Origin of the sequence: Thalassovita sp., from assembly GCF_965218685.1 — a bacterium.
GTDB lineage: Bacteria > Pseudomonadota > Alphaproteobacteria > Rhodobacterales > Rhodobacteraceae > Thalassobius.
Genome location: NZ_OZ244657.1, coordinates 1,590,001 through 1,646,152, shown reverse-complemented (window position 1 = coordinate 1,646,152; position 56,152 = coordinate 1,590,001). Strand labels below are relative to the sequence as shown.

Genomic DNA, 56,152 nt, shown 5'->3' with positions numbered 1-56,152 from the left:
ATAAGGCCTCCACTAGCTGGAAGGTCAAGGCCCGTGCGCAAAATTCCGAAAATCGCTTGACCTTCCCCCGCTGGAAGGTCCCATTTGCCACCTTAAAGGAGATCCACAATGCCCACATTCGCCGTTCCCGGAATGAGCTGCAGCAAATGCACCGCCAAGATCGAGAAATCCGTGACCGAAGCCGACCCGACCGCCCTGTTGGAATTCGATTTGGACGCGCGCACGGTGGAAATTGACAGCGCAGACGACGCGGACGAATTGCTGGCCGCGATCAACAACGCAGGCTTCGAGGCCACAGCCGCCTGATCAGCAGATCCGCGGCAGCTGCTCGCCCACCAGCATGTCCACGATGCGCGCGCCGCCGAACAGCGTGCGCATCGTCACCCGTCCCGGCTGACCCTCTAGCGCCTTACCGATGATCACTGCGCCCTGCCCCTCGGGACGTGCGCGCATCGCGGCCAGGGCCGCATCCGCCTGATCCGCAGGCACGAACAGCACCAGCGTACCCTCGTTCGCCAAATACAGCGGGTCCAGGCCCAGGATTTCGCACATCCCTTTGACTTCGGTCCGGATCGGCAGCGCGGTTTCCTCGATTTCGATTGCGACGCCCGCCGCTTCGGCCATTTCGTTCAGGGCCGAGGCCACGCCGCCCCGTGTCGCATCCCGCGCGGCCCGCGCGTCGGGGGCGACGGCCAGAACATCCTCCATCAGATGCCCCAATCCCGCGCAATCCGACGGGATTTCAGCCGACAGGGCCATGTCCCCGCGTGCCGCCATGATCGCCGCGCCGTGATCGCCCAGAACCCCATTCACGATGGCCACATCCCCGGGCTGGATCAGACTGGCCTCAAGCTGACGACCCGGCGGGATCACGCCCACACCCGCCGTGGTCACGAACACCTTGTCCGCCATGCCGCGCCCGACAACCTTGGTGTCGCCCGTCACAATCCGCACGCCAGCCTTGTCCGCCTCGGCCTGCATCGAGGCCACGATGCGCCGCAACAGCGCCACTTCGGTACCTTCCTCGATGATGAATGCGGCCGTCAGGTACAAGGGCCGCGCGCCCCCCACAGCCAGATCATTCACCGTGCCGCAGACCGCGATCTTGCCAATGTCCCCGCCGGGGAATTCGACCGGATCGACCACGAAACTGTCCGTCGTCATTGCCAGTCGCGCGCCGGGTTCAGACAGTGCATCCACAGTCAGACGGGCCTGATCCTCCATTCCGTCAGGTTGAAAGACCGAGGTGAACACGTCCTCGATCAGATCGCGCATTGCCTTGCCACCACCACCATGGGCAAGGGTGACGCGTTCATCGCGCAAGCGAGAAATGGGGCGCGCCATGTTCATTCTGCCGCCGCCACAGCCCGGGCGCCTCCGTATTGGTAATAGGCCGCGCAGGCCCCTTCCGAGCTGACCATCAACGCGCCCAAGGGCATCTCGGGGGTGCAGCCCGTCCCGAACTGAGGGCAGTTTACCGGCTTCATGCGGCCTGTCATCACCTGACCACAAGCGCAGCCTTCGGGTTCTTCCACCACGCGCGGGCCGGCGGCATAGCCGATGCCGAATTTCTCTTCGGCATCGAAGGCCTTATAGCGGTCACGAATGCGCAACCCGCTGGCGTCAATCTCGCCCAGGCCGCGCCATTCGAAGGTCGGGCGCGGTTCATAGACATCCTCGATCGCAGCGATCGAGACAGGGTTGCCGTGTTCGGGCACCACGCGTGCATATTGGTTCTGCACCTCGGCGCGGCCATCGCGGATCTGCTCTAGCACCATCAGCACCGATTGCAGCAGGTCCAGCGGCTCAAACCCGGCGACGACGATGGGCTTGCCATAATCTTCGGCAATAAAATCATAGGGATGCACGCCGATCACCATGGACACATGCCCCGGCCCAACAAAACCGTCCAGCACCATATGCGGGTCATCCAGCAGCGCTTTGATCGGCGGCGGGACGGTGATGTGATTGCAGAAGACGGTGAAATTCGTCAGCCCTTCGCGCGCAGCCTGCTGGATCGAAAACGCGGTCGAGGGCGTGGTGGTTTCGAACCCCAGACCGAAGAACACGACCTCTCGGTCCGGGTTGCGCCGCGCCAGTTCCAGCGCATCCAGAGGGGAATAGACCATGCGGATATCCGCCCCGTCAGCCTTGGCCTGCAACAAGGATTTCCGCGTCCCCGGCACGCGCATGGCGTCGCCAAAGGTGGTGAAAATCACCTCGGGGCGTTCGGCCAGTTCAACGCATTCATCAACCCGGCTCATCGGCAGCACGCAAACCGGACAGCCGGGGCCGTGGATGAACTCGATGCCCGCAGGGGTCAGCTTGTCCAGCCCATAGCGAAAGATTGCATGCGTGTGACCGCCGCAGATCTCCATGATGTGGACGGGGTTTTCGGCAGTGGCACCGATCTGATCGACCACCCTTGCGATGGCCTCTAGCAGGGCCTTGGCGGCGACCGGATCGCGGAATTCCTCGGCGTATTTCATGCGCTTTCCTCCAATGCGGCGTCGCCTGCGGCCATCGCCTCGAGTGTTTCCTGCGCCTCGCCCAGACCCCGCAAGGCCTCCAAGGTGGCGGCGGCTTCGGCCTCGTCGATCTCGGCCATGGCAAAGCCCACATGGATCAACGCCCATTTGCCCACCACATCCGCAATGGGTCCGGTGGCGATGGGGGCCACGTTGACCTCGCGGCGCACGCCGGACACTTCGGCCATGGCCATCATCTTGGCCTCGTCTGTGATGGCCACGATCTGGCCGGGGATGCCAAGGCACATGAGTCAGTCCTCCTCTGGGGTCAGCGCGGGTTTTCCCGGCTCGACGATCCCGTAACGTTCGATTTTCGCGCGCAGCCCGACGCGGGACAGGCCCAGTTCATTGGCGGCGCGGCTTTTGTTCCATTTCAGGCGGGTCAAGGTTTCGCGCAGGATGCGCATCTCGATCTGTTCGACCCGGTCTTTCAAGGTGCCCTCGCCCTCCAACACCATGTCCACGGGGGTGACGCCGGGCGCATCGGTTGGCGCGGCCTGCAAGATGTGACGCGAGATCAGCTCGGGCCCCAGCAGCTGATCCTGACTAAAGACCAGCATCCGTATCATTTCGTTTTCCAGCTCGCGCAGGTTGCCGGGCCAGTCATAGTTTTCCAGGAATTTCAGCGCGTCATCGGACAGGCCATAGACCTGCTTGCCATGGGTGCCCGCCGCCTCGAACAACAAATGCTGCGCAAGAATGGGCATGTCCTCAAGCCGTTTGCGCAAGGGCGGCACGTTCAGCGTGGTCTTGGCCAGCGCGAAATACAGATCGCCACGGAACTGCCCCTCGGCCACGTCCATGCGCAGATCACGGCTGCTGCCCGCCAAAAGCCGCACATCCGTCCGCACCACCTCGTGACTGCCAAGCGGGCGGAAGGCGCCCTCGGTCGCGACATTGACCAAGGCGAGCTGCATTTTCGGCGACAGCTCGGCGATCCCGTTCAGGAACAGCGTGCCGCGATCGGCCTTTTGCAGCAGGCCGGCTTTGTTGGATTGCACGCCGGGCACCGCACCGCGACGGGCGCCGAACAGTTCCAGCTCCAGAATGTCGTCATCCACGCCAATGCAATTGATTTCATGAAACGGCCGGTCGGAGCGAAGAGAGCTATAGTGCATCGCCCGCGCCAGATCGGTTTTGCCCGTCCCGGCCTCGCCGGTGATCAGAACGGACACGTCAAAACTTGCGAATTGCCGGGCCTGCGCGATCACCGCATTCATGGGCGAGTTCGGGCCGCGCAGCACGTTTTCGAACCCCAGCCCCTCGCGCAGGGCCTTGCGTTTTTCATCCAGCTTGGTTTCGACCGAGCGCGAAAGGTACCGCATTTCCAAGGACATACGGTCGTGCTCTCGGTTCAGCCGGAACAGATCAGCCGCGTTCTTGGCGGTCATCACTAATAGGTCGGGGTGCCAGGGTTTGGTCAGGAACTGGTAGATCCCCGCGTCATTGATGGCCGCGATCATATCGTTGGTTTCGGTATACCCGGTGATGATGATCCGCACGGTTTCGGGCCAGCGGTCGCGCACCTCGGTCAGGAATTCGACGCCCGTCCGCCCCGGCATCCGTTGATCGCAAAAGATAAGCTGGACGAAATGTTCCTCCATCAGCACCATCGCCTCGTCAGCGTTGCGGGCGGTCAGACAGTCGAAATCATCCTCCAGCGCCATGCGCATGGACGCCAGCGAGTGTTCCTCGTCATCGACCAACAGGATGGTGGGGGCGGCCTCGGTCATTATTCCGCCGCCTGTTCGGTTTGTTTCGAGGCCAGATTGCCGCGCAGCCAGGCCAGCCAGTCGTCCATCCCCACGCCCGTGCGGGCGCTGACGCGGATGATTTCGATGGCTGGATTCACGCGGCGCAGGTTTTCTTCGTACAGGGCCAGATCCACGTCGCAATATGGCGCCAGATCGACCTTATTCAGCAGGGCAATGCGCGACGCTGTGAACATGTCGGGGTATTTCAGGGGCTTATCCTCGCCCTCGGTCACGGACAGGATGGCGACTTTGCAATCCTCGCCCAGATCAAAGCCCGCCGGGCAGACCAGGTTTCCGACGTTTTCCACAAACAGGAACGAGCCCTGCTCCATCGGCAAATGCTCCATCGCGTGACCCACCATGTGGCCGTCCAGATGGCAGCCCTTGCCGGTGTTGACCTGCACGGCGGCAGCCCCGGTGGCGCGGATACGTTCGGCGTCATTGGCGGTTTGCTGGTCACCTTCGATCACGGCCAAGGGCGTATCCCCCAGCGCCTCGATCGTTTTGCACAGTAGCGTGGTTTTGCCCGAGCCGGGCGAGCTGACAAGGTTCACTGTAAAAATCCCGCGATCCTTCAGAATGGCACGGTTCGCATCAGCATAGCGGTCGTTTTTCGCCAGAATATCCGTTTCAATCTCGATCAAACGGTCCTGAGACATCCCCGCGACTTCGACCCCCGCGGGTCCGTGGCCGAAATGAATGTCGTGGGAATGGCCGTGGTGATGGTGGTGACCATGCGAATGGCCATGTTCATGAGAATGGCTGTGCCCCTCGACCGAGCTATCCCCGCATCCGCAAACTGTACACATCAGATTACCTCCAGATCCTTGATCCGCATTTCATCGCCACCAATGGGCATCAATTTTCCGCCGCCGCAGTCGGGACAGGGGTCCAGACGCTCGGCGATTTCTACTTCTTTCACGCAGTCGTAGCACATGGCCCGACCGGGCAGGTCCAGCATCTCCAGCCGGGCGCCCTCGGCGACGCTGCCGCGCATCACCACGTCAAAGGCAAATTCCAGCGCCGGTTTTTCAACCCCGGCAAAGCGACCGATTTCGACACGTACGCATTTGACCGCCTGGATGACGTGGCTGCGCGCCTGATCTTCGATCACCTGGCGAATGCCTTCACAGAGCGACATTTCATGCATCGGCGGGCACCTCGGTCAGATCAACGGGGCTGCACGGGTCCAGTATGGCCAGCAATTTTTCTGCATGGGTCCGGTCCGGCAGGGTGTCCAATGATGCCTGCAGAATGCCATTTGTGGCAAGTAAATGATCGGTAGGCGTGACGCGGTGGAAAGTCTCTACCCGGTTTTCGCGTGTCGTCGCCATTAGGGCATAAGTCCCGCGCGCGGCGGGCGCCAGAATACCCCGCGGCGTGCGGATGATTTCGGGCTGCCATCCCTCGGCCAGTTTGCGCAGCTCGACCGCCCGCGCAACGGTGCGCCACAACGGACCATGGCCGTGCTGCGCTTCGACATGCTGCATCACCGGATCATCGGCCACGCGGCCTGCAACCGAGTTCTCGATCGCCCCCGCCGAGAAGCCGTTTTCTGGCGAGACCAAGGGCAGCGCGCCCACCACAGCCTGACCCTGCCCGAAAGCTTCGCAGACCCCCCGCAACAACTGCGCCAACCGGGCATCAGAGGCCATGAAGGCATCAAATTTGGCGGGAGAGGCCGGAAAAGCGGTGGGCGCTTTGCTGACCTGCATCCCCAAAGCCAAGGGAAGCATTACCCCCAGCTTTAACTCGTGCTCGCGCCGAATCTCATCCCGAACAGCCTGCATATCCGCAGCCGTTACCTCCAACCCTAAAGCCGTCCGCACTGCCGCCCGCTGCGCCGCGCGGCACAGGTTGAACAAGCGCGGCAGCAGTTCGGCCACGTCCTCGACCGGCTTGCCCCGCACCAAATCCGCCACGGGCAAAGCCGCGACAGGCTGTGCGATCAGGCGCGTATGAGGGGTACGGTCCAGCATGGTTCAGCTTTCGGAAACCCCCACGGTCAACACCTGGCGACGCGAGGGCAGAACCGGGATTTCGGGCTCTTCTGCGGCAGCCTCTGCCGCGGCCGCTTCAGCTTCGGCCACGGCTGCGATTTCGTCTTCGCGCGCGGCACGGATATCGGCCTGACGGTCGGTCTCGGCCATGTTTTCAGCGTCAAACAGCGCGACCATTACCGCCTTGGCAACATCAACGGCTTGTCCTTGGGTTTTGAACTCGCCCATTGGCGAAAATAACGAGCACGCCTTGTACCCGCCCACCATGTCGCGGGTGTTATGGATGAACTCGTAAGTACCAGACGCGAAAGAGATATCCTCTTTGGCACCAGCCTGCAGACCTGACCAATCCTCGTCTTCGGCAGGCAGCATGATCAGGTTCATGAACCACGGGCTGATCAGCACACCCAAGGGGCGCCCCTGATGCATTTTCCAGCCAACGGCCTGCACGTGCAGCACCTTGTTGACCATGGGAACGTCGCGCATCTTGGCGTGCCAGACCTCGGTGAAATCCGTCTCCAGCAGGTCGGTGCGGTTCTTGATATGTTGCGCCTCCAGCACGTCCTGCGCGCCGGGGTCTTCGGAGACCAGGAACTGCTCTTTGGGCGCATCGCAATTGGGGCAGGACCAATCGTCGGGCAGGTCCAGAAATGGCGTGCCGGGCAACACCTGGCGGGTGTCGTCCCCCTCGGCCGGATCGTAGGGTGTCCAGCAGATTTTGCACTCCATGATCGCCTTGGGGCTGATCTTGTCCTGTGCGCCCAGGAACGAGCCTTCGAAACCGCTCATCGGATTGCCTCCATGACTTCTTGGATACGTTCAGCGCTGTCGGCCAGATCTTCGGGGGCGGCCAGTGCCACCTCGGGCAGGCGCGTCACCTCGAACGTGTCTAAAATCAGCACGTCCATCGAGTTGAAAAACTGCACACGCCAGACATGCGCCTGCCCCGTCGCGCTGATCCGGCAATTGCCATAACCCCGCGACAGAATCTCGACAGAGCCCTGCCCCATCGCCGTATCCAGCCATTCCAGATCGGGTTCGGTATGCGGCAACAGGGTCAGGTTGATCACGTGCAGCTCGGCCTGATCCGAGAAGCTGGCGGATTTGTCCATCAGCTCGACCAGCAGTGCCGGGGCATTCACCACGCCGGCAGGTTTCGGCGCCAGAGCACCAAGCGCGGGTTTGCGCGGGTCAAAGGCGCGGTCCAGGGCCATTTGCGGGATCGGGCCGATTTCCACCGCGTCCACATCCACGCCGCGCAGGCACCAGACCCCGGCGAACACACTTTCCTGAGCGGCCACAGCGGGGATGCCATGCATGCGGACGGACACCTCGCCCTCGCCCAGCGTTTCGGCGATCAGCGCGCGGTTTTCCTTGTTCAGACCGGACAGATCCAGGATTTCATTCGCTCCGCCCCTGGCCACACGATCACAGGCTTTGGACATCTGTTCCAGCAGGTCCAGACCCGAGGAAACGTCGCCCTCGACCTCGGGGACATGCAGCGAATAGGACCGCATGTCCTGCGGCATCGGCATGTATTCCAGCTCTTTTCCGTCCTCTTCGGGCGGCTGCGATCCGGGGCCATAGCCCATCGGGGGCATGTGGAAATTGCTGACCATCTTGGTTCCTCCTCACTCTGCCGCGACGGGCTGGGCCAGGATCTGCTTGATCCGGGCGATGTATTCATCCCAATCCCGTACCCGCGGTATGGCGCCGATCATCTGGCCATCGCGGTAGAATATCAGGCTGGGGGTTTTCAGAACGCGGGTTTCCTCGCGCAGTTTGGCTTCGATGTCGTCACCGACCACGGCGCAATCGAACAGCCCCTGAAAGGCCATCTTCAGCTCGGGCAGGATCACGGCCACATCGGCAGTTTCCAGGTTACGTTTCGGATCGCCGGGCACGAACAGCGCGTGGGTGCCGGGCTGGGCGGTATACCCCTCCAACGCAGTCCAGTCGTCCAGCGCTGGCCAGCTCATCTCGTCGGTCAATCGGGCAATCAATGGGTGTGTCATGGTTGGGATCTCTCAGGCTGTGGTGTCGCCCGCGTCCAGCGCGGCCTGTAAATGTGGGGGCAGTTGAGGCCCGCGGGCCTCCAGATCAGCGAAAGCGTTTCCCAGCTCACCGCCCTGCATCAGCGCGCGCAGCCCGTCCAAGGCGGCGCTGATCTTGGCGGCCTCGTCGGCGCTGATCACCTCGCGGGCGGCACCAAGGAAGGTCAGCACCCATGTGCCGGGCTCGACCGGACCGGTCAGCGACAGGTCGATCAGCACGGTTTCGCGTCCATCTGAGGCGTGGGCGGCGATACCTTCGACACTGGTTATCTGCATGGGAACGCCCAGGCACATGGCTCAGGCCTCCTCGGGAAAGAAACGTGCATCGCCGGTACGGCAGGCCTCGTCTTCGGAGGGGCGGCCACCCTCGTAGGCGCTGCGCAGGATCGAGGCATCGGCCAGCAGGCTATCGTCGCCCTTGCCCTGGCGCGCGTGGATCCCGCGTTCGGCCAGATAGTCCAGCGCCACTTGGATCGACGGCTGGATCTGAGCAGCCACGACATCGCGTAGCCCTCCGCCGTAATCCTCCAGCTCTTCGGGCTGGCAGCCGACCAGCAGCAGTGTTTCAGGGCAATAACCCATCAGTTGCGCAGTGGCGATCACGTCCTGAAATCCGGTCTGGTGCAGGCTCATCTTCTTGGCGCCCATAAAGGCCGGCACCTCGTCATTTTCGACAATCTTCAGCGTGCCGGGCTGTAGCCCGTAATCAACCGCGTCGAAGACGATCAAAATGTCGGCCTCTTCCAGAAAGGGCAGCAGGTACAGCCCCTGCGTGCCGCCATCCAGAAGACGTACATTTTCATCAAAGGCGTGGCTTTCGGCCAAGGTTTCGACGCAGCGCACGCCAAAGCCCTCGTCGGCCCACAAGACGTTCCCAATCCCAAGGATCAGAACATTGGCAGTCATAGCATTCCTCCCTAGCTGCAGCGCGGCAATCCTGCTTCCGCTTGCGACTGAAGGTGACAATAACCTTTTCATGTGCCAGGAATGGGTTTTTTCTACTTTGCGTGAAAATAGGACATACCCTTGATATGGCTGCATATTTGTGAATACAGCAGCATACCGATTGGGCGCTTATGAAAAGTTACCTTCCAAAATTTCTTCATATCGGAAAGCAAAAAGGCGGACGCTCTGCGCCCGCCTTTTTAATTCAGATGAATCGGGGATTACTCGGCCCTGTCATCCTTGAACGTCCGATGCCCCGAGATCATGGTCGAGACCATGGACTGGCGGCTCATGATGTCCTCGCGGATGGCTGCGTAGATGTGCACGATCATGAACACGATGATGGCCCACATGCCCAGATGGTGCACTGAATGCAGCACCTGCGTGTTGCCGACCAAAGCAATCAGCCAGCCCATCACCACATCCGGCAAGCTGCCTTTGCCCGTACCCTCGGCATACAGCGCCCAGCCGGTCAGCAGCATGAAGGTCGTGCCCAGCGTCATGAAAAAGAACATCGCGATCTGCGCCAGCGGGTTGTGGCCGACGTATTTCTTGGGCTCTTTTTCCAGGAACAGATACCAACGCAGTTCAAACAGAACCTCTTGCCACCAATGCTTGTTCAGAATGGGAACATAGAACATCTGCTTGGCGTGGTGATTGCCCACGATGGCCCAGTAGATGCGCCCGAAGAACAGCACCGTCAGCACCTGCCCTGCCGCGAAATGGGCAAAGCGAATGTATCCCATGACGAACTGGTGCGTGGCCTCGGCGATCTGCATGGACGGCAGAGGCGAGCCTATGAACCAGCCCGTTGCGATCAGGATCAGGATCGCCAGCGCGTTCAGCCAATGCCACAGACGCACCGGCACTTCGTAGACATAGACCGAGGTTCGGCGGCGGATGCTTTCGATATCCTCGGCGGTGGCATCGCCGGTCAGCCGGGCCGCCTCCAGCGGCTCGGGACCGTCCCGGTTGGGTGTATGGATTGTGTCCGACATCGGCTTAGCCCTCGGCCCTGTGGCGGCGGAGCAGATAGACCCCCGCCGCGACCACCACCAGCGCCAGACCGATCAGGCTATGCGTTACGGCATGGCCCTCGGCGCCGGGGGCGACCACGGGGTGACCCTCGTGGGCCATGGCCGCCGAAGCGGATGCAAAGAATGCGAGTGCTGCGTATTTCATGGTCTCTCCTCCTTAGCGCACTTTGACGGTGGTCAGCTCGTCGCCATCAGGCGACATCACGTGGGTCGAGCACGCCAGGCACGGATCAAAACTGTGCAGGGTGCGCAGGATTTCCACCGGCTCGTCCGGGCGTTCCATGGGCGTGTTCATCAGGCTGGCCTCGAAGGCGCCGATGTTGCCCTTGGTGTCACGCGGGCTGCCGTTCCAGGTGGTGGGAACCACGCATTGATAGTTCTCGATCCGGCCGTCCTTGATCTTGATCCAGTGACCCAGGGCACCACGCGGAGCCTCGGTCATGCCGACGCCCTTGGCCTCTTTCGGCCAGGTGCTGGGATCCCACTTTTCAACATTCGCTGTGCTTTCATCGCCGTTCTTGATGTTGGTGATCAGCTTGTCGAAGAAGTGTTTTTGCAGGCGTCCACAATATTCAGATTCCAGCGCGCGCGCCGCCGTCCGGCCCAAGGTCGAGAACAGTGCCTCGACCGGCAGGTCCATCGTGCGCAGCAGGCCGTCGACCTGATCCTTGATGTCCTCGTGTCCCTTGGCATAGCCGACGATGTAGCGGGCCAGCGGACCGACCTCCATCGCGTGACCTTTCCAGCGCGGAGCCTTGATCCACGAGTATTTCGCGGCCTCGTCCAGCTCTTTGATGTTGGTCTTGGTGCCCTTGGCGTTCGGGCCCAGTTCAAACTTGGGATCGGTGATGCCGTCCCATGGGTGCAGGCCCTTGCCCGGCTCGCCATAGTCGTACCACGAATGGTCCACGAATTCCTGAACCTGTTCGGGGTCGCGCACGTCGACGTCATGCACGGTGGACAGATCGCCGTCGATGATCGCACCGCGCGGCAGGTGCAGCTGCTCGGGGCTGAAATCATTGGCATTTTCAGGGATATCACCATAGGCCAGACAGGCCTTGGAGGACAGACCGCCGCCATACAGCCAGTTCTTGTAGAACCCACCAATGGCCACCACGTCGGGCAGATAAACGTTCTTATTGAACTCGATACACTTGTCGATGATCGAGCTGACAAGGTTCAGCCGTTCCATGTTGATCGCGCCGGTCGCGCCGTTGCCATGCACGTTGATCGGGCACGGCACGCCCCCCACCAGCCAGTTCGGATGCGGGTTCTTACCGCCAAAGATCGTATGGACCTTGACGATCTCTTTTTGCAGGTCCAGCGCTTCCAGATAGTGGGTGGTGGCCATCAGGTCGGCCTCGGGCGGCAGTTTATAGGCCGGGTTGTCCCAATAACCGTTCTTGAACAGGCCCAACTGGCCGGATTCCACGAATTTCTTCAGCCGGTTCTGAACATCCCGGAAGTAGCCGGGGCTGGACAGCGGGTGGTTGGGACCAACGGTTTGTTGCAGCTCGGACGTTGCCTTGGGATCGGCGCGCAGGGCGTTGATCGGGTTGACCCAATCCAGCGCGTGCAGGTGGTAGAAATGCACGACGTGATCGTGGATCTCCAGGTTCAGCTGCATGATGTTGCGGATCGAGTTGGCATTGTCCGGGATGGTGATCCCCAGCGCATCCTCAACCGCGCGCACGGATGTCAGCGCGTGGGTGCCGGTGCAGACGCCGCAGATACGTTCGGTGAACGCCCAGGCATCCCGCGGATCGCGACCCTTGAGGATCACCTCAAGGCCCCGCCACATGGTGCCAGTGCTGACGGCGTTACGGATGACGCCCTGATCATCCACGTTCACTTCGCAGCGCATGTGGCCTTCGATCCGGGTGACCGGGTCCACAACAATGCGGCGCCCGGACGTATCGAGGTCAAAGCCGTTCGGAGTAGTGGCCATGGCTTATGCCTCCTCTTTTTGTGTTTGAGTTTTCTTTTGTGCGGCTTTCAGCGCGGACACGGCAGCGTGGATCGCAACAGCGCCCCCCACAGCCCCGGCGGCGGCCATGCCAATCTCGTCGGCGTTCTTTTCCACGCCGAACTGCGTCAGATCGGTGACACGGTCATAGAAACTGCCCTGATCCCAGAACCCGTCCTCGGAGCAGCCGATACAGCCGTGGCCCGATTGAATGGGGAAGCTAACGCCTTCGTTCCAGCGCACGGTCGAGCAGGCGTTATAGGTGGTCGGGCCCTTACAGCCCATCTTGTACAGACAATAGCCCTTGCGCGCGTTTTCATCGTCCCAGGTTTCCACGAACTGACCGGCGTCAAAGTGCGGACGGCGATAGCATTTGTCGTGAATCCGCTGGCTGTAGAACATCGCCGGACGGCCCTGACGGTCCAGCTCGGGCAGGCGATCGAAGGTCAGCATATAGGTAATTACGCCGGTCATGACCTCGGCGATGGGCGGACAGCCCGGCACCTTGATGATCGGTTTGTCGGTGATGACCTTGTGCACGGGTGTGGCCTGCGTCGGGTTCGGCTTGGCCGCCTGCACACAGCCATAGGACGCACAGGCCCCCCAGCTGATAATCGCCTTGGCGTCCTTGGCAGCGTGGCGCAGTTTTTCCACAAAGGGCTTCCCGCCCGAAATGCAGAACATGCCGTCCTCGTTCAGGGGCGGGTTACCCTCGACCGCAAGGATGTAGTTGCCCTTGTATTTCTGGATGGTTTCCTCGAACGCGGCCTCAGCGGCGTGGCCGGCGGCGGCCATCAGCGTGTCGTCGTAATCCAGACTGATCATCGACAGCACCACGTCCTTGGCCAGCGGGTGGGCCGAGCGGATGAAGCTTTCCGAACAGCAGGTACATTCCAGTCCGTGCACCCAGATCACCGGGGTACGCGGCTTATTCTCCATCGCGTGTGCAATCTTGGGCACATAGGCGGGGCTAAGCCCCAGCGCCGCTGCGGTCAGCGAGCAATATTTCATGAAACTGCGCCGGGTAATCCCCTGCCGCCGCATCACGTCATAAAAGGTTTCAATCTGGCTCAAGGCGGTCCCTCCCTGCTGGTCGAAATTCGGGCGTATGCAACGGCACACACCGATCCAATTGCAGACAAACAGCTTCGCGGGGCGGAATCCAAAGGAATACATCCGCGCCTGAGAATTTCTATTATTTATTAATTTTCAGCAAGTTACGCCGATTTGCACGAGGCTTTCCGCACTCGCATCCGGCACCGTGACAACCAGATGATCACCTTAGGTGGTCACAAGATTTCCGCTAGCGCTGGTCCGCCTTCAACCGCGTGGCCGCAGCGATCAGGGCTTGTCCCAGAGCCAGTCCGCCGTCATTGGCGGGCGTGCGGCGATGCACCAGGACAGGTAGATCGGACAAGGCGCTTTGCATCATCTCTGCCAGCAACGCGTTCTGAAAACATCCCCCCGACAGCGCCACGGTTTCCACTTTGTGCAGCGCCATCGCGGTCAGAACAGGGCCTTCGATCGCGCGCGTCAGCCACAGATGAAAAGCAAAGGCCAGATCTTCGATCGCCTCACCCGCCTGCACTCCGTTCACGGTGGATCGGATCATGTCCGACGGGTCAATCGGCCCAACCTCTATCGTCTTGATCGGAATACGAATGCCAAGGTTATGTCGGCGCAGACCTTTAGAGGCGCGGGCCAGAGCCTCAAGTCGCATCGCGGCCTCGCCTTCGTAGCTTTGGCCGTCAGCACAAATCCCCAGGATCGCGGCCACGGCATCAAACAGCCGCCCCACGGACGAGGATTGAGGGGCATTCAGACCTGTCTGCGCGGCGCGACGGGCCATCGTCAGGGGCTTATCCGCGAACCGCTGATCCGCCCAATCCGACAGCCCCGCCTGATCCAGCCGCACCAAGGCATTCCGCCACGGCTCGCGCGCGGCCATGTCCCCGCCGATCAGGGGGGCAGGCTGCAGCCATGCCACACGCTCGAACCCATGATAGTCTCCTACCAGAATTTCGCCGCCCCATACGGTGCCGTCTGGCCCCAGACCTGTCCCGTCCAGGACAATCCCGGCCACCTTGCCCCCATCCAAGGGCCAGCCATTTTGCCCCAGACACGAGGCCAGGTGCGCGTGATGATGCTGCACCTCGACCACTGGCCGCCCTTTGCTGCGCGCATGTTGCGAGGCGCGAAAATCCGGGTGCATGTCGCAAGCCACCAATTCTGGCTGATGGTCAAACAGGTCCGCATAATCCGCATCCGCCTGCAAAAAAGCATCATAGGTCAGCGCGTCGTCCAGCTCGCCCAGATGGTGGCCCAGCAGTGCCTGCCCGTTCTTGACCAGGCAAATCGCCGATTTCATCTGCCCGCCATAGGCCGCGATTTGCGGGGCGTCCTGAAATCCCTTGGGCAAGGGCAACGTCCCCGGCACCCGCCCACGCGCGCGGCGCAGCACCATCGGAGGATCGGCGCGCTCGACACTGTCATCCAGCCGCCGGGCAATATCTCGATCATGCAGCACGAACATGTCCGCAAAAGGGGCCAGCTTGTCCAACGCCTCGTCATTGCCAATGACCTGAGGCTCGCCCGAAAGGTTCCCGCTGGTCATCACCAGTGGGCGCCCCACCCCAGCCATCAGCAAGTGATGCAGGGGCGTGTAGGGCAACATCCAACCCAGATGAGCCTGATCGGGGGCGACGTTTTCAGGCAGCCCCTCTCCGCGCAGCAAGACGATGGGCGCGGCGGAATCGCGCAGCAGTTTCCATTCGGAACCGTTTGGAGCGCAATAGCGGGCGATCATCTCCTCGGTCCCCATCAGGGCAAAGGGTTTGTGCGGGCGGCGCTTGCGCTCGCGCAGCAGCGCCACGGCCTGTTCGTTCGTCGCATCCACGGCCAAGTGAAAACCGCCCAGACCCTTGATCGCAACCACCTGCCCCCGCAGCAATGCCTGCGCCGCCGCCTCTATCGGCGCGTCCGAGGCCGGCTGCGTCCACACCCGAGGACCGCAATCCGCACAAGCAACAGGTTGCGCGTGGAACCGGCGATCAGCGGGGTTTTCGTATTCGGCCCGGCACGCGGCACACATCTGGAATTCGGCCATCGAGGTCTGGGCCCGGTCATAGGGCAGCCCGCGCAGAATCGAGAACCGCGGCCCGCAATTGGTGCAATTGGCAAAGGCATAGCCATGGCGGCGCTCGGCGGGATCCGTGATCTCGGCCAGGCAATCGGGGCAAGTGGCAGCATCCGGCGTGACCCGTGTCTCGGCCCCGCTGCCCCGAGAGGCGGCGATCTGAAAGCCGTCCCCGACCTCGCCTTCCCAGTCCGAGCTGAGCAGCTGATCAACCCGCGCCAGCGCCGGGGCCTCGGCCTTCAGCGCGGCCTCGAACCCGTCCAGATCGGGGCCGGCTACGATGATCAACACGCCTTCGGGATCGTTCAAAACGTGTCCGCGCACCCCCATTCGATGCGCCAGCTGCCAGACAAAGGGACGAAACCCGACGCCCTGAACCTGGCCCTGAACCCGGATCTGTCGTCCCTTCATGACCGGCCTCAATGCACCGTGCAAACCATGCACGGATCGAAACTGCGCACGATATGCTGAACGCTTAGCGGGGTGTCTTCGCCGGGGCCCACGGGCGCGCCGACCAGCGCAGCCTCGACCGGGCCGGGCACGCCCCCGGTATCGCGCGGGCTGAAGTTCCATGTGGTTGGTGCGATAATCTGGTAGCTGGCGATCTTGCCGCCCTCGATCTGCAGCCAGTGACCCAAGGCCCCGCGAGCGGCCTCGACCAGCCCCTCGCCGGTGCCCGATTTGGGCAACGAGACGGTCTGCATGAAGGGCGCGTCGGGGTTAATGTCGGCCAACAGAGCCTCCATGAAAACTTGTGTTCGGGCAAGCTCGAGCAGGCGACCGACCACACGGGCCCGTACGCCCCGTTCAGAGGTCATCTCAAGCGCCAGGGCGTGCCCGTCCAGCACCTGCCGCGCGAAGGCGCCGGTTTCCACCGTCTGCCCCGCCATCCGGGGTGCCTTGCACCAGCTGTAAGACGGATCGCGCATATCCTCATCCGGAACAGTCTGCCCCTGCGAAGGATGAGCGGCATTGCCCAGCATCCAGGCGTGGCTCAGGTCTTCGGCGATCTGGCTGGTATCCAGCGCGCGGCGCTGGCCATTGTCCCAAAGCCCGGCGACAAACCCCGTTTGCCCGTTATGCGGATAGGCCCCGAAAGACATATAACGCCCGGTGCCCTGCCCCATCTGATCCAGACCCAGATCCGACGCAATTTCAAGGAACAGCCCCATGTCCCCGCCACGCCACGCGTTCAGATCCGAGACCGAGTCCAAGTCGGCCACCTCTTCAAGTGGCGCGCCGAAAACCGTGCCTTCAAGATAGCTGCGGAAGGCCCGCAACGTGGCAGACATGCGGGCGCGATCACGAAGGGAAACGGCGCGGGTGACGCCTCCGGGTTGGATGGCCAGGGTATGCGGCCACTTGCCCCCCAAAAGGCCGACGATATGTAGAAGCTGCGCGCGGGCCTGAGTGGCAGCGCGCAGGGCGCTGCCCTGCCCGGCGGTAAACCGGGTGACCGTGCGGTCATGCCAGGCACGCCCCGCATATTCAGGTCGCGCGAAATCGGGCATGAAGAACAGGTTGAAATGGGTCAGGTGGTCCGAGACATTTTCGACCGCATGCAGCAGCGCGGCCACCTTGGCGCCTTCGGGGGCTGGCTGGACCCCGGCCGCATCGGCCAACGCCCGCGCCGCCGCTATTGACTGGCTGATCGAGCAGATGCCGCAGATCCGAGGCGTGATCGTCAGAGCATCCATCGGCCCCTTGCCCAGCAGCATCCGTTCAAACCCGCGAAACAGGGGTGAGTTGGCATAGGCCGCGCTGACCTGCCCGCCGCTGATCTCCAGCCTGATTTCCAGATCGCCCTCGACCCGATTAAAGGGGCCGACAAGAAGTGTGGTATCGCTCATGGTTTGGGTTTCTTCAGGCTGGGGGGCACGGTGATCCGGTCCGAGGTCGCATTGACCCCGATGCGTTCGGGCGTGGCAGCCTTGGACAGGCTGGCCAGCGCCATGAACCACGCCTTAGGCATGTCAGACGGCAGGCCGACCGGGATACCGGCAAACTTGGGCGTTTCGGTGAACCCGTGGCCAGGCTCTTCGAATTCGGGGGCGGTGCAGTTGATGCAGGGATAGCCCGCGCGCGTGCAACTGCCCGGACCATTCCACGAACGGATGTTGCAATCCCCCACGGCCTGGGTGCCGATACAGCCCAGATGCTCCATCATGCAGCCAATCTCGGACAGCTCGGTGGCGCTGGCCTTGTACTCGTAGAATTCGTTCTTGGGGCAGCCGTGGTGGACCAGGTTGTCCGCATAGAACCGTGGCCGCGCCAGCCCGTCCAGATCGGCAGTGCTCAACCCGTCCTCGGCCAGCAAAAGCAGCGTTTCGGTGACCCAGTCAGGATGCGTCGGACAGCCAGCCACGTTGATCACTGGCAGACCGCCGCGCGCGGTGAAGTCCGCGCTTAGCGCCCCGCCCTTGTGCGAGCCATCGTACTGTACACCAACCGCATCCGAGGGGTTTTCACCGGCCGTGGTGATCCCGCCATAGGTCGCGCAGGTGCCCACGGCGACCACGTGCCGGGCCTTGCCGGACAGCGACTGCACCCAGTCCAGCATCGAGCGGCCCGTGCCCGCCATCATCTGGAATTTCCCAGTGCCACGCGGGCCGCGCACGATGGACCCTTCGATGCACAGAATGTCCAGTTCTTGCTCGTCTGCCTCGATCGCGCTTAGCAGGCGGCGGACCTCGGCGCCCGTGGCCTGGCTTAGACTGGGATGCCACAGAAACTCTAGCCCCGCGCCGTCCATCAGGTCCATCAGCCCCGGATCCTCGGCGCATAGCAGCGACATGGTGCAGCCACCGCAGCCCGCCGATTGCAGCCAAAGAATGTTCATCCTTCGTCTCCCCGCGCCAGGGTCATGCAGAAACAGGCGCCGTCCTTGACCTTTTCACACAGCGAAAGGGATCCGCCGTGTTCCTCCAGAATCTTGTGCGAAATCGAAAGCCCCAGACCGGTGCCCTGACCGACATCCTTGGTCGTGAAAAACGGATCGAATATGGTCTGCGCAATTTCGGCCGGGATGCCGGGGCCATTATCACACAGCCGCAGCTGGGCGGTGCCATCTTCGTAATCGGCGCGAATGGTGATTTGCGGATCGTCCTGCCCGGCCATGGCGTCCACCGAGTTTTGCACAAGGTTCATCAGCACCTGCTGGATGTGGCCGGGGCGGCCAATGGCGATCACCTGTTCCTTGCCCTCAAAGCGGATGGTCAGGGCGGTTTTGCTGCCCCGTTGGATCCAATTGGCCGCCACGCGCGCGGTTTCCACCAGATCAAAGCGGATCATCTCGCCCGAACCTTCGGCGGACAGGCGGCGCAGATCCTCGACGATGTCACGCACCCTTTCAGCCCCATCGCGAGCACCACCGACCGCATCCCGCAGGTTGGTTACGGCGCGATCCAGCTTAAGATCGGCCCGAAGCGCGATCAGCTCTTCGCGCGAAGCGCCGGACTGCACGCGGTCAAAGTAGGTTTCGAATCTTTCGGCGTATTTTTCCAACGAATGCGTGTTGGCATAGACAAAGCTGATCGGGTTGTTCAGCTCGTGCGCGACCCCGGCCAGAAGGCGGCCAAGGCTGGCCAGTTTTTCATTTCTCACCAGCTGGGTCTGGGTCTCTTTCAACTGCTGGTGACTTTCCTCAAGCTCGGAATAGGCGCGGCGCAGCTCGCCCAGGGGGCGGCCGGTCAGCACAGCGCCGATCCCCTTGCGCCGCCGATCAAGACGCGGAGCGATCTTGTATTCGACCGGGTCCTTCCCCGTGGGTGTGGTCAGCAAAACTTCGATGGTGGCTTCTTCGCGGCGCTGGATCACGTCGGCGATGGCCTGCATCAGCTTTTCGCGCTCGGGCCCGTCAAAGAATTCGGTGATCATGTGCCCACTCAGGTCGTCGCGCTCCATCCCCAGCGCCGAACAGAACGAAGCGCTGGCATTGCCGATCTCGCCCTCGCGTTCGACCACGATCAGGTGATCGCTGACCGAGGACATGATGGACCCAAGGAACCGCCGCAAGGCCTGCAGCTCGTTGTTTCGGGCCTCCAGTTTTTCCTGATATTCGATCAGATCCGCATAAGTTTTATCGACCGCTTGCAACACGTCCATCCAGACAGCGTCGTTCAGCTCGCCGCCCTCGCCCAGGATATGTGCCGGTTTGTGTTGCATCTTTTGCGCTCTCCTGACGGAAACGATAGCGCCGGGCGGGACAAAACGAAAGCAGGGAAACAGGCGGATGGCACCCACAGGGACGAGAGGCAGCTAACCAGTTCGCGCGCAGTTTGGTCAGTTCGCGGCCAGCCCGGGCCCGCGCGGCCCCGGCTTTTTCATCCACGCGCGAGTGCCTTCCTGAACGGCCTGGTAAACGGCTTTGCCCAAGGCCACGCCCACATCCGTGTGCAACCCTGCATATTGACCGGTCCCCTCGGGCGCGGCCACCGCGATACAATCAGTGCCCGTGCCAGTGGCAATCCCGGTCGGCAGCTCAAGTCCCGCTTCGATCACAGCCGCAGTTCGGGCCTGTGTGGCGATGGACACTGCCTCAAGCAGCGCGGTTTCTGTCAGCCCTACGTTCAGCCGCACGGCCACGTTGATGGTGCCCCAAGCCGCTGGGTCACGCACGAACCGAGTGCCGATCCGTTCGGCATTGGACAGGCCCACCGTGGCAACCGCGTGGGCGGCGGCTTCACCAAGACGCGCTCTGGCCTGTGTCACCGCCCGCACATCACGCGAGGTCAGAAAGCACACCGAATCCAGCGCGCCGCGGTCCTGTAACACGCCGTTCAGCCAGTCGTGCACATCCAGATCAGGCGGCAGATCAGCGTTGCGCACCTCGCGCCAAAGGATCTCTTGCGCGTGGACCAAACCAGGCCGATTCAGTGCCCAGCTGAGCACACGCATCTCTTGGCCCAAATCAAAGCGGATCCACGGGCGATCAACGGTGACGCTCATTTCAGCACGTCCAGCGGTTGGAACACGGGGCCCGAAGTTGTCTGCGCGAAATGCGCCGAGATGCCGAAACGGTCGCGCAGGTTTTCGGGCGTCAACACCGCCGAGGGCGCGCCGTCCGCCACCAGTTGATTGTTGGCCAGCATCACCAGACGCGAGCAATGGCGCACCGCCAGCCCCAGGTCATGGATCGACACCAACACAGATTTTCCTTGCGCGGCTATCTCCTGAAAACACCGCATGGTCTGGATTTGGTGAGCCGGATCAAGTCCTGCGACTGGCTCGTCCGCCATGACCAAAGGCGTGTCCTGCGCCAGGGTTCGCGCGATCAACACGCGGGTTTGCTCGCCGCCCGACAAGCGGGTCGCGGTGCGGTGGCGCAAGGGCTCCAGCCCCATCTGCTCCAGCGCGCGATCCACGGCCTGACGGTCTTGTTCAGTGACCGATTGCCCAGCCCCAAGGTGCGGAATGCGGCCCAGCGTCACCAGGGTTTCAACATCCACCGGCCAGGCGATCTCGTGATTTTGAGGCATCCAGGCCGCGTGACGCGCGCGCTGCCGGGCGGGCATATTCGCAAGCGAGCTGACACCATTGTGCGGGACCAGCCCCAGCGCGGCGCGCATCAGCGTGGTCTTGCCCGCGCCATTGGGGCCGATCAGCCCCACGACCTCGCCCTCACCGATCTGCAGGCTGACGTCCGAGAACACCGGATGCCCGCGCAAGGTCACTGACATGTCCGATAGGGTCAGCAGGCTCATACACCGGCCCTCCGGGTTTTGTAGATCAGGTGCAGGAACAGCGGTGCGCCGACAAGGGCCGTCAGCACCCCCAGCTTCAGGTCCTGCGTGGGCAACACCAGCCGCACCACGATATCCGAGGCCAGCACCATCGCCCCGCCCCCCAGCGCCGAGGCCCACAAAAGCCGACCCGGACGTGCGCCTACGTATGGTCTGAGGATATGCGGCACCACAAGCCCGACAAAGCCGATCGCGCCGGCCACCGCCGTTGCCGCCCCCACCGAAGCCGCGGTACCGATCACCAGCACCAACCGCATTCGTGACAGGTTGATGCCCAGCGCTTCGGCCGCGTCTTCACCCAGGGTCAGCGCGTCGAGCCCGCGCGGCAGGCTGGCCAGCAAGGCCCATCCCACCAGCATCAGCGGCATCGCCAACCACACATGGGTCATCGAGCGATCCGCAAGCGAGCCCATCATCCAGAATACGATCTCGTTGGCTGCGAACGGGTTGGGCGAAAAATTCAGCACCAGCGAGCTGAGCGCCCCAGCAAGCGAGGATATCGCAATCCCGGCCAGGATCAGGGTCAGCGACCCTCCGCCCGGTCCGGCCAGCAGAAGGATCAGGAAAACACTGCCCAGCGCTCCGGCCAGGGCGGCCAGGGGCAGACCCAGCGCGAAACTGGCCGCCAAGCCGGTATGAATCGCGATCACGGCCCCCAGCGCGGCCGAACCGCTGACGCCGATCAGCCCCGGATCAGCAAGCGGGTTGCGCAAGTATCCCTGCATCCCCGCCCCCGCCATACCCAGCGAGATGCCAATCATCAGCCCCAGCAGGGCGCGCGGCAGGCGGATTTCTCGCATCACCAGTGTCAGCGGCCCGTGGTCATCGACAAAAAGCGCCTTCAGGCTGGCCCAAAGCGGCGCCTGCGCGGGCCCCACCACCAGCGAGGCCACGAACAGCACCGCAACAAGCGCGCCCAGAAGGATCATCAGATGTTTCATTCTTGTCCTTCCACACGGCGGCGCAGCGCGACCAGATCCGAGATAGCGTTCAGCACATAGGGCGTGCCACACAGCCAGTCGCTGTCGGCCACGGTGCCGGTATGCCTGTCCTTCTGTAGCGCCCGGATCACCGGGTGATCAAGGATCGCCTCGGACCGTGACTGGCCGGGATAACGCGCGCCGGTGACAACGGTGTCAGGCTCCATCATCGCTAGCACTTCAAGCGGCAGATTGCCCGCGCGGCGTTGACCTGCACGAGACGTGGCATTCTCGAACCCTGCTGCCAGAAGGATCTGACCGGCCAATGTCTGATCCCCGGTGGTATAACCGTTGGCATAGTACAGCGCGGCGAGCGGACGGTTCTGAACATCGGCGCGCAGCGCGGCCAGATCTGCATCGAACCGGGCGACCAAAGCCTGCGCCTCATCCTCGCGGCCCAGCGCATCGCCCATCTGTAGCACCCGCGCGCGGACATCCTCGAGTGAGTAGGCCGGCAGGAACAGCTCGACCCGTTTGCCAAGCCGTTTCAGCATTTCAACCGTCGCGGTGCCGGTATAGCGACCAGCCAGAACCAGATCGGGTTCCTGCAAATAGATCTCTTCCGCCAGGCCCTTGTTTTGCGCAAAGGCTGCCGCTTCGGCGTGCATCGCGCTGCTGCGCGGGTCGGTGGACAGATAGGACAGGGATACAAGCTGCGCAGGATCGGCAATCAGCATAGCCAGCTGATCTGTACACAGGTTCATGGACACGACACGGCGCGGAGCCGTGTCGGCAATAGCTGCCGCGCCGGTCAGAACCAGCGCGACAACCAGCGATATGATCTTAGAAGGACGCACGGACCCCGAAATAGAACGCGCGGCCCGACGTGGCATAGCCCGCCGCGGTCTCATAGTCCTCGTCCAGCAGGTTCACGACGCGCAGGTAAGCTTGGGTCGTATCGTTCAACTGATGGCTAATATTGGCGTTTACCAAGGTGTAGTCCGGCACGGCACCCACGGTATCAACACGGTCCATCACATGGTTCAGGCTTAGGCTGCCTTGGGTGTTCATGCCCAGCTGCGCGTTCACGCCCAGCTCCAGATCACGCAGGGGCACGCGCAAGGCACGAGCGCCGGCGGCATCTTCGGCCTCGGTCCAGGTGACGTTGCCAAACAGGTCAACAGTGTCGGTCAAAGCCATTTGGCCAGAAAGTTCGACCCCGCGCGAGGTAAAGTCCTGCACCTCGTAGCAGCCAAAACCGCTGGCGCATCGAACCGAGGAGTAATCCCAGAACACCTGGTCTTCGATGTCGGTCTTGAACGCGGTCGCGCGAATGAAATCTGACCCGCCCAGACGTTTTTCGATGCCCAGCTCGAAGGACTTGGAAGATTCCGGCTGGAAAGCCGGGTTCCCGTAAGCCGAGGTCAGCTGGTACAGGCTGGGTGGCTTGTAACCCGTGGCCGCCTGTGCCCGCACGATCAGATCGTCCGCAGCGCGCCAGGACAGGGCAACCCGGCCCGTGGTTTCATTGGCAAAGTTCGACACGTCGTCGTGGCGCAATGAAACGACAACATCCAGCGCGTCCGTCGCCGCAATCGAGGCCTCGGCGAAGGTGCCAATGATCTCGGACGTGGCCCCCGAAGCTTCCTCGCGGTTGAAATCGGCGCCGGCATGAACGGTAACGATCTGCCCCAAGTCGAACCCGGCGACGTATTTGGCGGATTTCCGGGTGCCGTTGAAAGGCGTATCAAAACCGTTGGAACTGCTCAGCCGGTCGGTCTCGAAATAGCTATAGGACAGCTCGTGACTGACGGCACCGGTCTGGAACTCGGAAAAGACACGTGCGCCAGCATTGGTGCGGGTGTTGGTTTCGTCGAAGGGGGCGGTGCCGTCGCCGCTCCATTCATCAAACTCGCCATCGGCATCCAGATACAACGCCGAGAAGCCGATCAGGGCCATGTCACTCAAGTGATAGACCGCGCGAAGGGTGGCGTGGGTTTCTGAATAGCCATCCGCCTCGGTTCCGGCTGCATTGGCCGAGAAACCATCGGTGGTAACGTGCGACAGGCCCAGGCTCAGCTCGGTCCGGTCGGTCAGCAGGCCCAGCGACAGGCCAGCCCGCGCAGTACCATAGGCGCCGAATTCCGCAAATGCCTGCCCCGATGTGCCCTGCTGGGAGGGGCTCCAGCTTTCCAGGTTGACGACGCCGCCAACGGCGCTGACGCCATAGCGCGCCGATTGCGAACCCTTCAGAACCTCGACGCGCGACAGGTTGGCACCGGTGATGCCGCCCCAGTCAAAGCCGTTACCACTGCTGGCCGGGTCCGAAACGTTGATGCCGTCGAAATAGACCGGCACATACGCCCCGCCCAAGCCGCGGATACGCAGGTTGGTCGAGGTGCCAAGCCCCCCATTGGACGAGGCCGTGACACCAGGCAATCCGGTTAGTGCGTCCGACAGCCGGGTGCCTCCGGCGGCATCCAGCTGCTTGGCGCCAACAACCTCGACGGTGGTGCCCGAACGCTCCAGCGCGGTTTCGGCTTCGTTGGCCGTGACTGTGATCTTGTCCAGTTCGATCACCTCGTCGGCAAGCGCCGGGTTGATCGACAAAGTGGCCAGCGCACTGCTGGTCAAAAGGATTACTTTCTTCATTCCATGTCCCTCATGGCAGTGGCCCTGACTGGGGCCACAAAGGTCTGACGTGTCTTGAAGGGGAGCCCCCCCGCAGACGGTGAGTGATGTCACCTCAAACGGAAGGTCCGTTGTCCCAAGCGCTCCCCGCGCCCAGACCGGGTGATCGCTGCGGCAGGTCTCCTGACTTGCGGGTCATGGTTAGGCCGGGCCTTCCCAGCGCCTATGATGCGCCAGTGGCATTTTTCCGGCTTCACTCACCGCTCACAGTTGCGGGGGCAGTTGCGGAATTCAGGTCTGCTCGACCTGTCACCGCATTCCCTATTATCCGGAGGCGTACCGCCGGACCGAAGCAGCCTTTCGGATAATCGCTGAATCGCGTTTTGTAAATGGGGCGTGTGCTGCGCGGCGGCGAACTTTGGTCGCAACCTGCAGAATTATTCGATGACTGCAGAGTCGCTGTTTTCCTTCAGACCCGTCCCGCTAAGGCCCAGGCGCAGGGACTCGCGCACCAGCCAGGTGATCCTGTCTGCGGCCAGCTGATGGCTTAGCCCCCCCTGCCCGTGGATGTTGGACACGCAGTTGCGCCAGCTGTCCTGCAGTCCGGGTTTGGGGTCAAAGGTCAGGTAGGCCCCCAGGCTGTCGGCCACGGTCAGGCCGGGGCGTTCGCCGATCAGCACGACCACGGAGCGGGCTTTCATGTGCTGGCCGATCTCGTCTCCGATGGCGACACGGCCCTGCAGAACAAGGGTCACGGGCGCGACCGAGAACCCGGAAAGCCGCTGGGCGCAGGCCGTCAGCACCGGAGCCGCATGCGCCTGCACCGCGTCTGCGGACAGGCCATCCGCGATGACAAAGGCGATGTCATGCTCGGCGTCTTGGGCTGGCAGCGCCTGCCCCAGCTGACGCCCCAGATCCGGGCGGCGCAGAAAAGTATCGCGGTCAGGAGCGTTAGAGATCGCGCGCTGCGTCTGAAAGGCCAAGAGATCTTGCTCCAGTCGCGCCACATCCAAAGGCCGGTGCACAGCGTCACGCGCCCTCGCATGGGCAAACTGGAACTCCAGCATCCGAGCCGTCGGCAACCCCGCGCCCGTGCGCCCAAGCCCGATCCGCGCAGGCGTAGCCTGCCGCAACTGGGCCCACAGATCCTTGGTCATCGCGCACCCTCCAGCAGTTTCATTCCACCGCCATCAGCCAGTTGCCCAGACGGGCCGATAACGCCCATGCGGTCCAGCCAAGCCTCAAACTCTGGTGCGGCGCGCAGGCCGAAACTGTTTCGCAGATAGGCAATATCGTGGAACGAAAGGCTTTGGTAATTCAGCATCACGTCATCGGCGCCCGGCACCGCGATCAGGAAATTTGCCTCGGCATTGGCCAGCAGCGTCATCAGCACGTCCATGTCGTTCTGATCGGCCTCGGTATGGTTGGTATAGCAAACGTCACACCCCATCGGCAGGCCCAGCAATTTGCCGCAAAAATGATCCTCCAGCCCCGCGCGGATGATCTCTTTGCCGTCATACAGGTACTCCGGCCCGATAAAGCCCACCACGGTATTGACCAACAGCGGGCTGAAGGCACGGCAAACGCCATAGGCCCGCGCTTCGAGCGTTTGCTGATCCACCCCGTGATGTGCATTTGCCGACAAGGCCGCGCCCTGCCCGGTTTCGAAATACATCACGTTCTGGCCCACCGTGCCGCGGTTCAGGGACAGCGCGGCCTCTTGCGCCTCGGCCAGCATGGGCAGCGTCACGCCGAAACCCTCATTTGCAGCTTGCGTGCCAGCGACGGACTGGAACACCAAATCCACGGGGGCGCCTTGCTGGATCAGCTCAAGCGAGTTGGTCACATGGGTCAGAACACAAGTCTGCGTGGGAATGTCATAGCGGTCGCGGAATTCGTCCAGAACTTGCAGCAGGGCCTTGGCCGTTGGAATATTGTCCGTGGCCGGGTTGATCCCGATCACCGCGTCCCCCACGCCATAGCACAGCCCGTCAATCATGCTGGCCACGATGCCGGGGATATCGTCCGCCGGGTGATTGGGCTGCAGGCGGCTACCGATCCGTCCCGGCAACCCGATCGTGTTACGAAAGGCCGAAACAACCTGCACCTTTTTCGCCACCGAGATCAGGTCGCGGTTACGCATGATCTTACTGACGGCAGCCACCATTTCGGGGGTCAGACCAGGGGTCAGGGCCGCCAGCGCCGCGCTGTCTGCATCGTCCGACAGCAACCATTCGCGAAAGGCGCCGACAGTCATGTGAGAAACGGCCGCAAAAGCATCTGCGTCGTGAGCATCGCAGATCAGGCGGGTAACTTCGTCGATCTCGTAGGGGACAAGAGGCTGATCCAAGAAGGTTTTCAGTGGCAAATCCGCCAGCACACATTGCGCGGCAACGCGTTGCACATCCGTCGACGCCGCGATCCCGGCCAGATGATCGCCCGAACGCGAAGGGGTGGCACAAGCCATCACCCCAGCCAGCGTGTCGAACCGGAAATTTTCTTTGCCCAAGGTGACGCGATACTGGGTCATACAAGGCCTCCTGCTGCGGGATCAGGCTAACGTCTTTGCCAGCATTCTCCAGCCTCAAGCGCGATTTTGCCAGCGGCCAAAGTCGCTGTGCCCGTTCGCTGGGCGCCCACAGCAACGCAAAAAGGCCACCCGCGGGGGTGGCCTTGAGCGTCAATATGTCCGGGCATTTACTCGACCCATTCCCACGGGCGGGTGAAGGCCCCCAGAACGTGACCGATCTCGTCATCATGGACGACACCCGTGCGTTCCACACGGGCCACCAGACCGCGTTTCTTGTCATCAATCACCTCGACGACCTGCGCATTCAGCTTGGCCTCTTCCAGCGCTTGGTTATAGACCCGCGTGATCGCCTTTTTCCGCAGATCCGGCTTGAAAACCTTACCCACGGCAGTTTTGGGTAGCTCGTCCAGCACCTCGATGAACTTGGGCTGAGCGGCGCGTTCATGCACGTGGACCTTGCAGTGTTTCAACAGTTCCTCTGCCGTGACCGAGGCCCCATCGACCAGTTCAACATACGCGCAGGGGATCTCGCCCGAATGCACATCCGGCTGACCGATCGCACCAGCAAAGGCCACGGCCTGGTGCGCCAACAGCGCTTCTTCGATCTCGGCTGGGTCAATGTTGTGACCGCCGCGAATGATCAGATCCTTGGCGCGCCCGGTGATCCAGATATAGTTATCTTCGTCGATCCGGCCCAAATCGCCCGTCCGCAGGTATTTCCCGAAATAATACAGGTCCTTGTTCTTGTCGGCCTCGGTATAGGTTTCGGGCGCGTTCACACCAGGATTGGACACGCAAATCTCGCCCACCTCGTCAGGCGCGCATTCCACGGGCTGTCCATCCACGTTCTTGTAGATCCGCACGTCGCAATAGGGAAAGCGGATGCCGACCGAGCCGACTTTCTTTTGCCCATCCACCGGGTTCACCGACACAAGGCAGGTGGCCTCGGTCAGGCCATAGCCTTCGACGATGGTCACGTCCGAGGCACTTTCGAACCGTTTGAACAGCTCAAGCGGCAGTGGGGCCGACCCCGAGAAAGATGTCTTCACCGAGCTGATATCCGCATCCACCGGGCGCTGCATCATTGCCGAAATGGCGGTGGGCACGGTGATGATAAAGGTGATTTTCCAACGCTCGACCAGCTTCCAGAAATTGTCGAACACTCCGTCGCCGCGATAGCCGGCAGGCGTCGGGAACACCACGTGCGAGCCCGCATAGATCACAGACATCAGGATCACATGCACCGCAAAAACGTGGAACAATGGCAGAGGGCAGATCACGTTATCCTCGGGCGTGTACAGCAACGTGCCGCCCAGCCAGCCGTTATAGATGATCCCGGAATAGGTGTGCTGCGCCACCTTGGGCATCCCGGTGGTGCCACCGGTGTGGAAATAGGCGGCCACCCGGTCGCCCTTGCTGTCAGCAAAGCTCAGCTCGCGCGGGTATTTCTTCAGCGTCTTGTTGAAATCCAGCACGTCCGCATGATGCCCGCCGGGGTTCTTGGGGCGCACCAGGGGCACGATCCAGCTTTTGGGCGGGGTCAGATAGCGATTCAGATCAATCTCCAAAACCGTGTGCACGCCCGGCGCATGGCGCACGGCCTCGGCGGTTTTCTGGGCAACGTCTGTCTTGGGGAAAGCCTTCAGCGTGACCACGACCTTGGCCTTGGTCTCACGCAGGATGGCGCCGATCTGCTCGGGCTCCAACAGGGGGTTGATCGGGTTGACGATCCCCGCAATGGCGCCGCCCAGCAAGGTCAGGATGGTTTCGTTACAGTTGGGCAGGATAAAAGCCACTACGTCCTGTTCGCCGATGCCCAGATCGCGGAACATGTTGGCGGCCTGGCAACTGCGCGCGTGCAATTCGCTCCAGGTCAGGGTTTCAGCCTTGTCCGTCGGGCCCGAAAGCAGCTGAAACGACACCGCATTGCCGTTACCGTTCTTTTCCTTGGTCCGCGTCAGCATCTGGTACAAGGTCTGGGGGACGTCGCGCGCCTCCCACGGCATTTCGTTTTCAATGGCAATCGTGTCCTGAACGGATGCAAAACCCATCTTTTTCCTCCCGTTAGAGACCCACAGCTTTGGCGGATCTTCGTGTTCCTCGCGCGCAATGTGAAAGTGTTTCGGCCATCTTACAAGACGACCCTAAGGTCAATTGCGCAACGTCAAAAGGCAAGAAAAGGCGCCCATCGGCGCCTTTTCCCCCGTTTTTCCTGTCGAACGCGAACGATCTCAGGCCGCCGCGTCCACCGGAATGCGCAGAACCTGACCGGGATAAATCTTGTCCGGATGGGTCAGCATCGGTTTGTTGGCCTCGAAAATCTCGTTGTAGCGATTGGCGCTTCCCAGTGTTTTTCTGGCAATCGCGGACAACGTGTCACCTTTTTCCACCGTATGGAAAACAGCCTCGTCTGCGGCCTCATCCTCGACCTCGGCCACCCCTTCGACATTGCCCACGGCCAGGATAACCTTCTCGCGCAGCTCAGGCGTCAACGCAGCCCCCGAGATTTTCACCTTGTCGCCATCCACCTCGAAATCCAGGCCCTCGGCATCCAGGCCCAGATCTGCGACCTCTTGCTTCAACACCTCGGCGGTCGGTTCTTCGGCCAGCTTCTTGCCCGACTTTTTCCAGAAATTAAACAGTCCCATGACACGTCCCCACAGTTTGCAGCCCGCCAACCGCGGCGGCTTTCTTTCGAAAACCTGCCCTGCAAACCAAGGCCTCAAAAGGGGAAAAACCCCGCGCGCGCGTCACTTCCTCAAGGTCAGCCACGGCACGTCACCCCTCCCCCCTCCTGAGGAGGAAGCCAAAGGCTGACAACGAGACATCAAGCGCGCGCGTCAGCGCGCCCCTTTTAACAGAAATTCAGACAGCGCCGTCGGTGAACTGCAGCTTGGCCAGACGCGCATAAAGCCCACCGTCGGCCACCAGTTCGTCATGGGTTCCCATGGCCACGATCTGACCCTGGTCCATCACCACGATCCGGTCGGCCTTCTTCACCGTTGCCAGACGGTGTGCGACGATGATGGTGGTGCGCGTCTTGGACAGCTCGTCCACCGCGGCCTGTACCGCCCGTTCGCTTTCGGCGTCCAGCGCGCTTGTCGCCTCGTCCAGCAGCAACACCGGAGCATCGCGCAAAATCGCCCGCGCGATGGCGATCCGTTGTTTCTGGCCCCCCGACAACATCACCCCGCGTTCGCCCACCTGACTATCATAGCCCTCGGGCAGCTTCTCGATGAACTCATGCGCAGCAGCGGCGCGGGCGGCGGCCTCAACCTCAGCATCCGAGGCATCGGGGCGGCCAAAACGGATATTCTCGCGCGCGGTCGTGGCAAAGATCACCGGATCTTGCGGCACCAGCGCCAGATGTTTTCGGAACTCGGCCCGTGCCATTTCGGGCAGGGGCGTGCCATCCAGAAGAATCTGTCCCGATTGCGGATCATAAAAGCGCAGGATCGTCTGCACGATCGTGGTCTTCCCCGCCCCCGAGGGACCAACCAGCGCGACCGTCTCACCCGGCTTGATCTGCAAGGAAACCTGATCCAGCGCGGATACATTTGGCCGCGAGGGGTAGCGGAAGGTGACCTGATCAAAGGTTATTTCTCCGCGCACCGGGCTGGGTACCGCGATGGGCCGGGAGGGGTCTGCGACTGTATCCTCGGCCCTCAACAGCTCGACCAGTCGCTCGGTGGCGCCGGCGGCGCGCTGCAACTCGCCCCAGATTTCCGACAGGGCGCCCACGGACCCGGCCACCATGACCGAATAAATCACGAACTGGATCAGCGCACCTGCGCTCATGACGCCGCCACGCACATCATGGGCACCAATCCACAGCACTCCGACCACACCGGTGAAGACCAGGAAAATAACGATAATGGTCATCACCGCACGGGTGGTGATGCGCCGCCGGGCCGAGCCATAGCTGCGTTCGGTGACCTCGGCGAAATCCCGTCTCGAGGCACCCTCGTTGGTGAAGGCCTGCACAGTCTGCACGGACAAAAGTGCCTCGGAAGCATTGCCCGAGGATTCGGCGATCCAATCCTGGTTCTCGCGGCTAAGCACGCGCAGTCGGCGCCCCAACGTCAGGATCGGCACGATCACAAGCGGCACGATCAGCAGCACCAGCCCCGTCAACTTGGCCGAGGTCAGCAGCATCAGAACCAGCCCGCCCGCGAAAATCAGCACGTTGCGCAGCGCGACCGAAATTGACGAGCCGATCACGCTCAGGATCAGCGTCGTGTCCGTGGTGATGCGGCTGATCACCTCGCCGGTCATGATCTTTTCAAAATATGCGGGGGACATACCGACAATGCGGTCAAAAACGGCCATGCGGATATCGGCCACCACACGCTCGCCCAGACGGGTCACCAGCGCATAGCGCAGCCCCGTGCCCAGCGCCAGAACAGCGGCAATCGCAAGCGCCGCGCCAAAATACAGGTCCAACAGGGCCGCATCTGCGCCGTTGAAATTATCCACCACGCGGCGCACAGCCAAAGGCAGGATCAGCGACACGCTGGCCGTCAAAACCAGCGCCAGACCGGCCAGCAGCACCATCAGCTTATAGGGCTTCAGAAAGGGCCACAGCTCTCGCAACGCGCCAACGCGTTTGGATTTCTCTCGGTCCTCGGTGACGGTGGTGGTGCCGCGCGCCATGGTCTTCCTTTCCCTGTTCTGCCGGGCGGGTTTAAGCGAGCTTAGCCCGTCGAGCAAGCCGCGCGTATGTCGCGGCAGGAACAAACGCCCGCAAAACGGCGGGTTTCACCGCCACGTAACGAACGGGCTGTCAAACTGTGGAGCGAAGGGCGGGCAGAAAAAGCCAAACCTACACCACATGCCAAAACGTTGTTTTAAAAACAATTAAAGCACGTTTTGCACAATGCGAAGCAGTTGGCCTGTCAGCGTGGAATTCCTGGAGCGGGTAGCGGGAATCGAACCCGCACCTTAAGCTTGGAAGGCTCTTATGATACCATTTCACCATACCCGCTCGAAGTTTTCGCTTACTAGTTCACCTGAAAAATGAGGTCAATAGAGGACTGTATCGAGGGATGCGTTTTCCTTGACCGTTGACCATTGTCAGACCGCCGCAAAGCCCGCATCCAGCGCGGCAAGGATGGTTTGGACATCGTTTTCGGTGACCACCAGCGGCGGAGACATGATGATATTCGGGCCAGACACCCGCACCATCGCGCCGGCCTCATAGGCCACGTTCTGCACCTTCGCGGCGGTTGCCCCGTCGATGGGGGCCTTGGTGGCACGGTCTGAGACCAATTCGATCGCGGTCATCAGGCCATACCCGCCACGGACATCACCGATTATGTCGTATTTCTCCATCAAGGCCATGCAGCCCTCGTACATCTGCGTGCCGCGCGCGGCAGCATTTTCAGCGACGTTCAACCTCTTGGTTTCTGCCAGACAGGCCAGCGCCGCGGCAGCGCCCACCGGGTGCCCCGAGTAGGTGTAGCCGTGACCGATCTTGGCAGCCGGGTTGTTTTCAAAAGTCTCGATCATCTTGTCGCCCAGCATCACGGCGCCAAAGGGGAAGAAGCCGTTGGTAATCGCCTTGGCGGTGCACATCATGTCCGGCTTAATTCCCCAAAGACGGGCCCCTGACCACGCTCCGGTCCGACCATAGGCGGTGATTACCTCGTCCGTGATCAACAAGATGCCATGGCGGTCACAGATCTCGCGCACCATCGGAGCGAACGAGGCATGGGGCGGGATCACCCCGCCAGCGCCCAGAATGGGCTCCATGATCATCGCCGCGATCGTCTCGGCGCCCTGGAACTTGATCTCATCCTCCAGTGCAGCGGCGCAAAGCTGCGCCAGCTTGGCCGGATCCGTTTCGTTGAACGGATTGCGATAGGTGTACGGCGCCGGGATGTGATAGCAGCCGGGCATCAGCGGCTCGTACGCGGTGCGGAAGTTGGCGTTTCCGTTGACGCTGGCCCCACCGAAATGGGTCCCATGATACCCTTTTTTCAAGCTCAGGAACTTGACCCGCCCCGGCTCGCCCCGCAGCTTGTGGTACTGACGGGCCAGACGCAAAGAGGTTTCAACAGAGTCCGACCCCCCCGAGGTGAAGAAGGCGCGGCTTAGACCATCGGGTGCGAAAAAATCCGCCAGCTCATAAGACAGCTCGATCACCGCATCGTTCGAGGTGCCCCGGAATGTCGAATAATAGGGAAGCTTTGCAAGCTGGGTTGCGATCGCGTCTTTGACCGGCTGGCACGAATATCCCAGGTTCACGTTCCAAAGGCCGCCGACTGCATCCACGACCGAGTGACCGTCAATGTCTTCGATACAGACCCCTTCGGATTTGACGATGATCGTCGGCGGGGTCGTGTGGCTGTCTTCGGGCGACGTCATCGGATGCCAGAAATGCCGGGCGTTGTTTTCCTTGAGGAAGTTGGAGTCTTTCATCTTGGGTGTCCTGTTCCTAAGTTTTCAGGTCAAGTTTTGACCAGTTTTTTTCGACTGACGCTGGCACTGTGCCGCCCCAGTTGTGCGTGATCTCTCGGCTTGCAAGCACAAGGTTTTTCTTGATCGCAAGCTCGGTTTCGGGGGAAACGCGGCTGGCGACGCTGGCGACCGCCACAGTACCGGCCAGATGGTTGGTTTCATCGAAAACCGGGGCGGCAAAGCCAACGACATCCTGTTCAAATCCACCATGGGAATAGCCGAACCCGGACCCCCTGACCTGCTGTATCGCTGCCTGAAGCTGCTCTTTGGACAGGGCGGTTTCCGAGGTAAATCTTGTCAGGTTCTCAAGGGCGGCTTCGAACAGCTCTTCCGGCCCATGCGCGATCGCACATTGCCCCGACGCCGTCGCATGCAACGGAAGCGTCTGGATGTCGATAATGGCCCGAATGGAGTGTTGAACTGATTCTCTGGCCAGCACAGCGTGCAGGGTCGTGCCCGAAAGAATGGACAAGTGCGCGGTCTCGCCCGTTACATCGGAAAGCGCCTCGATCGCCTTCCGAGCGCCGTCCTTTCTTGGGACTGTCAGCTCTCTCATCTTGGCAAGATGCAGAACGGCCGGGCCAATGCGATAGGCCTTGGTCTGCGGATTTTTCTCAACGAATCCAGCCTGTTCCAGCGCCTGAAGATACCGGTAAGTGGTCGCCTTGTCGTGCTTGGCCAACCGGCGGAACTGCGACAGCCCGATCTCGGGTTGCGCCTCTGTGAAGTAGGCAAGCAGATCTAGGGCTTTGGCAATGACGGACATTAGGCATCTCTGTTTCTACGGGTTCCTGAGAAAAAATTTGACAGGATAGATTTAACAAGGCAACCTTTTTTATGAACCAACGGTTTAAATAATGAACCAATCAGGGAGAAATGAATGTCTAAGTTCAAGAAAAGAGTTACTGCCGCCCTTGTCGCGGCCACTGCGCTGGCCGGTCCGGCCCTGGCCGAATATCCCGAAAAACCTGTAGAGTTCGTGGTGCCCTGGCCCCCCGGTGATCTGGAGGACGTGCTGACGCGGATGATTGCCGAGGATTTCCAGGCAGCCTATGACGTGCCCGCAGCCGTGGTTAACAAGCCCGGTGGTGGCGGCGGTCCGTTCCCCGGAGCAATCTCGGTGGCGACGGCACCCGCTGACGGATACACCATCGGATCCTTTATCATCGCGATCCCGGTCGTTGGCCCGAACATCGGTATCCCCGAGCTGAATCCGGACCCGTTCGAGCCGCTGGGCAATTTCCTGACCTATCCGTTTGTAATTGCGGCGAGCGCCAACGCACCTTACGCGGACATGGCCGGTCTTGCAGCGCATGCCAAGGAAAACGATGTTGTGCTGGGCCACTTCGGCGCGCCTTTGGTGCCGACCCAGGTCACCATGGGCCTGGCCAAGGAAATGGGGTTTTCCTACGCCGCAGATGCTGCGTTTGATGCGCTGGATTGCAACACGCTGGCCTCGGGTGATGTGGACGTGATCAACACCACGCTACAGCTGATCCTGCCGTGTCTGGACAAAGTGAAGGTTCTGGCCTCGATCGGGTCCGAGCGTATCCCGCTGACCCCCGACACCCCGACCGTGGCTGAGCTGGCGCCGGACCTGAATGTCGCCTTGTGGAACGGCCTGTTCGTGCACAAAGACACCCCGCAGGACGTTCGCGACAAAATCATTGCCGTGGCGAAAAAGACCGTGATGTCCGAGCGCGCGCAAACCCTGGCGGCGGAAACCGGTGCCGCGGTCTATTGGCAGAGCGCAGATGACGTGAAGGCGCAAATCGCTGCCGATATCGCGACGCTGGATCACATCGGCAAGGTGCTGGGCAACTAAGCCCCAGCCATTGACCGGGCAAAGCCCCCTTTGCCCGGCCTTTTCCCCAGAGGCGCCACATGTCACGGATCAAAACCCTACAGAATTTGTTCAAGCGGTACCGCCGACCCGGAGACATTGTTTTCGCGTGGCTGTTCCTGGCTTTTTCGGTGTTCCTGCTTGCCCATCTTGCGGACCAGACCGCCTATCGCCCAGGCGCAAAACTGTTTGCCCAACCACGTTTCTGGCCCGCAGTATCGTTGATCGGCATGACAGTGTTTGCGGCCCTGCATCTGATGGGCTCGATCCTGTCCGAACGCATCGACGGGCGCTGGAGAGAGGTGGTGCTTTGGGCGTCGGCGATCGAATTTGCGCTGTGGTTTGTCGCCTACGCCTTTGCGGTCCCCTATCTGGGCTATTTGCCGACCACGGTGCTTTTTGCCCTGCTTCTGGTGCTGCGCATGGGGTATCGCAGCCGCGTCATACTGATCGGAGCAGGCGTTGCCGCAATATCAATCGTTCTGCTGTTCAAAACCTTCCTGCAGGTCAAGCTGCCGGGCGGTCAGATATATGAAGCGCTGCCCGACGGGTTGCGCCAAATCATGCTCACTTACTTCTGATCGGAGCCAGAGATGGAAAACTTACTGGCCGGGGCCGAACTACTTGCCCGATGGGATGTCCTGATCGCTTTGCTGGTCGGCTCTATTGGCGGCGTTATCATTGGCGCCATCCCTGGCGTCGGGCCAGCGGTTGCGATCGCCATCCTTTTGCCAGCGACCTTCTCGTTGGACCCGATTGTTGGTCTGACGATGCTGCTGGGAATCTATGGCTCGTCCATGTACGGCGGTGCGATACCCGCGGTTCTGATCAATACGCCGGGCACGGCGGTCAACGCGCTGACATCCTATGACGGGTATCCGATGACCAAACGCGGCGAAGCGCACAGGGCGGTTTCCCTAGCCTACTCGGCCTCGTTCTGGGGGGGGATTTTTGGCATTCTCTGCCTGATCCTGCTTTCGCCGGTTCTGGCCGTCATCGCCCCCATGTTCGGCAGCCGGGAAATCTTTCTGGCGGCCTTGCTGGGGATCATCCTTGTTGTTCTGTCGCACAGGGGTCAGATCTTTGCCGCGGGCATGCTGGCGATGTTCGGGATTTTCCTGAACACCGTCGGACTGGACGCAGTGACCTATACCCAGCGCTACACTTTCGGCGTGTCGTTCCTGAGCTCGGGCATCAACCTGATTGTCGTGGTGCTGGGCCTGTTCGCCCTAAGTCAGGCGTTCTTTTTGCTGACAGCCCCCGATGACAGCCCCGAGGCCAAGCCGGTTACGGGCCGCCTGACCGCAGGTTTCAAAGAGCTGATGAGGCATAAACGCGTGGCCACCGTTGCCTCGGGCTTTGGGGTCATCATGGGTATGATTCCGGGCGTCGGCGAGTTTACCGCGCAATTCATGAGCTATACCTACGCCCAAAAGACGTCGAAGGACCCGGACGCGTTCGGCAAGGGCTCGCCTGAGGGGCTAATCGCATCCGAGGCGGCCAACAACGCGGTCCCCGCCGCGGCGATGATCCCTTTGCTGGCGCTTGGCATCCCCGGAGAGGCCCTGACGGCCATGATGCTGTCAGTCTTTTATGTCCATAACGTGATCCCCGGCCCGCAGCTGTTTCAGAACAACATTGATCTGGTCTACGCGCTTTATATTGCGCTGATCTTGCTGAACATCGTTGTGATCTGCTTTCTGATGATGTCCACGAACCTGCTGACAAGGATCATCCGCGTTCCGACCCGGTTCCTGGGCGTTCTGATCCTGATCCTGTCCTTCGTTGGGGTCTATTCGCTGCGCAACTCTTTGACCGACTGTATGCTTGCGGCCGGTTTCGGGGTGTTGGGCATGATCCTCAAGCGTCTGAACCTGCCGATTGTCCCGATCATTCTGGGCATGGTTCTGGGCGGTATCATGGAGGTCAAGCTGCGCTCGGCCCTGCCCCGGCTCAAGACCCCATTGGATATGATCGATCGTCCAATCACATTCATCCTCTTCCTCATTATTATTCTGGTTCTGGCAATGCACATTCGCACCCTGATCAAGGAATACCGGGCCCACCAGCCCCAGGAAGATCACGACCTTCACGACACTCAGATGCGGTAAACCCATGGAACAAAGTCAAATTGATACGCTGCGCGCAATGCCTGTCGCGCCCCAGCAACTGCTGATCAACGGCAAGGCGGTTCCGGCTTCGGACGGCGGGGTGATGGAGGTTCTGTCGCCGATCGACGGCTCGGTCCTGACCACGATGGCCCGTGGCACCAAGAACGATATGGATGCGGCCATCGCCGCTGCCCGCGAGGCGTACGAGGACGGCAGATGGGCCAAGCGGTCGCCCGCAGAGCGCAAGAAGGTCATGATCAGATGGGCCGAACTGGTGGAAGCCCACGCGCTTGAGCTGGCCGTTCTGGGCGTGCGCGATAATGGCACTGAAATCAACATGGCCCTCAAGGCCGAGCCGGGATCGGCGGCGGGGACGATCCGTTACTATGCCGAAGCGCTGGACAAGATCTATGGCGAGATCGCCCCGACAGCCGACGACGTGCTGGCGCTGGTTCACAAGGAACCCGTTGGCGTTGTCGGGGCCATCGTGCCCTGGAACTTCCCGATGATGATCGGCGCATGGAAGCTGGCACCGGCCTTGGCGGTCGGGAACTCGGTTGTTCTGAAACCTGCGGAAACGGCCTCGTTGTCTTTGATCCGCCTGGCCGAACTGGCGCACGAAGCTGGCCTGCCGCCGGGTGTTTTGAACGTCGTCACAGGCGAAGGCGCCGTGGTCGGCCAGGCGATGGGGCTTTCCATGGATGTGGACGTGCTGGTCTTTACCGGATCGGGTCCGACCGGGCGGCGGCTTCTGGAATATTCCGCGCAGTCCAACCTGAAACGCGTCTATCTGGAACTGGGCGGCAAATCCCCCAACATCGTGTTCGCCGACGCACCAGACCTGGACGAGGCGGCCAAGGTCGCTGCCATGGGAATTTTCCGCAACTCGGGCCAGGTCTGCGTTGCCGGCTCGCGCCTTCTGGTCGAGGCGTCGATCCATGACGAATTCGTCGCGGCCGTCGGACGGGCCGCCGAAACATTGCGCATTGGTGACCCCCTGGATCTGGCCAATCAGGTCGGTGCCGTAAACTCGGAACAGCAACTGCTGCAGAACCTCTCGTTCGTCGAAAAAGCAATCGCCGAGGGCGGCCAGATTGCCACTGGCGGGAACCGTGTCCTGCAAGAGACCGGGGGCTACTATATGGCCCCGACCGTGGTTACGGGTGTCGCGCCGGATGCCACCATCGCGCAGAAAGAGATTTTCGGGCCGGTTCTGGGTGTCACATCTTTCACCACCCAGGAAGAGGCAATTCGCATCGCCAATTCAACCGATTATGGCCTTGCTGCCGGGGTCTGGACATCAAACTTGTCACGGGCACACCACATGGTTCGCGCAATCCGCTCGGGGGTTATCCACGTGAATACCTACGGGGGTTCGGACGGCACCGTGCCGCTTGGGGGCGTCGGCCAGTCGGGCAACGGGCACGACAAATCGTTGCACGCGCTGGACAAATATATGGAGCTGAAGACCGCTTGGATCAAACTTTAATCCGGCGCCAGGAGGCCAGGAAATGGCAAAAAAGACCATTCTTGTCGTAGGAACCTACGATACCAAAGACGACGAGTTGAACTTCATCGCAGATGTCATCCGTGAACAGGGTGGCGCAGTGAAAACGATGGACGTTAGCGTGCTGGGTGATCCTCGAAAGCCCGCTGACTACTCAAAGCATCAGGTCGCCGAAGAAGGTGGGCATTCCATCCAAGAGGCAATTGATGGCGGGGACGAAAATCTTGCCATGCAAATCATGGCCAAGGGGTCTGCGCTGCTGGCCTCTCGTTTGTTCAAAGAGGGCGTGTTTGACGGGGTTCTTGTTCTGGGTGGCTCCATGGGGACGGATCTGGCTTTGGATCTGTGCAGCGCCTTGCCGATCGGCGTTCCGAAATACATCGTTTCAACGGTCTCGTTCTCGCCGATGATCCCGCCCGAGCGTCTGCCCGCCGACATTCAGATGATCCTGTGGGCCGGCGGGCTGTTTGGGCTGAACTCGGTCTGCGAGGCATCCCTGGCCCAAGCGGCTGGGGCTGTGTTAGGTGCCGCCCGTGCCGCGCGGCCCATCAAGCGCGACCGGCCTTTGATCGGCATGACGTCCTTTGGCAAAACCGTGCTGCGATACATGGTGCACCTGAAACCCGCGCTTGAAGAACGCGGGTTCGAACTGGCGGTGTTTCACGCCACCGGCATGGGAGGCCGCGCGTTTGAAAGCCTGGCTTCGAACGGCGAGTTCGCCGCCGTTCTGGATTTCGCCCCCCAAGAGGTGGGCAACCATCTGATGGGATCAGCGATCAGTGCAGGCGAGGATCGTATGACCAATGCCGGTAAGGCTGGTGTGCCACAGATCGTGTCAATCGGATGCTATGATCTGGTCGATCTTGTCGGCTGGCACCCGGTGCCCCCGAAACTTGCCGATCAGGACCTGCATGCGCATAACCGGCTGCTGACCTCGGTCAGTATGACCATCGCGCAACGCCGGGAAATGGCCCGCACCATTTGCAAAAAACTGTCGGTTGCGACCGGCCCAACGGTGCTTTTGTTGCCGCTGCAAGGGGGAAATGAATGGGATCGGCCGGGCGGCATTCTTGAAGACGCCGAAGGCCTTGCCGCCTTTATCGAAGAGCTGCGCGCGAACTGCCCCGATAACGTCTCGCTGGTAGAGCTTGATGCCCATATCAACGATACTGCATTCGCCGACAGAACCCTTGAAATCTTGGACAACTGGGTGCTGGAAGAACGGATCAGGCCCCACGGCGGCCCCGTCCGCTAGCGCATCACGAACGGGTTGGCCATAGGTTGGTCCGAAGTGTTGATCCATGTGGTTTTCGTACGGGTATAGTCCAGCACCGCCTCGGCCCCGGCCTCGCGCCCATAGCCCGAGGCATTGAATCCCCCAAAGGGCGCAATGGGCGAGATCGCACGATAGGTATTCACCCAGCAAATCCCGGCGTGCAACCGCCCCGAGACACGATGCGCCCGCGCCACGTCCTGCGTAAACACCCCCGATCCCAGGCCAAATTCGCTGTCATTGGCCAGCGCGATCGCCTCGTCCTCGGTGTCGAAGGGCAGCAGCGACATCACCGGGCCGAACATTTCAACATGCAGGGTTTCCGTATCGGCCGAGGCGCACTCCACCAGCGTGGGCGTCATGAAGTTGCCCGGGCGATCCTGAGGCTGGCCGCCAAAATGGACGGTGGCCCCCTGCGCGCGCGCCTTGTCCAGCGTGCGTTCGATATTTGCGATCTGCGCAGCCGTACATAGCGGCCCAACATGCGTGTCGGCCTCTAGCGGGTCGCCCACGACGATCCCCGCGGCCTTTTCTGCGATTTTCCGGATCAACACAGGCAGAATCGAGCGCTGCACCAACCCACGCGAGCCGGCCACGCAGCTTTGGCCCGAAGCGCCGAAATTGCCTGCGATCAATCCGTTCGCGGCACTGTCCAGATTGGCGTCTTCAAAGACCAGAATGGGGGATTTGCCGCCCAGCTCCAGCGTTGTTACCGCGAAATTCTCGGCCGAGTTGCGGATCACGTGACGCGCGGTTTCCGGCCCGCCGGTAAAGGCGATCCGGTCTACGTCAGGGTGGCGCGTCAACGGGATGGCGCAATTTTCGGCGTCCCCCGTCACAACCGAGATCACGCCGGGCGGAAAGCCGGCTTTCTCGAACAGGCGCGCGAATTCCAACATGGGCGCTGGCGCAATCTCGGAGGCTTTCAGCACCACCGTGCACCCCGCCGCCAAGGCCGGGCCCAGCTTGGTTGCCGTCAGGAACATCTGCGCGTTCCACGGCACGATGGCCGCCACCACGCCAATGGGTTCGCGCCGGGTAAAGACATGCATGTCCGGTTTGTCGATGGGCAGCACAGCGCCTTCGATCTTATCGGCAAGCCCGGCATAATAGCGATAATAGTCGCCGACATAGCCCGTCTGTGCAGCCGTTTCGGCCAGCAATTTACCGCTGTCGGTCGTTTCGACACGGCCCAGCGCCTGGGCGTTTTCTTCGATCAGATCGGCCAAACGATACAGCAGCTTACCGCGCTGCGTGGCCGTCAGATCACGCCAGGCAGGATCGTTCAGGGCGCGGCGCGCGGCGGCGACCGCACGGTCCACATCCGCGGCAGCCGCGCAGGCGAACGTGGCCCAGTCCTGCCCCGTTGCCGGGTTACTGGAGGACATCACCTGACCATTTGCGCCCTCGCACCAGGTGCCATCGATATACAATTGATAATGGGGAAGATTGCTCATGTCGGGCCTCATGCGAATGCGGGCATCACGTCGTCGATAAAGCGCTGCAGCGACTGGCGCTTGCGCTCGAAACTCATGCCGCTGTCGATCCAGAATGCGAATTCATCGTACCCCAGATCCTCGTATCGTTTCAGCTTGTCGATCACCTGCTGGGCGGTGCCGATGGTCAGATCGCGCATCAGGGTATCGGGCTGGAACATGGGGTTGGCGGTGATTTCCTCTTCGGTCAGCGGATCGATCATGCCCTTGCGAATGGGCCGCTGGTTCTGGAACCAGGCCGAGAAGTAGCTGTAATAGCGCTGGAACGAACGCGCCGCCGTGGCCACGTCATCGGCATCCGCGCCGACATAGGTGTGGTGCAGCATCATGATCTTGGGGCGCGGGCCCGCGTGGGTGGCGCAGGCGGAATTGAAACGCGACATCAGGGTTTCGACCTCTTCCATGCCCTGCCACAGCGGTGTGACCTGAATGTTGAAACCGCTTTGCACGCCGAATTCATGGCTGTTCGGGTCGCGCGCCGCAATCCAGATGGGCGGGCCGCCATCCTGCCGCACCGAGGGCACGGCCGTGGTTTCCGGGAAGCTGTAATATTCACCCTGATGCGCGCAATCGCCCTGCCATATCTGGGGCACCAGGGGGGCGGTTTCGCGCATCCTCTGCCCTGCTTCCCATGCGTCCATACCGGGCATGACCCGTTCATATTCAAAGCTATAGGCGCCGCGTGCTATGCCCAGTTCGATCCGCCCCCCGGTAATCTGGTCGGCCATCGCGGCCTCGCCAGCCAAACGGATGGGATGCCAGAAAGGTGCGATCACCGTGCCGGTGCCCAGACGCACGTTACGCGTGTGGTGGGCCAGATCGACCAAAGTGATAAATGGGTTCGGAGCGATGGTGAACTCCATCCCGTGATGCTCGCCTGTCCAGATCGCACGGAACCCACCCTCGTCCGCTGTTTTGCACAGACCTACGAACTCGTCATAAAGCTGTTGGTGGCTTTGGTCCGGCGTCAGCCGTTCCATATGTGCAAAAAGCGAGAACTCCATGGATCAGGTCCTTTGGTTTATACGATGGATGTCGCCTCGGTTCGTGTCCCCAAGGTAGAGCGAAAAGTTTCGCGTCCGAGCCTCGTAGGCGAAGCGCGCCATCATGTTGGTGATGGATTGACGTGTGAAGGTGATGCCGGACAGATCGGTGGTCGGGATCGCTTCGACCCCGGGCAGATCGCGCGTGGGGGCGCCCTGCCCCAGGAAATAGGTGAACTTGGCGCCGGTATTTGCGTCGGTATAGCTGGAGTAGACTTGGTTCAGGTCAGCCTCGATCCCCCGGTAGGACAGGCTGCCCGTGATTGAGTCCCGCAGATTGCCCGCCTCGGCCACGCTGACCTGCAAGGGACGATAGCCATCTTCGGTACGCTCAAGCAGAACCTTGCCGTCGCATTCAATGATCGCCCCGCAAGTCACCGGTTGCTGCACTGATTGAGCCGAGCTGTGCTCGAGCCCAAGGCTGAAATAGCGTCCCTCGACATAGCCCAGACCAAGGCCGCCCTCGTGGGCGAAATCCTGCACCTCGCCGATCAGAATGCTATGATCCCCGGCTGGCACCACCTGGTGGGTCTTGCATGAAAAGCGCGCGATGGCCCCGTCGATGACAGGAATGCCATTCAGATCAACACTGTGCGGCACCTGCGCGAAACGATCTTCGTTCGAGCCGGCAAAGATGTTGGATTCATCGCGCTGCTTTTCGGCCAGAATACTGATCGCGAAATGGGTCGAGCCTGTGAACGCCTCGTAAGTGGACAGGAACTTGCCCGGACAGACCAGCACCATGGGCGGGTCCAGCGAAACCGAGGTAAAGGAATTAGCAGTAAAGCCCACAGGGGTTCCATCGGATGTCCGGCTGGTGACTACGGTCACGCCGGTCATGAAACTGCCAAAGGCATCACGCAGCGCGCGGGGATCGAAGGTGGTCAAGTCAGGCACTCCTTTGCAAAACGCACCAATTGGGCGTTCACTGTATCAGAGTGTGTCATGGGCACCATGTGTGCGGCGCCCTCGATCACCACGGCGCGTCCGTTTTTGACGCGTTCCGCCATGTTTCGCGACATCTGCGGAGTCGAGTTCGGCTCGTCCGCGCCAGTCAGGAAAAGCGCCGGACAAGAGATCTGCGCCAGCGACGCGTCCGAAGGGCCGTCAGCCTGGGCAAAAACGCCATAGGCTGCACGATAGCCCTGCGGATCAACATTAGTCAGCCATTCGTGGCAGGCGTGCCGGGCGGGGGATGGCTTTGCTCCGAACCAACGGGTCAGCGTGTCCTCTGGGTCGGGTATGCCATTCCCATCCAAAGCGGCAGCGCGGGCCTGAACGGCGTGTTTTGCCGTGTCCGAGCGTCGGAAAATCGCGTTCAGCGCAGCGACGCCCTTGATGTGTTCGGGATGGGCCGCTGCCAGCTCCAGCGCCAGCATTGCGCCCATCGAGTGGCCGATCACGACTGTCGGCTGGTTCAGTAGCGCAGACAAAGGGACCACAAACTCGGCCAGGCTGGAACCAGCGGCCGCGCTGCCGCCGTGCCCCAACATATCGGGCGCGATCACGCTAAAACCCGCGCTTGCAAGTGTATCTATCTGCGGCGCCCATGCCTCGGCCCTAAGGCCGACGCCATGCAGCAGCATCACGCAAGGCCCCTGCCCCGCAGTGATCGCCGCAAGGGGGCCAAACTTAGACCGCGGCCGGGTTGTCCAGGTCATGCCCCAGGTCCTTCAGATCTTGATAGCGGTCGCCAATACGGTGATGCGGCCGCCCCGAAGTCGCCGCCCCCAGAACCACCACCACTTCGTCTGCGCGTGGCGCGTCGGGGATGGAGAACTGGATCGTCAGATAGTGCGAACGCCGCCCCGCGTCGTTCTTATCCATCAGCGGTACCATGATCGGCGCATTGGCCGGTCCGCGCGTGTTGGTGAAGGCCAGATAGGATTTCGCCCCCACAGCCTCGCGGTAGAAATTGCCAAAACGCAGCGTGTGGATCAGCCCGGATGCATGCTCGACCTCGCCATCCAGCCCAACGACCGCGGCCTTGCCATAGGCTTCGATCTGGTCGCCGCCACCGGCCAGAGTGATCATTCGATCGGTCATCATCTGACCCAGGACCGGGCCGTAGGCGTGAATTTCAGGCTTCAAATCCTCGACATAGCGCCCGGCCCAGGGGTTCTTTACCACGGCCGCAACCGCAAACATGCGCCAAGGCTGGGCCGCGGGGCGAAAGCCCTCGATCAGGACCTCTTCGTCATAGGTCACGATTTTTCGAATTTCTGGGGTCATTCTTTGCTCCTGTTCGCAAGGAACAGACTGAGGCCCGCCGAGAGAATTGACAAATGAAACAACTTGTCCCTTAGGTATTAGCAACTCTAATGAGTAATTTGTCCATGAAAACCGCTCTGCCACCATTGACCTGGTTCCGATCATTCGAGGCCGCTGCCCGCACGCTGAGTTTTACCGCCGCCGGGGCCGAAATCGGCATGACCCAGTCAGCGGTCAGCCAGCAGATCAAGGCCCTTGAGACCCGGCTGCGTGTGCCGCTGTTCCGGCGCCTGCCGCGTGGGTTGGCCCTGACGGATGCAGGGCGCAAATTGCTGCCTGAGGTCGAGGCCGCCCTGGCAATGCTGGCTGCCGCGACCGAAACACATCTGGCCCCGGCTTCGGAAAATTCGCTGACGATCGCGGCTTCGGTCAGCATGATCGAATGGGTGATCTCTCCGGCTTTACCGCAGTTCCAAGCTCTTCATCCACATGCAAAAATAGGACTTCGAGCGACAATCTGGCCGGACGAGTACAACGCCCCCAAAGCCGATATCGAGCTGCGCTTTGGCTCGGCCAAACAGGTAGGTGCGGGCGGGATTGTGTTGCCCAACTCCCTGGTTGCCGTGCGGGCACCGGGCATGACCGCCCGGATCGACGAGGCCCCTTTGATCCAGTCGGTTGGTACCTCGGTCGGATGGAAAAACTGGGGGCAGTTGGTGGGTCTGGCGGGCCTGAAGCCCAGCATCAGCGTGGATTCCTATGGCACAGCCCTGAAACTGGCCATGGACGGCGCAGGCATCGCCCTGGTCAACAGAATAGTCGCCCGGCATGCCCTGAAAACCGGTGCGGTGGAACTGGCCAACCCAACCTCGATCCCCGGCCACGAGGGCTATTTTCTGTCGCAGCTTTCAGATCGGCCCTTGGTAAGTGCCTTTTCGGACTGGTTTCAAACACTGATCTGAAACGAAAACGGGCGCCCGGATGGGGGCGCCCGTAAGATTTTGGTCCGTCCGGATTAGGCCGGCAGCAAGAAGCCTGCGAAGAACTCGGCCAGCTCATCATAGGCGTCCAACGGCAGGATGTTGGCGATGTACTGGTCCGGACGCACGACGATCATGCAGCCCTTGGCCCGATCAATGCCGCGCATGTCATAGAAATCGCCCGCTCCCTTGTGATCTGCGCAGAAGACCTTTTCATAATCGGTCAGACCCAGTTTGCCCTTGGTCGGCTTCAGCAACGAGGGCATGTCCTCGTAGGCCAGCTGATCAAAGGTCTGCTGGAACACGGCACGCAGGTCGATGACGGCGTCGATGTCTTCGTCCTTGCGGGTGTGCTTGACGACCGGCGATTTGGGATCGCTTTCCAACCAATCAGCCAGCTTGTGGATCGCCGAGCCCGCATCCGAGCTGTCGCCTTCACCAGCGAAGGCATAAATGCGCCAGCGGCCGTCAGCCTCGGCCACGTGGCCCAGCTGCATCTGCTTGGCATCCGACAGGCGCACAACAGGTGCCGAGTGGAAGCGGCGGCCGACCTCTTCACCGGTGGCCAGCGCCTGGTGCACAGGCTCGGCGGTCAACGAGGATTCGTCGTATTTCACGGCCAGACCACCTGTAAACTCCAGGTTTTCCTGGAACTGGCGGATAAAGCGCGGTTCGACCTTGCCATCCAGTTCGTCCTGGGTGGCGGGGGCCGACATGATGCGGGCCCACTGGTGATCGGTTTCAACCAGGCGCTTGGCTTCCAGCAGACGCTCGCCGGCATAGCTGTGCAGCAGGCTGGCATCGGCACGGCCGGTCAGTACGTGGGCCAGTTTCCAGCCCAGGTTAAAGGTATCCTGCATCGACACGTTCATGCCCTGGCCCGCTTTGGGCGAGTGTGTGTGGCACGCATCACCAGCGGTGAACACACGCGGCGTTTGCGAGGTACGGTCGCCATCGCCGATGTCGTCAAATTTGTCCGCAATACGGTGGCCGATTTCATAGATGGACCACCAGACGACCTCTTTCACGTCGATTGTATAGGGCGCCATGATACGGTTGGCAGCGGCGATCATGTGCTCTTGGGAGAAGTTACGCTGTGCGACACGCTCGTCTTCGTTCAGCTTGTCCAGTTCCACGTACATGCGGAACAGATAGCCGCCCTCTCGCGGTAGGATCAGCACGTTGCCTTCGTTGGCCGAGGTGATCAGACATTTCTGGCGCACATCGGGGAAGTCGGTGTTGGCCAGGATATCCATTACGCCCCAGGCCTGGTGGGCCGCATCGCCGTGCAATTCACCGCCGATGGCCTTACGCACATTCGAGCGCGCGCCGTCACAGCCAACAACATAGTTGGCGCGCACGGTGCGGGTCTCGCCCCAGTTAACGCCCGTGTCTTCCAGCGTCACGGTGACGGGGTACTCGTCAGCGTCGGGGTCGATCTCAAGGGTTTTGACACCCCAGTTATAGTCGGGGGCCAGACGCGAGGGCGAGTTCTCCATGTACTCGAGGAACAGCTGGTGCATCCGCGCCTGGTTGATCAGGATGTGCGGCATTTCCGAGCTGTCGTCAGCCACGTCCTGCACACGGCCAACGCGCTTGATGCCGCTGGGGTTTTCGGGGTCCGGCATCCAGAAAGTGGTCTGGTTCACCCAGTAGGTTTCGCGTTTGACCTTGTCGGCAAATCCAAAGGCCTGGAACATCTCCATGGTGCGGGTGTTGATGCCGTCAGCCTTGCCCTTGATGATGTTGCAGGGGCTGGGCTCGACGATCATGGTGTCGATCTCGGGGAACTGAGACAGCTGCGCAGCCAGGCACAGACCTGCAGGGCCAGTGCCCGCAATCAGAACGTCGACCTTTTCGGGCAGCGGAGCGTTTTCCTGGCGATCACGTCGACCGGGGGCTGCGTTCTTGATATCGGGGTTCCCGCCCCGAAAACCGTCTACATAGAATTGCATGTCTCCTCCTTCCGGCCTCGGCCGTCCTTTTATTGGGGTCTGCAATATAATAACTACACATACTATTTAGGGTCAATAAAATTATGTACGCTTACAAAATACCTGAAAGATATTGTTTTTAAACGAATTATACATCAAAATCGGACAGAACAGCGGTCGTGATGGGAGATCAGTGATGAATGTTTACGGGATGCCAGGGCATGTGATTCGACGCCTGCACCAGATTTCGACCCATGTTTTCACGCATCAGATGCAGGCCGCCGGGTTTGATCTGACGCCAGTGCAGTTTGCCGCGATGGATGCGATCATGGACCGGCCCGGCATCGACCAGACCGGCGTAGCCGAGGCGATCGGCTATGACCGGGCCACGATTGGCGGGGTCATTGATCGACTGGAGCAAAAGGGCCTTGTTGTTCGCAAAACCTCGGCTGCGGATCGGCGCGTCCGCGAGGTATCCCCAACCGGGGCCGGTCAAAAATTGTACCGCAGCGCGCTGCCCATCGTATCGGCCCTGCAAAACGACATTCTGCCGGGATTGAACCGGACAGAACGCGAGCAGTTTTTTGCCTTGGCCCGCAAAGCCATCGAGATGACGGACGGTTAATCCCCGGGCGTCAGCTCGCCGCATTGGACGGTGGCCAAGAACGCACGGCGCCCCGAAACCTCCCCGCCCTGCGACAGGGCGAAGTGGAGTTTGACATAGGCCATCTCGGGGGTCATGTCCCGCCCGTCGATCACTCCTGTCTCTCGCATTACGCGGCCAGCCGCATAGGTGCCAAGCTTCATCCCGCCCTCGGGGCACTGGCTGACGGCAAGCACCGGGATTTGGCGGGTTTGGGCACGCTCCAGTGCCGCGCGCATCTGCGGCGTATCGGGCGCGGTTCCCGAGCCATAGCAGCGCAACAACAGCCCGTCGCAACGCTGCGTGGCCACCTCGAGTATGTCCAGGCACAGCCCCGGCGTTACGGAAAAGACCCCCACGTTGTGCTGCTGAACCGGCGCCAGCTGCAGACCATGGCCGGGCACACGCGGCGGCAAGTCGGTCTTTTCGGCCTCGAACGCATCCAGCGAATGCGAGTGGCCTTTGCGCACACGGGCGCCGTGCAGAAGGGTTCCGGCAAATTGCACCCAGACACCGGGTGGGGCGGATTGAGCGGCTTGCAGCGCGTCAGCAAGGTTGCGCCAGCCATCACTTCCCTCGACCGTCAGGGGCAGCATCGCGCCGGTCACAATCACCGGCTGCTGCAGCCCCCGCAGCGCCAGACAAAGCGCCCCCGCGGTATAAGCCAGCGTGTCCGTTCCATGCGTGACGATGAACCCGTCAAACTCGGCGTGCATCTGGTGGATTTGCGCGGCGATCCGGTGCCAGTCGCCCGGCGTGGCCTGCGCGCTGTCGATCAGCGGCGCGAAAGTGGTGATCTGAACCTCGGCACCCGCGACCAGTTTGGCTACGGCCTCTTCTACCACGCCTGCGCGCGGGGCGAACCCATGGTCGGTTTGGGCCATCCCGATAGTGCCGCCGGTGTGAATCAACAATATGCGCATGATCGCTCCTTGAGGGGCGCGCCCCGATCTGATCGCACACTATCTGCGAGCCCGCGCATGGGCAAACCGTAACACCCATGGACAGCGCGCCCGCACCGCGATACCTGCGAAGGATGGAGTTTGACGACGATTATGATGCCTCGGGGCTGATCTGCCCGATGCCGGTGCTGAAGGCCCGAAAACGCTTGCTGGCGCTGCGGCCCGGGCAGGTGCTGCGCCTGACCGCAACGGATCCTGTCGCGATCATCGACATCCCGCATTTCTGTACCGAGACCGGGGCCGAGCTGCTGTCCATGCAGGACGACGGATCCGCCCAGATCTATTTCATCCGAAAACACTGATCTGCACGGGCCGAGCTGCGAGCGATCGCATTGGCTTGCCGCAGGTCTTCGGTGGTGTTGATGTTAAAGAACGGGTCCACGCCTGCGAATTCGAACGTGACCTCTTGCGCTCCGTGGTCCATGGCCCACTGACGCACCTTTCGGTCCCCCCGCGACAGGGCCGTGCGCAACTCTGCAGCCAAATCGACAGGCCAGAAGCCGAACACCGGATGAAGCTGCGCGCGCGCGTCATCCGCAGCGCGGCCCGAGGCCAGCGCAAACCCACCTGCACCTGCCAACCGCGCTACCAAATCGCGCGGGAAAAACGGCGTATCCGCCGCGACCGTCACCACATGATCCGCGCCCTGCCCGGCAGCCCATTCCATCGCCGCCAGAACCCCGGCTAAAGGGCCTGGCTGGTCCGCGCCTTCGTCCGGGATCACTTGCAGACCGTAACCTTTGAACCGCGCCGCATCCCCGTTGGCATTCAGCGCGACAGGGCTGCATTGCGGGGTCAGACGGGCCAGCACATGGTCCAGCAGGCGCTGCCCCGCTAAAGGAAGCAAACACTTGTCGCCGCCGCCCATCCGCTCGGCCCGGCCGCCAGCAATGATGCATCCGGGATAATCTGTCATAGCGGTCATGCTCCTGCGACGCTGCCGCTCTTCCCCGCGGCCCGACCATCCTGTAAGGGGGATCAGACAGTTTCAAGGGGCCAATATGCTGGGCTACATCATCTCTGACGAACCGGGGCAAGCGGACGCGATCCTAACCGAGCTGGCCAAGCAGCTGATCGCCAGCGGCGTGCGCCTGACCGGGGCCGTCCAGCACACCACCCGCGCTGAGGGGGCCAAGCAGGACATGGCCCTGCATTTGCTGCCATCTGGCCCGCAAATCGGGATCAGTCAGGATCTGGGCAAAGGGGCAACGGGCTGTTCACTGGACCCCGAAGGGCTGGAGCACGCCGCCGGCCTGATCGCAGCCGCCCTGCAGGATACGCCTCAGCTGTTGCTGCTTAACAAGTTTGGCAAGCAAGAGGCTGAAGGTCAGGGTTTTCGCGCGGCCATCGGCGCAGCACTTAGCGAAGGTATTCCGGTCATCATCGGCGTGGGCCGGGCCAAGCTGCCCGCCTTCATCGAGTTTTCCGGAGACTTCGGCGAAGAGCTGCCGCACGACATGGACGCGCTGCACGCATGGTGCCGCGCCCAGATGGCCTAGGTCCGCGCCGCCGCATACTCTACGAAAATGTCAAAACTGGCCGGGTTTGCCATTGAATCGCGGTTCACCACTTTTTCAGGATCACCGCCCAACAGAAGCTTTTTCACCGGAACCTCAAGCTTTTTGCCTGACAGGGTGCGGGGCACCTCGGGGATAGCGACGATTTCATCCGGCAAAAAGCGCGCTGACACCGATGCACGAATGGCGCTTCGGATTTTCTCGATCAACGCCTCGTCCAGGGTCAGTCCATCGGTCACCACGACAAACAGCGGCATAAAACTGTCGCGGCCCAGAAACTCCAGATCGATCACCAAAGAGTCCTGGATCTCGTCCAGCCCCTCAACAGCGCGATAGATTTCCGAGCTGCCCAACCGCAGCCCCCGGCGGTTGATCGTTGCGTCCGAACGGCCATAGATGACCGAGCCGCCCTCTTCGGTGATCTCGATCCAATCACCGTGGCGCCAGATGCCGGGATATGTGTCGTAATAGCTGTCCAGCAGGATGCGATTGTCCGTGTCCCCCCAGAAATACAACGGCATCGAGGGGCACGGCTGCGTGCAGACCAGCTCGCCGACCTCGCCGATCAGCTCGTTCCCTTCGGGATCGAAACTGCGTGTGGCGATGCCCAACGCGCGCGCCTGCATTTCACCTGCGCGGACGGGCAGCATCGGATTGCCGCAGACGAAGGCACCCGCAATATCCGTCCCGCCAGAAATGGGTGCAAGCCACGCATCAGGTGAAACCTCGCTGTAAATCCAGTCATACCCTTCGGCCGTCAGCGGCGACCCGGTCGAGCCAACCGCCTGTATCGAGGTGAGATCCAACTCGTGTCGCGGGGTGATCCCGGCCTTCTGGCACATCGAAAAATAGGCGGCCCCAGCCCCGAAATAGCTAACGCGTTCGTCGGCCGCGATGCGCCAACATTCCATCAAATCGGGGTGATTTGCTGCCCCATCGAACATCACCACGGTAGCGCCATTGGACAGGCAGGACGCCTGCAAGTTCCACATGATCCACCCCGAAGATGTCAGCCACATATAGCGGCTATTCTTGGATATATCCAAGTGAAGGCAGGCCTTTAGCCCTTCAAGCAACACGCCGCCGTGGCCGTGCACGATGGGTTTTGGTGTCCCCGTGGTGCCCGATGAAAACACGATCCACAAAGGGTCCGAGAAATCGACCGGCGTAGGATTTAGCTGCGCGTCGCCTTGCAGCATCTGTTCCCACGGAACAGCGCCTTCGGGCAGGTCTGAAATGACGGGTAAAAAGACCTTGTGCTCCAGTGTCGGCAGGCCGGCGATGATCTCGTCCAGGATCGCACCTTTGTCGATGGGTTTGCCCATGTGCAAATAGCCATCCTGCGCGATCAACACCTTGGGCGCGATCAACCGAAACCGATCCAGAATGGCCACATGCCCCATGTCCGGCGCACAAAGCGACCAGATTGCCCCCAAGCTGGCCGTCGCCAGAAACGCAATGATGGAAACCTCGGTATTCGGCAAAATCGCGACCACACGGTCGCCCTTGCCCACGCCCATCTTGGCCAGATGCGCGGCCACATTGGCGACCGCCTGAAGCAGTTCGGCCCAGGTCATCTGGGACCGGCCTTGTGTTTGCGACCGCACCACCAACGCCTGTTTGTCTGGGTTTTGGGCCGCAACCCGGCACATCCGGTCGACATAATTCAACTTGGCACCAACGAACCATTCGGCGCCGGGCTGTTTGCGTTCTTTCAGGATTTCCTGCGGAGGTTCGCTGAATGGAATGTCGAAATACGCGACGATCGAGGCCCAGAAATCCTCGATCTCGGTTGTGCTCCAGTCCCATAGATCATTGTAGTCATCAAAGCTTAGCCCCCGGGCCTCTTTCAGCCAGCCGATGTAATCGGCCATCAAGGTGTTTTGGGCTCGTTCCGGGGTGGGCGTCCACAGGATTTCTCTCGTTGTCATCATAGTACCGCTGCGTGCAGCAACGCCTTCAGCTCGGCCCGAGACGGATAAGAGCTGGACGGCGACAGCTGGGTGAAAAATACCACGCTAAGATCCAGAATCGGATCCGTCCAGAAGAACGTAGAGGCCATTCCCCCCCAGCTGAAATCGCCAACGCTGCCAGGCACCCGCGTACGGCCGGGTTCAAGCACCACCGAACCGCCAAGACCAAAGCCCATTCCTTCCATCGGCTGCTCGGCAAAACTGGCCGGCCCCATCGACGCGATGTCACCCTTCAGATGGTTTCGGCGCATGAAGGCAACGGTATTGGCGGAAAGAAGTCGCGCGCCCAACTCGCCACCGCGGCGCAACATCTCGGTGAATTTCATGTAGTCATCCAAGGTGCCGATCAGCCCACCGCCACCGGAAAACATCGAGGCCTTTAAAAAGTCCGAAGTGGTTGGATCATCCACGCAGCGCAGGGTTTCAGCCCCCATTTCCGCAGCGTTCAGCGCCATCGCATCCCCGGCCAAAGGCGTGTAAAGCGCCGCGAACCGGTCGCGCGCCGTGGCAGGCACCGAGAACCCTGTTTCGGTCATTCCAAGTGGCTCGAATATCTGCTGCTGGAAGAAGTCAGACAGGGTTTTGCCCGAGACAACCTCGACCACGCGGCCCAGAACGTCGATCGCCACCGAATATTCCCAGCGGCTGCCTGGGGTGAAGGCCAATGGCAGGGCCGCCACCTGTTCAACCATATCGGCCAGAAGCCCTTGGTTTGGCTTGAAAATCAGGTCGTCCTTTTCCATAGCCTGCGGCAGAACCCCTGGGTTGAACGGATAGCTAAGCCCCGAGGTATGGGTCAAAAGATGGTGCAGCGTGGGTGTCGCGCAGGGCTGGGTTTGATCGATCGATGTCGCACCGGGAACCAGGCAGGTCATGTCGCTGAACGCGGGAATGAACTCGGATACCGGTGCATCCAGATGGAATAGCCCCTGTTCCAACAACATCATGATCGCGACCGAGGTGACGGGTTTCGTCATCGAGTAAATGCGCACGGCAGTATCGCGTTCAAACGGCAGGTTGCGTTCGATATCCCGCAGACCGGTCGCATGGTGGTAAACCTCTTGTCCACCGCGGGCGATCAGGACCGAGCTTCCGGGGTATTTACGCTCTTGCACATAGCGGTCCATCCACTGCCCGACCAAATCCAGCCGAGCGGAGCTCATACCCTGCTGCTCCGGTGTCACCCGTTCCATGCGCGCTCCTCCTCTGTCGCTGTTCCAAGGATGTTTCAGGCCCCGGCCCATTACAAGTAAGTAGGAACACGCATATTTTCTGGATTTTCGCCCGTGCAAACGAAAACAGCCGCCCGGACCATCGTCCGAAGCGGCTGCTTGTTTTGTTACATCGCAGAGAGATCGATATGTATATCTTGGTTATTACTAGGTTTGGCGGTTACCTACTCTCCCACACCTTAAGATGCAGTACCATTGGCGTTAGAGCACTTAACTTCCGAGTTCGGGAAGGGATCGGGTGTTTTGCTTCTGCTATGACCACCAAACCGAGTAATAACCAAGAATGTCCAAGTCAGTACGACTGTACTTTGTGTTGTGTATGCTTTTGATTTGATTGAACAGTCTTGCTGTTACTGGATCAAATCAAGCCTATCGGACCATTAGTACCGGTCAACTGAATGCATTGCTGCACTTACATCTCCGGCCTATCGACGTGGTGGTCTACCACGGTCCTCAGGGATACCTTGTTTTGAGGGGGGCTTCCCGCTTAGATGCCTTCAGCGGTTATCCTGTCCGATCATAGCTACCCAGCACTGCTATTGGCATAACAACTGGTCCACCAGTGGATCGTTCACCCCGGTCCTCTCGTACTAGGGGCAACTCCTCTCAAGTATCCTACACCCACGGCAGATAGGGACCGAACTGTCTCACGACGTTCTAAACCCAGCTCACGTACCTCTTTAAACGGCGAACAGCCGTACCCTTGGGACCTGCTCCAGCCCCAGGATGAGATGAGCCGACATCGAGGTGCCAAACACTGCCGTCGATATGGACTCTTGGGCAGTATCAGCCTGTTATCCCCGGCGTACCTTTTATCCGTTGAGCGATGGCCCTTCCACTCGGGACCACCGGATCACTATGGCCGTCTTTCGACTCTGCTCGACTTGTCAGTCTTGCAGTCAGGCTGGCTTCTGCCATTGCACTCAACGAGCGATTTCCGACCGCTCTGAGCCAACCTTCGCGCGCCTCCGTTACTCTTTAGGAGGCGACCGCCCCAGTCAAACTACCCGCCACACAGGGTCCCGGACCCAGATAATGGGCCGCGGTTAGACATCAAGCAAAGCAAGGGTGGTATCTCAAGGGAGGCTCCACCAGAACTGGCGTTCTGGTTTCAAAGCCTACCACCTATCCTGCACATGCTTGGCCTGATGCCAGTGTGAAGCTGTAGTAAAGGTGCACGGGGTCTTTCCGTCTAACCGCGGGAAGCCTGCATCTTGACAGGCAATTCAATTTCGCTGAGTCGATGTTGGAGACAGCGGGGAAGTCGTTACGCCATTCGTGCAGGTCGGAACTTACCCGACAAGGAATTTCGCTACCTTAGGACCGTCATAGTTACGGCCGCCGTTTACTTGGGCTTCAATTCAAGGCTCTCACCTCTCCTTTTAACCTTCAAGCACCGGGCAGGCGTCAGACCCTATACGTCGTCTTGCGACTTCGCAGAGCCCTGTGTTTTTAGTAAACAGTCGCCACCCCCTGGTTTGTGCCCCCAGTCAATACTTGCGTAGAAACTGGGCCTCCTTCTCGCGAACTTACGGAGGTATTTTGCCGAGTTCCTTCAACATCGTTCTCTCAAGCGCCTTGGTATTCTCTACCTGTCCACCTGTGTCGGTTTAGGGTACGGTCTTATAGGAGGGCTATTTCCAGGAACCGATCAGCAGCCCAATCAATCCGATAAGATTGAACTACCCTCACGATCCGTCACCACTCCACGGCCCAGGAATATTAA

The 56,152-nt window shown here is 61.1% G+C and carries 52 protein-coding genes, 1 tRNA gene, 2 rRNA genes and 1 riboswitch (1 of these 56 cut by a window edge); of the genes, 10 read left to right on the top strand and 45 right to left on the bottom strand.

Translation table 11 applies throughout. The features are described from left to right. Window positions 1–108: 108 nt before the first annotated feature. Complete coding sequence (locus ACOQOQ_RS08320; protein WP_420569666.1) at window positions 109–306, top strand: heavy-metal-associated domain-containing protein; 198 nt, start codon at window positions 109–111, stop codon at window positions 304–306. Here the strand turns inward: ACOQOQ_RS08320 and hypE are convergent, their stop codons facing one another. The 33 genes from hypE to ACOQOQ_RS08155 all read right to left on the bottom strand — a co-directional run bounded on the left by hypE (window position 307) and on the right by ACOQOQ_RS08155 (window position 34,467). Continuing rightward, window positions 307–1,350: a hydrogenase expression/formation protein HypE gene (hypE, locus tag ACOQOQ_RS08315; RefSeq protein WP_420569665.1), complete on the bottom strand. Its 1,044-nt coding sequence runs from the start codon at window positions 1,348–1,350 to the stop codon at window positions 307–309. It abuts the gene before it with no gap. Then, complete coding sequence (gene hypD, locus ACOQOQ_RS08310; RefSeq protein WP_420569664.1) at window positions 1,347–2,489, bottom strand: hydrogenase formation protein HypD; 1,143 nt, start codon at window positions 2,487–2,489, stop codon at window positions 1,347–1,349. Before hypD ends, hypE begins: the two co-directional genes overlap by 4 nt. Beyond that, window positions 2,486–2,776, bottom strand: coding sequence for a HypC/HybG/HupF family hydrogenase formation chaperone (hypC, locus tag ACOQOQ_RS08305; protein WP_420569663.1), 291 nt, complete (start codon window positions 2,774–2,776; stop codon window positions 2,486–2,488). Before hypC ends, hypD begins: the two co-directional genes overlap by 4 nt. 3 nt (window positions 2,777–2,779) lie before the next feature. After that, window positions 2,780–4,261, bottom strand: coding sequence for a sigma-54-dependent transcriptional regulator (locus ACOQOQ_RS08300; protein WP_420569662.1), 1,482 nt, complete (start codon window positions 4,259–4,261; stop codon window positions 2,780–2,782). Continuing rightward, window positions 4,261–5,091 carry a hydrogenase nickel incorporation protein HypB gene (gene hypB / locus ACOQOQ_RS08295; RefSeq protein WP_420569661.1) on the bottom strand — a complete coding sequence of 277 codons (831 nt, stop codon included), beginning with the start codon at window positions 5,089–5,091 and terminating at the stop codon, window positions 4,261–4,263. The genes ACOQOQ_RS08300 and hypB overlap by 1 nt, the downstream gene beginning before the upstream one ends. Beyond that, complete coding sequence (gene hypA, locus ACOQOQ_RS08290) at window positions 5,091–5,432, bottom strand: hydrogenase maturation nickel metallochaperone HypA (RefSeq protein ID WP_420569660.1); 342 nt, start codon at window positions 5,430–5,432, stop codon at window positions 5,091–5,093. Before hypA ends, hypB begins: the two co-directional genes overlap by 1 nt. Beyond that, complete coding sequence (locus ACOQOQ_RS08285) at window positions 5,425–6,261, bottom strand: hydrogenase expression/formation protein HupK (protein ID WP_420569659.1); 837 nt, start codon at window positions 6,259–6,261, stop codon at window positions 5,425–5,427. The genes hypA and ACOQOQ_RS08285 overlap by 8 nt, the downstream gene beginning before the upstream one ends. Before the next feature lie 3 nt (window positions 6,262–6,264). Then, window positions 6,265–7,071 (bottom strand): [NiFe]-hydrogenase assembly chaperone HybE, encoded by an 807-nt coding sequence (gene hybE / locus ACOQOQ_RS08280; protein ID WP_420569658.1) that lies wholly within the window; start codon window positions 7,069–7,071, stop codon window positions 6,265–6,267. Then, entirely contained in the window at window positions 7,068–7,901 is an 834-nt protein-coding gene (locus ACOQOQ_RS08275) for a hydrogenase expression/formation protein (RefSeq protein ID WP_420569657.1), read from the bottom strand. The genes hybE and ACOQOQ_RS08275 overlap by 4 nt, the downstream gene beginning before the upstream one ends. A 12-nt stretch (window positions 7,902–7,913) precedes the next feature. After that, a complete protein-coding gene (locus ACOQOQ_RS08270) occupies window positions 7,914–8,297 on the bottom strand; it encodes a hydrogenase accessory protein (RefSeq protein ID WP_420569656.1) in 384 nt (127 codons plus the stop codon). A gap of 12 nt (window positions 8,298–8,309) precedes the next feature. After that, window positions 8,310–8,630 (bottom strand): HypC/HybG/HupF family hydrogenase formation chaperone, encoded by a 321-nt coding sequence (locus ACOQOQ_RS08265; protein WP_420569655.1) that lies wholly within the window; start codon window positions 8,628–8,630, stop codon window positions 8,310–8,312. 3 nt (window positions 8,631–8,633) lie between these two features. Then, window positions 8,634–9,242, bottom strand: coding sequence for a HyaD/HybD family hydrogenase maturation endopeptidase (locus ACOQOQ_RS08260; protein ID WP_420569654.1), 609 nt, complete (start codon window positions 9,240–9,242; stop codon window positions 8,634–8,636). A gap of 260 nt (window positions 9,243–9,502) precedes the next feature. Then, a complete protein-coding gene (gene cybH, locus ACOQOQ_RS08255) occupies window positions 9,503–10,279 on the bottom strand; it encodes a Ni/Fe-hydrogenase, b-type cytochrome subunit (protein WP_420569653.1) in 777 nt (258 codons plus the stop codon). Window positions 10,280–10,283: 4 nt separating this feature from the next. Next, window positions 10,284–10,463, bottom strand: coding sequence for a hypothetical protein (locus ACOQOQ_RS08250; protein WP_420569652.1), 180 nt, complete (start codon window positions 10,461–10,463; stop codon window positions 10,284–10,286). 12 nt (window positions 10,464–10,475) lie between these two features. Next, on the bottom strand, window positions 10,476–12,266 hold the full coding sequence (locus ACOQOQ_RS08245) for a nickel-dependent hydrogenase large subunit (RefSeq protein WP_420569651.1): 1,791 nt from the start codon (window positions 12,264–12,266) through the stop codon (window positions 10,476–10,478). Between the two features lie 3 nt (window positions 12,267–12,269). Further along, entirely contained in the window at window positions 12,270–13,358 is a 1,089-nt protein-coding gene (locus ACOQOQ_RS08240; protein WP_420569650.1) for a hydrogenase small subunit, read from the bottom strand. Window positions 13,359–13,587: 229 nt separating this feature from the next. Then, entirely contained in the window at window positions 13,588–15,831 is a 2,244-nt protein-coding gene (gene hypF / locus ACOQOQ_RS08235; RefSeq protein WP_420569649.1) for a carbamoyltransferase HypF, read from the bottom strand. A gap of 8 nt (window positions 15,832–15,839) precedes the next feature. Next, window positions 15,840–17,270: a nickel-dependent hydrogenase large subunit gene (locus tag ACOQOQ_RS08230; RefSeq protein WP_420569648.1), complete on the bottom strand. Its 1,431-nt coding sequence runs from the start codon at window positions 17,268–17,270 to the stop codon at window positions 15,840–15,842. Continuing rightward, on the bottom strand, window positions 17,267–18,259 hold the full coding sequence (locus ACOQOQ_RS08225; RefSeq protein WP_420569647.1) for a HupU protein: 993 nt from the start codon (window positions 18,257–18,259) through the stop codon (window positions 17,267–17,269). The genes ACOQOQ_RS08230 and ACOQOQ_RS08225 overlap by 4 nt, the downstream gene beginning before the upstream one ends. After that, window positions 18,256–19,584, bottom strand: coding sequence for a sensor histidine kinase (locus ACOQOQ_RS08220; RefSeq protein ID WP_420569646.1), 1,329 nt, complete (start codon window positions 19,582–19,584; stop codon window positions 18,256–18,258). The genes ACOQOQ_RS08225 and ACOQOQ_RS08220 overlap by 4 nt, the downstream gene beginning before the upstream one ends. A 117-nt stretch (window positions 19,585–19,701) precedes the next feature. Continuing rightward, window positions 19,702–20,367, bottom strand: a complete 666-nt coding sequence (locus ACOQOQ_RS08215) for an adenosylcobinamide amidohydrolase (protein WP_420569645.1) — start codon at window positions 20,365–20,367, stop codon at window positions 19,702–19,704. After that, complete coding sequence (locus tag ACOQOQ_RS08210) at window positions 20,364–21,122, bottom strand: ABC transporter ATP-binding protein (RefSeq protein WP_420569644.1); 759 nt, start codon at window positions 21,120–21,122, stop codon at window positions 20,364–20,366. The genes ACOQOQ_RS08215 and ACOQOQ_RS08210 overlap by 4 nt, the downstream gene beginning before the upstream one ends. Beyond that, entirely contained in the window at window positions 21,119–22,102 is a 984-nt protein-coding gene (locus ACOQOQ_RS08205) for a FecCD family ABC transporter permease (protein WP_420569643.1), read from the bottom strand. The genes ACOQOQ_RS08210 and ACOQOQ_RS08205 overlap by 4 nt, the downstream gene beginning before the upstream one ends. Next, the gene (locus ACOQOQ_RS08200; protein WP_420569642.1) at window positions 22,099–22,938 is read right to left on the bottom strand and encodes an ABC transporter substrate-binding protein; all 840 of its coding nucleotides are present in this window, start codon (window positions 22,936–22,938) and stop codon (window positions 22,099–22,101) included. Before ACOQOQ_RS08200 ends, ACOQOQ_RS08205 begins: the two co-directional genes overlap by 4 nt. Next, on the bottom strand, window positions 22,925–24,733 hold the full coding sequence (locus tag ACOQOQ_RS08195; protein WP_420569641.1) for a TonB-dependent receptor plug domain-containing protein: 1,809 nt from the start codon (window positions 24,731–24,733) through the stop codon (window positions 22,925–22,927). The genes ACOQOQ_RS08200 and ACOQOQ_RS08195 overlap by 14 nt, the downstream gene beginning before the upstream one ends. A gap of 134 nt (window positions 24,734–24,867) precedes the next feature. Beyond that, a riboswitch (cobalamin riboswitch) is annotated at window positions 24,868–25,079 on the bottom strand. A 70-nt stretch (window positions 25,080–25,149) separates the two neighbouring features. After that, on the bottom strand, window positions 25,150–25,869 hold the full coding sequence (eutC, locus tag ACOQOQ_RS08190; protein WP_420569640.1) for an ethanolamine ammonia-lyase subunit EutC: 720 nt from the start codon (window positions 25,867–25,869) through the stop codon (window positions 25,150–25,152). Then, on the bottom strand, window positions 25,866–27,242 hold the full coding sequence (locus ACOQOQ_RS08185) for an ethanolamine ammonia-lyase subunit EutB (RefSeq protein WP_420569639.1): 1,377 nt from the start codon (window positions 27,240–27,242) through the stop codon (window positions 25,866–25,868). Before ACOQOQ_RS08185 ends, eutC begins: the two co-directional genes overlap by 4 nt. A 167-nt stretch (window positions 27,243–27,409) precedes the next feature. Beyond that, a complete protein-coding gene (locus tag ACOQOQ_RS08180) occupies window positions 27,410–29,293 on the bottom strand; it encodes an acyl-CoA synthetase (RefSeq protein WP_420569638.1) in 1,884 nt (627 codons plus the stop codon). A 180-nt stretch (window positions 29,294–29,473) separates the two neighbouring features. Next, window positions 29,474–29,890: a peptidoglycan-binding protein LysM gene (gene lysM, locus ACOQOQ_RS08175; protein WP_420569637.1), complete on the bottom strand. Its 417-nt coding sequence runs from the start codon at window positions 29,888–29,890 to the stop codon at window positions 29,474–29,476. Between the two features lie 217 nt (window positions 29,891–30,107). Continuing rightward, on the bottom strand, window positions 30,108–31,895 hold the full coding sequence (locus tag ACOQOQ_RS08170; protein WP_420569636.1) for an ABC transporter transmembrane domain-containing protein: 1,788 nt from the start codon (window positions 31,893–31,895) through the stop codon (window positions 30,108–30,110). Between the two features lie 257 nt (window positions 31,896–32,152). Next, window positions 32,153–32,226 (bottom strand) — tRNA-Gly (locus ACOQOQ_RS08165). An 89-nt stretch (window positions 32,227–32,315) separates the two neighbouring features. Next, window positions 32,316–33,662: an aspartate aminotransferase family protein gene (locus ACOQOQ_RS08160; protein ID WP_420569635.1), complete on the bottom strand. Its 1,347-nt coding sequence runs from the start codon at window positions 33,660–33,662 to the stop codon at window positions 32,316–32,318. 16 nt (window positions 33,663–33,678) lie between these two features. Continuing rightward, on the bottom strand, window positions 33,679–34,467 hold the full coding sequence (locus ACOQOQ_RS08155) for an IclR family transcriptional regulator (protein ID WP_420569634.1): 789 nt from the start codon (window positions 34,465–34,467) through the stop codon (window positions 33,679–33,681). 114 nt (window positions 34,468–34,581) lie between these two features. Between ACOQOQ_RS08155 and ACOQOQ_RS08150 the strand changes: the two genes are divergently transcribed. Genes ACOQOQ_RS08150 through ACOQOQ_RS08130 form a run of 5 tightly spaced genes read left to right on the top strand, consistent with a single transcriptional unit; the run spans window position 34,582 to window position 40,417 of the window. Beyond that, window positions 34,582–35,526 (top strand): tripartite tricarboxylate transporter substrate-binding protein, encoded by a 945-nt coding sequence (locus tag ACOQOQ_RS08150; RefSeq protein ID WP_420569633.1) that lies wholly within the window; start codon window positions 34,582–34,584, stop codon window positions 35,524–35,526. A 59-nt stretch (window positions 35,527–35,585) separates the two neighbouring features. Next, a complete protein-coding gene (locus ACOQOQ_RS08145) occupies window positions 35,586–36,125 on the top strand; it encodes a tripartite tricarboxylate transporter TctB family protein (protein ID WP_420569632.1) in 540 nt (179 codons plus the stop codon). Between the two features lie 12 nt (window positions 36,126–36,137). Next, window positions 36,138–37,655 carry a tripartite tricarboxylate transporter permease gene (locus ACOQOQ_RS08140; protein WP_420569631.1) on the top strand — a complete coding sequence of 506 codons (1,518 nt, stop codon included), beginning with the start codon at window positions 36,138–36,140 and terminating at the stop codon, window positions 37,653–37,655. A 4-nt stretch (window positions 37,656–37,659) separates the two neighbouring features. Further along, window positions 37,660–39,144 (top strand): aldehyde dehydrogenase, encoded by a 1,485-nt coding sequence (locus ACOQOQ_RS08135; protein ID WP_420569630.1) that lies wholly within the window; start codon window positions 37,660–37,662, stop codon window positions 39,142–39,144. A gap of 22 nt (window positions 39,145–39,166) precedes the next feature. Beyond that, window positions 39,167–40,417 carry a Tm-1-like ATP-binding domain-containing protein gene (locus ACOQOQ_RS08130; protein WP_420569629.1) on the top strand — a complete coding sequence of 417 codons (1,251 nt, stop codon included), beginning with the start codon at window positions 39,167–39,169 and terminating at the stop codon, window positions 40,415–40,417. Here ACOQOQ_RS08130 and ACOQOQ_RS08125 read toward each other — a convergent pair. Genes ACOQOQ_RS08125 through ACOQOQ_RS08105 form a run of 5 tightly spaced genes read right to left on the bottom strand, consistent with a single transcriptional unit; the run spans window position 40,414 to window position 45,206 of the window. Next, window positions 40,414–41,892, bottom strand: coding sequence for an aldehyde dehydrogenase (locus ACOQOQ_RS08125; RefSeq protein WP_420569628.1), 1,479 nt, complete (start codon window positions 41,890–41,892; stop codon window positions 40,414–40,416). The genes ACOQOQ_RS08130 and ACOQOQ_RS08125 overlap by 4 nt on opposite strands. 8 nt (window positions 41,893–41,900) lie before the next feature. Then, the gene (locus ACOQOQ_RS08120; RefSeq protein ID WP_420569627.1) at window positions 41,901–42,935 is read right to left on the bottom strand and encodes an LLM class flavin-dependent oxidoreductase; all 1,035 of its coding nucleotides are present in this window, start codon (window positions 42,933–42,935) and stop codon (window positions 41,901–41,903) included. A gap of 3 nt (window positions 42,936–42,938) precedes the next feature. Beyond that, on the bottom strand, window positions 42,939–43,871 hold the full coding sequence (locus tag ACOQOQ_RS08115) for a flavin reductase family protein (RefSeq protein WP_420569626.1): 933 nt from the start codon (window positions 43,869–43,871) through the stop codon (window positions 42,939–42,941). Then, window positions 43,859–44,635, bottom strand: a complete 777-nt coding sequence (locus tag ACOQOQ_RS08110) for an alpha/beta fold hydrolase (RefSeq protein ID WP_420569625.1) — start codon at window positions 44,633–44,635, stop codon at window positions 43,859–43,861. The genes ACOQOQ_RS08115 and ACOQOQ_RS08110 overlap by 13 nt, the downstream gene beginning before the upstream one ends. After that, a complete protein-coding gene (locus ACOQOQ_RS08105; protein ID WP_420569624.1) occupies window positions 44,607–45,206 on the bottom strand; it encodes an amino acid synthesis family protein in 600 nt (199 codons plus the stop codon). The genes ACOQOQ_RS08110 and ACOQOQ_RS08105 overlap by 29 nt, the downstream gene beginning before the upstream one ends. A gap of 104 nt (window positions 45,207–45,310) precedes the next feature. Here ACOQOQ_RS08105 and ACOQOQ_RS08100 point away from each other — a divergent pair, with 104 nt between their 5' ends. After that, window positions 45,311–46,147, top strand: a complete 837-nt coding sequence (locus tag ACOQOQ_RS08100) for a LysR family transcriptional regulator (protein ID WP_420569623.1) — start codon at window positions 45,311–45,313, stop codon at window positions 46,145–46,147. A 53-nt stretch (window positions 46,148–46,200) separates the two neighbouring features. Here ACOQOQ_RS08100 and ACOQOQ_RS08095 read toward each other — a convergent pair whose 3' ends face one another. Continuing rightward, on the bottom strand, window positions 46,201–48,120 hold the full coding sequence (locus ACOQOQ_RS08095) for an FAD-dependent monooxygenase (RefSeq protein ID WP_420569622.1): 1,920 nt from the start codon (window positions 48,118–48,120) through the stop codon (window positions 46,201–46,203). Between the two features lie 175 nt (window positions 48,121–48,295). Between ACOQOQ_RS08095 and ACOQOQ_RS08090 the strand changes: the two genes are divergently transcribed. Then, window positions 48,296–48,724, top strand: coding sequence for a MarR family winged helix-turn-helix transcriptional regulator (locus tag ACOQOQ_RS08090; RefSeq protein WP_420569621.1), 429 nt, complete (start codon window positions 48,296–48,298; stop codon window positions 48,722–48,724). Here the strand turns inward: ACOQOQ_RS08090 and ACOQOQ_RS08085 are convergent. Continuing rightward, window positions 48,721–49,665 carry an asparaginase gene (locus tag ACOQOQ_RS08085; protein ID WP_420569620.1) on the bottom strand — a complete coding sequence of 315 codons (945 nt, stop codon included), beginning with the start codon at window positions 49,663–49,665 and terminating at the stop codon, window positions 48,721–48,723. The genes ACOQOQ_RS08090 and ACOQOQ_RS08085 overlap by 4 nt on opposite strands. Window positions 49,666–49,778: 113 nt before the next feature. Between ACOQOQ_RS08085 and ACOQOQ_RS08080 the strand changes: the two genes are divergently transcribed. After that, a complete protein-coding gene (locus ACOQOQ_RS08080) occupies window positions 49,779–50,006 on the top strand; it encodes a sulfurtransferase TusA family protein (protein WP_420569748.1) in 228 nt (75 codons plus the stop codon). Here ACOQOQ_RS08080 and mobA read toward each other — a convergent pair. Further along, window positions 49,985–50,620, bottom strand: a complete 636-nt coding sequence (mobA, locus tag ACOQOQ_RS08075) for a molybdenum cofactor guanylyltransferase MobA (protein WP_420569619.1) — start codon at window positions 50,618–50,620, stop codon at window positions 49,985–49,987. The two genes, ACOQOQ_RS08080 and mobA, sit on opposite strands and share 22 nt — an antisense overlap. Window positions 50,621–50,705: 85 nt before the next feature. Here mobA and ACOQOQ_RS08070 point away from each other — a divergent pair, with 85 nt between their 5' ends. After that, window positions 50,706–51,203 (top strand): DUF2478 domain-containing protein, encoded by a 498-nt coding sequence (locus tag ACOQOQ_RS08070; protein ID WP_420569618.1) that lies wholly within the window; start codon window positions 50,706–50,708, stop codon window positions 51,201–51,203. On the opposite strand, the gene ACOQOQ_RS08065 is transcribed toward ACOQOQ_RS08070, so the two are convergent. The 4 genes from ACOQOQ_RS08065 to ACOQOQ_RS08050 all read right to left on the bottom strand — a co-directional run. Then, window positions 51,200–53,095, bottom strand: coding sequence for an acetoacetate--CoA ligase (locus tag ACOQOQ_RS08065; RefSeq protein ID WP_420569617.1), 1,896 nt, complete (start codon window positions 53,093–53,095; stop codon window positions 51,200–51,202). The two genes, ACOQOQ_RS08070 and ACOQOQ_RS08065, sit on opposite strands and share 4 nt — an antisense overlap. A gap of 56 nt (window positions 53,096–53,151) precedes the next feature. Then, the gene (locus ACOQOQ_RS08060) at window positions 53,152–54,357 is read right to left on the bottom strand and encodes a serine hydrolase domain-containing protein (RefSeq protein WP_420569616.1); all 1,206 of its coding nucleotides are present in this window, start codon (window positions 54,355–54,357) and stop codon (window positions 53,152–53,154) included. A gap of 220 nt (window positions 54,358–54,577) precedes the next feature. Further along, a 5S ribosomal RNA gene (gene rrf / locus ACOQOQ_RS08055) occupies window positions 54,578–54,692 on the bottom strand. A 93-nt stretch (window positions 54,693–54,785) separates the two neighbouring features. Next, window positions 54,786–56,152: ribosomal RNA gene (locus ACOQOQ_RS08050) — 23S ribosomal RNA — on the bottom strand; it runs 1,464 nt beyond the window's last position.

Excerpts from the sequence above, each read along its gene's own strand:
- ACOQOQ_RS08270 (WP_420569656.1), bottom strand. The coding sequence starts at position 8,297 with ATGACACACCCATTGATTGCCCGATTGACCGACGAGATGAGCTGGCCA.
- hypE (WP_420569665.1), bottom strand. The coding sequence starts at position 1,350 with ATGAACATGGCGCGCCCCATTTCTCGCTTGCGCGATGAACGCGTCACC.
- ACOQOQ_RS08140 (WP_420569631.1), top strand. The coding sequence starts at position 36,138 with ATGGAAAACTTACTGGCCGGGGCCGAACTACTTGCCCGATGGGATGTC.
- ACOQOQ_RS08195 (WP_420569641.1), bottom strand. The coding sequence starts at position 24,733 with ATGAAGAAAGTAATCCTTTTGACCAGCAGTGCGCTGGCCACTTTGTCG.
- ACOQOQ_RS08110 (WP_420569625.1), bottom strand. The coding sequence starts at position 44,635 with ATGACCTGGACAACCCGGCCGCGGTCTAAGTTTGGCCCCCTTGCGGCG.
- mobA (WP_420569619.1), bottom strand. The coding sequence starts at position 50,620 with ATGACAGATTATCCCGGATGCATCATTGCTGGCGGCCGGGCCGAGCGG.
- ACOQOQ_RS08155 (WP_420569634.1), bottom strand. The coding sequence starts at position 34,467 with ATGTCCGTCATTGCCAAAGCCCTAGATCTGCTTGCCTACTTCACAGAG.
- ACOQOQ_RS08100 (WP_420569623.1), top strand. The coding sequence starts at position 45,311 with ATGAAAACCGCTCTGCCACCATTGACCTGGTTCCGATCATTCGAGGCC.
- ACOQOQ_RS08320 (WP_420569666.1), top strand. The coding sequence starts at position 109 with ATGCCCACATTCGCCGTTCCCGGAATGAGCTGCAGCAAATGCACCGCC.
- hypC (WP_420569663.1), bottom strand. The coding sequence starts at position 2,776 with ATGTGCCTTGGCATCCCCGGCCAGATCGTGGCCATCACAGACGAGGCC.
- ACOQOQ_RS08065 (WP_420569617.1), bottom strand. The coding sequence starts at position 53,095 with ATGGCCGATTACATCGGCTGGCTGAAAGAGGCCCGGGGGCTAAGCTTT.
- ACOQOQ_RS08260 (WP_420569654.1), bottom strand. The coding sequence starts at position 9,242 with ATGACTGCCAATGTTCTGATCCTTGGGATTGGGAACGTCTTGTGGGCC.
- ACOQOQ_RS08125 (WP_420569628.1), bottom strand. The coding sequence starts at position 41,892 with ATGAGCAATCTTCCCCATTATCAATTGTATATCGATGGCACCTGGTGC.
- ACOQOQ_RS08225 (WP_420569647.1), bottom strand. The coding sequence starts at position 18,259 with ATGAACATTCTTTGGCTGCAATCGGCGGGCTGCGGTGGCTGCACCATG.
- cybH (WP_420569653.1), bottom strand. The coding sequence starts at position 10,279 with ATGTCGGACACAATCCATACACCCAACCGGGACGGTCCCGAGCCGCTG.
- ACOQOQ_RS08135 (WP_420569630.1), top strand. The coding sequence starts at position 37,660 with ATGGAACAAAGTCAAATTGATACGCTGCGCGCAATGCCTGTCGCGCCC.
- ACOQOQ_RS08160 (WP_420569635.1), bottom strand. The coding sequence starts at position 33,662 with ATGAAAGACTCCAACTTCCTCAAGGAAAACAACGCCCGGCATTTCTGG.
- hypF (WP_420569649.1), bottom strand. The coding sequence starts at position 15,831 with ATGAAGGGACGACAGATCCGGGTTCAGGGCCAGGTTCAGGGCGTCGGG.
- eutC (WP_420569640.1), bottom strand. The coding sequence starts at position 25,869 with ATGACCAAGGATCTGTGGGCCCAGTTGCGGCAGGCTACGCCTGCGCGG.
- ACOQOQ_RS08120 (WP_420569627.1), bottom strand. The coding sequence starts at position 42,935 with ATGGAGTTCTCGCTTTTTGCACATATGGAACGGCTGACGCCGGACCAA.
- hypD (WP_420569664.1), bottom strand. The coding sequence starts at position 2,489 with ATGAAATACGCCGAGGAATTCCGCGATCCGGTCGCCGCCAAGGCCCTG.
- ACOQOQ_RS08170 (WP_420569636.1), bottom strand. The coding sequence starts at position 31,895 with ATGGCGCGCGGCACCACCACCGTCACCGAGGACCGAGAGAAATCCAAA.
- ACOQOQ_RS08215 (WP_420569645.1), bottom strand. The coding sequence starts at position 20,367 with ATGAGCGTCACCGTTGATCGCCCGTGGATCCGCTTTGATTTGGGCCAA.
- ACOQOQ_RS08205 (WP_420569643.1), bottom strand. The coding sequence starts at position 22,102 with ATGAAACATCTGATGATCCTTCTGGGCGCGCTTGTTGCGGTGCTGTTC.
- ACOQOQ_RS08145 (WP_420569632.1), top strand. The coding sequence starts at position 35,586 with ATGTCACGGATCAAAACCCTACAGAATTTGTTCAAGCGGTACCGCCGA.
- ACOQOQ_RS08080 (WP_420569748.1), top strand. The coding sequence starts at position 49,779 with ATGGAGTTTGACGACGATTATGATGCCTCGGGGCTGATCTGCCCGATG.
- ACOQOQ_RS08210 (WP_420569644.1), bottom strand. The coding sequence starts at position 21,122 with ATGAGCCTGCTGACCCTATCGGACATGTCAGTGACCTTGCGCGGGCAT.
- ACOQOQ_RS08265 (WP_420569655.1), bottom strand. The coding sequence starts at position 8,630 with ATGTGCCTGGGCGTTCCCATGCAGATAACCAGTGTCGAAGGTATCGCC.
- ACOQOQ_RS08090 (WP_420569621.1), top strand. The coding sequence starts at position 48,296 with ATGAATGTTTACGGGATGCCAGGGCATGTGATTCGACGCCTGCACCAG.
- ACOQOQ_RS08285 (WP_420569659.1), bottom strand. The coding sequence starts at position 6,261 with ATGCTGGACCGTACCCCTCATACGCGCCTGATCGCACAGCCTGTCGCG.
- ACOQOQ_RS08070 (WP_420569618.1), top strand. The coding sequence starts at position 50,706 with ATGCTGGGCTACATCATCTCTGACGAACCGGGGCAAGCGGACGCGATC.
- ACOQOQ_RS08085 (WP_420569620.1), bottom strand. The coding sequence starts at position 49,665 with ATGCGCATATTGTTGATTCACACCGGCGGCACTATCGGGATGGCCCAA.
- lysM (WP_420569637.1), bottom strand. The coding sequence starts at position 29,890 with ATGGGACTGTTTAATTTCTGGAAAAAGTCGGGCAAGAAGCTGGCCGAA.
- hybE (WP_420569658.1), bottom strand. The coding sequence starts at position 7,071 with ATGAGCGGTTTCGAAGGCTCGTTCCTGGGCGCACAGGACAAGATCAGC.
- ACOQOQ_RS08150 (WP_420569633.1), top strand. The coding sequence starts at position 34,582 with ATGTCTAAGTTCAAGAAAAGAGTTACTGCCGCCCTTGTCGCGGCCACT.
- ACOQOQ_RS08220 (WP_420569646.1), bottom strand. The coding sequence starts at position 19,584 with ATGCAACACAAACCGGCACATATCCTGGGCGAGGGCGGCGAGCTGAAC.
- ACOQOQ_RS08230 (WP_420569648.1), bottom strand. The coding sequence starts at position 17,270 with ATGAGCGATACCACACTTCTTGTCGGCCCCTTTAATCGGGTCGAGGGC.
- ACOQOQ_RS08300 (WP_420569662.1), bottom strand. The coding sequence starts at position 4,261 with ATGACCGAGGCCGCCCCCACCATCCTGTTGGTCGATGACGAGGAACAC.
- ACOQOQ_RS08180 (WP_420569638.1), bottom strand. The coding sequence starts at position 29,293 with ATGGGTTTTGCATCCGTTCAGGACACGATTGCCATTGAAAACGAAATG.
- ACOQOQ_RS08185 (WP_420569639.1), bottom strand. The coding sequence starts at position 27,242 with ATGACCCAGTATCGCGTCACCTTGGGCAAAGAAAATTTCCGGTTCGAC.
- hypA (WP_420569660.1), bottom strand. The coding sequence starts at position 5,432 with ATGCATGAAATGTCGCTCTGTGAAGGCATTCGCCAGGTGATCGAAGAT.
- ACOQOQ_RS08060 (WP_420569616.1), bottom strand. The coding sequence starts at position 54,357 with ATGAGCTCCGCTCGGCTGGATTTGGTCGGGCAGTGGATGGACCGCTAT.
- ACOQOQ_RS08105 (WP_420569624.1), bottom strand. The coding sequence starts at position 45,206 with ATGACCCCAGAAATTCGAAAAATCGTGACCTATGACGAAGAGGTCCTG.
- ACOQOQ_RS08095 (WP_420569622.1), bottom strand. The coding sequence starts at position 48,120 with ATGCAATTCTATGTAGACGGTTTTCGGGGCGGGAACCCCGATATCAAG.
- ACOQOQ_RS08275 (WP_420569657.1), bottom strand. The coding sequence starts at position 7,901 with ATGGTCAGCAATTTCCACATGCCCCCGATGGGCTATGGCCCCGGATCG.
- ACOQOQ_RS08130 (WP_420569629.1), top strand. The coding sequence starts at position 39,167 with ATGGCAAAAAAGACCATTCTTGTCGTAGGAACCTACGATACCAAAGAC.
- hypB (WP_420569661.1), bottom strand. The coding sequence starts at position 5,091 with ATGTGTACAGTTTGCGGATGCGGGGATAGCTCGGTCGAGGGGCACAGC.
- ACOQOQ_RS08245 (WP_420569651.1), bottom strand. The coding sequence starts at position 12,266 with ATGGCCACTACTCCGAACGGCTTTGACCTCGATACGTCCGGGCGCCGC.
- ACOQOQ_RS08250 (WP_420569652.1), bottom strand. The coding sequence starts at position 10,463 with ATGAAATACGCAGCACTCGCATTCTTTGCATCCGCTTCGGCGGCCATG.